Raw genomic sequence first — 57671 nt, 5'->3', positions numbered from 1 at the left:
ATATTGGTCGACGTGCGAAGGTTTCCGGCGTCCCGCCGACATCCTCACTTCAATCTCGGATCCCTGACAGAGGCTCTGGCATCCCGCGGTATCGCTTATCACCACCTTCCGGAACTTGGCGGATATCGCGAGCCGCCGACCGCGATATCGCCCAGCCCCAACGACGGCTGGCCGCCCGGATTTCTCCGGAACTACGCCGATTACGCGATGACCGAGCGCTTCCAAGCGGCGCTTCGCCGCCTCCGTCAACTCTCCGGACCGCGGCTAGCCGTGATGTGCGCGGAAAGGCAATGGACCGATTGCCACAGGCAGATCATCGCGGACTATCTCGTCGCCGGCGGACACCAGGTCATACATCTCATCGACGCAACGAACCGCGAAAGCGGGCAGCTGACGTCCCTCGCCAAACCCATGGAAGACGGAAGGATCTGCTATTCAGCTTCGCTCGGGCAGCTTCAATTCGATCTCTGACCGCGCTTCCATGCCGATTCAACGCCGCCTGAACGGTTGGCCTGGCCGCGCCCCGCTTAGCATGCGCTACGAGCTTGCCAGACGGCGAGACATCAGAGTCTGTGAATGCGCCCCGACTCCGGCGCAATCTCGGCGATCACGACACCTTCGCTGCGTCCCTTGTTGACTGAAGGGCGCAGGCCGCGGAGCGGGACGCCGATGCAGCCGAGCTCGACGCGCCCTCGCGCAATTGCGCACTGGACTGGGCCAGCGTTGACATGCTCGCCACAAGCTCCTCGCAATGACTGTGCATCCATTACTTTCGCGACATAGCGTCGCGAGACTCATTGCGGCGCAACAAGCAAAATGAGACTGCGCGTCAAACCACACGAGGGTTGCAACACCCGCGTCGCGCCCGGTATCGGCTAGCCTTCCGTGCAACAACCAGACGTTCGCGCTCGCTACATCAAACAATACGACGTCGGCAAAACACGAGGGAGGAGACCAATGCTGAGAAGTAGTGTGGGATTGATTGCGTTTAGCAGCCTTTTGCTCTCTGGCACGGCCTTCGCGCAGGAGAAGATCAAGGTCGGCGTCACCGCAACGCTCGAAGGCACTTACACCGTCCTCGGTGAGGACGGCATCCGCGGCTTCCAGACGGCGCTCAACGTGCTGGGCAAGAAGGTCGGCGATAAAGAGCTCGAATTTGTTATCGCATCGACTGACGCAACGCCGGACTCCGCCGTGCGCGCAGTGCGCAAGCTGATCGAGCAGGACAAGGTGCAGATCCTGCTGTCGCCGCTGTCCGGTGACGAAGGCATTGCAGTCAAGAACTTCGCAAAGACCCATCCGGAGTTGACCTTCATCAACGCCGCCTCCGGAGCCCAGGAAACGACCTATGTCGATCCGGCTCCGAACTTCTTCCGCTACAATATGGATGGTGCGCAATGGCAGGTGGGCCTCGGCAAGTATGCCTACGACGAGAAGAAGTATCGCAAGATCGCGACCGTTGGCGAGGACTATTCCTTCATCTATACGCAGGTGTTCGGCTTGGTACTCGAGTTCTGTGGCGCGGGCGGACAGGTCACCAACCGGCAATGGGTACCGCTCGGCACCAAGGACTTTGCCTCGGTCATCGCTGCGCTGCCAGATGACGTCGATGCGATCTATCTCGGCCTCGGCGGCGCCGACGCCGTCAACTTCCTCAACCAGTACCAGCAGGCCGGGGGCAAGGCACATCTGATGGGCGGCTCGATCATGATCGACCAGACCATCTTGTCGTCGAAGGGTAATGCCAAGAACGCGTTGGTCGGCACGCTGGCCGCGAGCGGTCAAGCCGACACCTGGGAAGATCCTGGCTGGCAGAAATTCGTGAAGGACTATCAGAATGCCTTCCCGCCCAACAAGCGCTTCCCCAGCCCGTCGCTGCTCGCCACCAACTATTACGGCTCGACCATGGCGCTGATCCTGGCGCTGCGTCAGGTCAATGGAGATCTCAGCGATAACCAGTCCAAATACAAGACCGCGCTGGCCAAGATCGAACTCGATGCGCCAAACGGCAAGATCAAGCTCGACGCCAACCGCCAGGCGATCGGTACCAACTTCGTCACCGAGGTCGTCGACGACGGCAAGGGCGCGCTGTTCAGCAAGGTCGTGAAGGTGATCCCGAACGTAAATCAGACGCTGGGCTATGACCCCGCGGTGTTCGCCAAGATCGGTTTGCCAAGTCGTACAGTACCAGAATGTAAGAAGTACTGACGTAGTCTCGTTCGCGAGCTAGGACTGACCGGGGAGAGATCTGCGAAGAGCGCGACACGTGCGCCCTTGCATTCTCTCCCCGGTTGTTGAACGCTACCGAAAAATGACAAAAGCTTCTGGGAGAGAAGGCATGAGCCGGGCGCTCGCCGTCTTCCACGGCCGCTTCGGCCGGGCGACGGTCTATCAGTTGAACCGCCCTTTCAACATCCACGCACATCGCGAAGGTCATTTGATCTTCCATGTCGGGGGGCGTCCCGCATGCATCGATGTCGGCGATGGACGTTACGAGCTCACCGAAGGCTCCGTCGTCGCGATCAATCCATGGGAGCCGCACAATTTCCTGCCCTCCGATCTCGACGGCGGCGCCGTTTTCTTCGTGTTGTATGTCGATGCGGAGTGGTTCGCGCCCGATGCGCCGGGCGCCGACCGCCTGCGCTTCGGCCGGACCCAGTTCTCGCGGTCGCTTGCGTTGGACAAGCAGATCAGGCACGCAGCCGCCCTCGTGTGCGGCGCACCGTCGCTCAACAGCCTCGATGCCGAGCTACGAAGGCTGATCGACGTCTGCTACGAAGAGAGCTGGCAGCAAGCCGCGACCGCGCGCGATCCGCGCGCGAACGGTTCCGTGACCGATTTTCGCGTGCGCAAATGCATCAAGATGATGTCGGAGAGTCCCGGCGCCGAGATCGAGCTCGACACCATCGCTCGTGAGTCCGGCCTGTCGCGGCCACATTTCTACCGACTGTTCCGCACCCAGACCGGCGTCACGCCACACCTCTATCTCAACACGCTGATGATGGAGCAGGCGCTGGAAGCACTGGTGGCGAGCGAGGCGCCGATCGCCGATATCGGCTTCGATCTCGGTTTCTCCTCGCAAAGCGGTTTTACCCGTTTCTTCGCCGCCAATGTCGGAATGGCTCCAACCGATTATCGCCGCGCCGCCAAGGTTTTGCGCGCCTGACCGGCGCGCGAAAAGATACTGTCGATCAAACGTCTCCCTTGCAACGGCATTAGGATGTACGGAACGCGGTCCCGAAAAGAGGATCGCGCGCGATTGGGAGCGGACGTTCATGGCAAGGCTTGCGGCCGGCGAAGGTCTGCGTGCGACCTTGCCTCGCAAGCGGGGCGAGGCGAAGCCATGACTCGCTTTGTCGAGCGTCATCCCGCCTGGGCGCTGATCGTCATCATCGCGATTGCCGTGGCGCTGTGGCTGATCTTCGCGGTTTGGCCAGCAGGGCTTGAAGATGCGATTGGCCGCAAGAGGGTCTTCCTCAATGCGCTCTTCAACGGCATCACGCTCGGTGGCCTCTATTTTCTCGTCGCCAGCGGCTTCACCCTGATCTTCGGCTTGATGCGCAACGTCAACCTCGCGCACGGCTCGCTGTATCTGTTCGGCGGCTATGTCGGCTACGCCATCAGCGCCTCGACCGGCTCCTGGATCCTCGCTTTCATCGTCGCCTTCATCCTGACGGCGCTGGTCGGCGTCCTGCTCCAGGTCCTGGTCTTTCGTCGCATGGAGGGCCAGGATCTGCGCCAGACCATGGTCACGATCGGGCTCTCGATCGTGTTCGCCGATCTTATGCTGTGGGCGTGCGGCGGCGACTTCTACCAGATCCAGACTCCGCACTGGTTGATCGGGCCGATCGAGCTGCCGCTGATCACCGCGGTGAAGTCCTCGGGCGAGCCGGTCTATTTGCGCTATCCGCTGGTGCGGCTCGTGATCTTCCTTGCCTCCGCGATCATCGGCATCGCGATGTGGCTGGCGCTCAACCGCACCCGAATCGGCATGATCATCCGCGCGGGTGTAGATGATCGCGACATGCTCGCCGCGACGGGTGTGCGCATCCAGGTCGTCTTCGTGCTCGTCTTTGCGCTCGGGGCCGGCTTGGCGGGCATCGCCGGCGTGGTCGGCGGCACCTTCCAGTCGCTGTCGCCCGGCGAGGACATCCGCTTCCTGCTCGCTTCGCTGGTCGTCGTGATCGTCGGCGGCATGGGCTCGATTCCCGGTGCCGCGCTCGGCGCGCTGGTCATCGGCCTCGCCGAACAGCTCGGTTCGGTCTACGTCCCGACCTATGCGATCGTGGTGACGTTCCTGATCATGGTGTTGGTGCTGGCGGTGCGGCCGCAAGGCCTGTTGGCGAGACGCTGACATGTCCGTCACCCACGATGCCCGCGTCCAGATTCACAAATCCGCCGCAACGGTTCAGCGGCCAGCTGTGCGCGGATGGCCCGACATCAACAATCCCGCGGCCTGGATCGTGGCGGTCATCCTCCTGATCATGCCGCTGATCGCCAACGGCTTCTTCCTGATCGAGATTTTCGCGACGACGCTGATCCTCGGCACCATCGCGCTCAGCCTGATGTTTCTGGCCGGCTATGGCGGCATGGTCAGCCTGATGCAACTCACCATCGCCGGCCTGTCCGCCTACATGGTCGCGGTATTCGGCGTCAGTGGCAATGCCAATATCAGCCTGGGCTGGCCGTGGTGGCTCGCGGTACCGATGGCGCTGACGCTCGCGACCGTCTTCGGCACGCTCAGCGGCACGCTCGCGGTGCGCACCGAGGGCATCTACACCATCATGATCACGCTCGCGATCGGCGCGGCTTTCTACTACTTCACCAACCAGAACTGGCCGATATTCAACGGCCACACCGGTATCAACAACGTCGCCACGCCGCATTTTTGGGGCGTCGACTGGCGCTGGGATGTCCCGTTCTACTATATCGTACTCGCGGTCGCGGCGCTCTGCTACTTCGCCGTCGACTACATCTCCCGGGCGCCGTTCGGCCTGGCGCTTCAGGGCGTACGCGACAACCCGCGCCGCATGGCCGCACTCGGCTTCAACGTCAATGCGCACCGCGTTGCGGCCTATGCGGTCGCCTCTTTCATCGCGGGCCTCGCCGGCGTGCTCCAGGTCTGGAATTACCGCCAGATTTCGCCGGGCACGGTCAGCGTGGGCGCCTGCATCGACGTCCTCATCATCGCCGTCGTCGGCGGCATCACCCGGCCGATCGGCCCCTATATCGGCGCGCTGGTCTTCGTTCTGCTTCGTACCTTCGCGCTCGACTTCCTGGTCAAGATCGGGCTCGACGGCAACCGCTTCCGCCTGCTGATCGGGCTCGGCTTTCTTGGCATCGTGTTCTGGTCGTCGGACGGCGTCATCGGCCTGTGGCAGCGCTGGCGCCAGAACCAGCGCCGCCGAGCGGATCGCTCGGCCGGAGGGCGCGGCCATGGATAGCGTCGCCCATCGCCTCTCCACCGTCGGCGCCGGCGCCGCGCTGGAGCTCCGCGGCGTAACGCGGCTGTTCGGCGCACTGGCGGCGCTGACCGACGTCACCATCACCGTGCGCCCCGGCGAACGCCGCGCCGTGCTCGGCTCCAACGGCGCCGGCAAGACCACGCTGTTCAACTGTATCAGCGGCGACTTCCCGCCCTCCTCGGGCACCATCCGCTTCTTCGGCGAGGACGTCACGCATTTCCCGCCCTATGAACGCATCCGCCGTGGTCTCAGGCGCACCTATCAGATCTCCGCGCTGTTTCCGGGCCTCACTGTACAGGACAACGTCTACCTCGCCTGTCGCGGCGTCTCGCGCGGGCGGTTCTCGTTCCTGCGTCCCGGGCAAAACGACGCGCTGATGCATGCGGCCGACAGCCTCGTTCAAGCCGTTCACCTCACCGCGGTGAAGGAACGGCGCGTCGCCGAGCTAGCGCACGGCCAGCAGCGCCAGCTCGAGATCGCGCTGGCGCTCGCCGGCGCGCCGCGCTTCGTCCTGTTCGATGAGCCAGCCGCCGGCCTTTCGCCGACCGAGCGGGCCGAGCTGGTCGAGATCCTGACCTCGCTGCCGGCGCATATCGGCTACATCATCATCGAGCACGACATGGATGTGGCGCTGCGTGTCGTCGAGAGCGTGACGATGATGCACAACGGCCGCATCTTCAAGGAAGGCCTTCCCGCGGAGATACAGTCCGATCCCGAGGTGCAGGAGCTTTATCTCGGAGGCGGCCATGAATGAGGTCCGCCGCAGCGCCGCCCCGCTCGAGGTCCGGGGCCTCGACGTCTATTACGGTCATTCCCATGCCCTCCAGGGCGTGGATCTCTCGCTCGACGCCGGCGTGTTCTCCGTGGTCGGCCGCAACGGCATGGGCAAGACCACGCTGTGCAAAGCGATTATGGGCCTTGTGCCGGTGAGTGGCGGGTCGATCCGCGTCCGCGGCGAGGATATCACGCGCCGGCCGCCCGCGACTATCGCGCGTCTCGGCGTCGGCTACGTACCGCAGGGTCGCCGTCTCTGGCGCTCGCTCAGTGTCGACGAACATCTGCGGCTGGCCGGCGGGATGCGGCCTGGCCCGTGGACCGTGGAACGCATCTACGACACCTTTCCGCGGCTCGCTGAGCGCAAGGACCATGGCGGCGGCCAGCTTTCCGGCGGCGAGCAGCAGATGCTCGCGATCTCGCGCGCGCTGCTGACCAACCCTCATCTTCTGATCATGGATGAGCCGACCGAGGGGCTCGCGCCCGTCATCGTCGCCCAGGTCGAGGAGATGCTGCTCCGGCTCGGAGAGGACGGCGACATGTCCGTCCTGGTGATCGAGCAGAACATCGGCGTCGCGACCGCAATCTCGCGCAGTGTCGCCATCATGGTCAACGGCCGCATCAACCGGATTATCGACTCGGCGCGGCTGGCCGCGGATCGCGACCTCCAGCAGCGCCTGCTCGGCGTCGGGCTTCATGCCGAGCTGACACCTGATATCGACGTGCCCGCGACCGGCACCGCCGTGAAGGCCACGCAGCAGCCGCCGCGTCCGAGCGGCCCGATCCGTATCTACATCTCAAACCCCACCCCGCCGACACGTTGGTCCCAACCGGCGCCGATCGCCCGGATCGAGGCGGCGGCACGCACGCTATCGACTCAGGTAGCCCGCCTCGACGACAACGCGAGGCGCACGCGCGAGCCGGTGACGTCCCAATCTACCGGGCCGCCGGTCGTGCTGGTCGTCGGCACACTCGACACCAAGGGCACCGAGCTGCGCTTCATCCGCGACATCATTGCGGAGAGCGGATTACGTACCCGGCTCGTCGACGTCTCCACAAGAGGCAAGCAGGCGACATGCGACGTCTCCGCGCAGGAGATCGCCCTGAACCATGGCCGCGGCGGCTCGGCCGTGTTCGGTCCGGATCGCGGTGTTGCTGTTACCGCGATGGCGGATGCGTTTGCCAATTGGATCAAGCGTCAGGGCAGTATCGCCGGTGTGATCTCGGCCGGCGGCTCCGGCGCCGCATCGCTGGTCGCACCCGGCATGCGCACCCTCCCCATCGGCGTACCGAAGTTGATCATCTCATCGGTCGCCTCGGGTGACGTCGGACCCTATGTCGGCCCCGCCGACATCACAATGATGTATTCGGTCACCGACGTGCAGGGCCTCAATTCGATCTCGCGCGCAGTGCTGTCGAATGGCGCCAATGCCATCGCCGGCATGGTCAAGGCGCGGCTCGACCAGGGCGCGACGAAGCAGCGCGCCGCGGGCACCGGGCTGCCGTCGATAGGCGTCACCATGTTCGGCGTCACCACGCCGGCGGTGCAGAAGATCGTGGCCGATCTGCACGAGGATTTCGAGTGCCTGGTCTTCCACGCCACCGGCGTCGGCGGACGATCGATGGAGAAGCTGGTCGATTCCGGCCAGCTTTCCGGCGTGATCGATCTCACTACCACCGAGATCTGTGACCTGCTGATGGACGGCGTGTTTCCGGCGACGGAGGATCGCTTCGGCGCAGTTATCCGCACCCGCCTGCCCTATGTCGGTTCGGTCGGCGCGCTCGACATGGTGAACTTCGGCGCGCCCGACACCATCCCCGAGCGCTATCGCGACCGCAAATTCCACGTCCACAACCCTCAGGTGACGTTGATGCGGACGACGGCGGAAGAGAACGAGCGCATGGGCCGCTGGATAGGCGAGCGGCTCAACCAGATGGACGGGCCCGTGCGCTTCTTCCTCCCCGAGGGTGGCGTTTCCGCGCTCGATGCCCGTGGCCAGCCGTTCTGGGACGCGGAGGCGGACGCTGCACTATTCCGCGCGCTGGAGCGCACGGTGCGCGCGACCGGCAACAGGCAACTCATCCGTGTCAAGCAGAACATCAACGATCCCGAATTCGCCTCGACAATCGTGAGCGCGTTCCGAACACTGTTCGGACGCGGCGGGGCGCGCCGGAGAGTAGCGAGGTGACCGATGGCCCGGTTTGAACGCGCGGCACTCCTCAAGCGGTTTCGCGAGATGGCGAAGCGCGGCGAGCCAATCGTCGGCGGCGGCGCCGGAACCGGCCTGTCGGCCAAATGCGAGGAAGCCGGCGGTGTCGATCTCATCGTCATCTACAATTCCGGCCGCTACCGCATGGCCGGCCGCGGCTCGCTTGCGGGGCTGATGCCGTACGGCGACGCCAATGCCATCGTGGTTGAAATGGCGAGCGAGGTGCTGCCGGTCGTCAGCAAGACGCCGGTGCTAGCCGGCGTCAACGGCACCGACCCGTTCCGCGACATGGACGTGTTCCTTGACCAGCTCAAGGCTATCGGCTTTGCCGGCGTGCAGAACTTCCCGACCGTCGGCCTGATCGACGGCATCTTCCGCGCCAATCTCGAAGAAACCGGCATGTCCTACGCGCTTGAGATCGACATGATCGCGAAGGCACGCGAGAAGGATCTGCTGACGACGCCCTACGTCTTCAGCGAGAAGGAGGCGGCCGCGATGGCGATCGCCGGCGCTGACATCATCGTCTGCCATCTCGGGCTTACCACCGGCGGCACGATCGGCGCCCAGACCGCCCCCAGGCTGAAGGACTGCCCCGCGCGCATCGACACCTGGGCCTCGGCGGCACTCAGCGTCAATCCCGACATTCTGGTGCTCGCCCATGGCGGCCCGATCGCGGATCCCGCAGATGCCGATTTCATCATGAAGAACACCCGTTACTGCCACGGATTCTACGGCGCCTCCTCGATGGAACGGCTGCCGGTGGAACGGGCTTTGACGGAACAGGTCCGCAAATTCAAGGCGATCAGCGCGCGATAGCGTCTGCACGATTGAGGGAGGGAAACATGTCAGGGATCCTGGTCGGCGAGCTCATCCTCTGGCTGATCGTTGCTGTTATCGTGATCGTGGTTGGCGTCTATATCGTCAACTGGCTCTATCACCGTTCCTCCAAGGAGGTTTCCTTCGTCCGGACCGGCTTCCTCGGCGAACGCGTCGTAATCAACGGCGGCGCATTCGTGCTGCCCTTCATTCACGATTACACACCTGTCAATATGAACGTGCTGCCGATGGGCATCGTGCGTTCCCGGCAGGATGCGGTGATCACCCGCGACCGCATGCGCGTCGACATCGAGGCCGACTTCTATGTCCGCGTCCAGGCCACCCGCGAAGCGGTCTCGATCGCCGCCGCAACGCTCGGCCGCCGCACCATGGAGCCGGAACAGCTCCACGCGCTGCTAGCCGGTAAGTTCATCTCCGCGATCCGCTCGGTCGCATCGGAAATGACCCTCGAAGAGATGCACGAACGACGCGGCGACTATGTCACACGCGTCAAGACCAATGCGGCCGAAGCCCTCGCCCAGAACGGCCTCGAGCTCGAATCTGTCGCGATCACCGACCTCGACCAGACCGACCTCGAATTCTTCAATCCCTCGAACCGGTTCGACGCCGAGGGCTTGACCCGGCTGATGGAAGACATCGAAGCGCGGCGCAAGCTGCGCAACGACATCGAGCAGGACTCGCTGATCAAGATCCGCACCCGCAATCTGGAGGCCGAGCGTCAGGCGCTCGAGATCGAGCGCGAGAGTGAGACGGCGCGGCTGGAGCAGGAGCGCGACATCGAGATGCGCCGCGCGCTCCAGCGCACCGAGGTCGCCCGCGAACGCGCGCTGCGGGAGACCGAGGCTGAACAGGCCCAGATTTCGGCGCGCGAGGCGATCGAACGCTCCCGCATCGCCAATGAGCAGGCGATTGCCGAGGCCCGCATCGCTGCCGAGCGCGAGACCCGGCAGAAGGAGATCGAGCGTACCCGCACCATTGAAGAGAAGGAGCTGCTGGCGCGCGAGGAGATCGAGAAGGCCCGGATCGCCAACCAGCGCTCGATCGACACAACCCGCATCGCATCGGAGCGCGAGATCCGCCAGCTTGAGATCGAGCGGATACGGACCGTCGAGGAAGCCGAGATCACCGCCCGCGAGGCGGTCGAGAAAGCCCGGATCCAACAAGATCGCGTCGTCACCGACGCCCGCATCGCCAATGAAGAGGAAACGCGCCGCCGCGAGATCGAGCGCACCCGTGCCGTCGATCAGGCGGAGATCGCCGCCCGCGAGGCGACCGAGAAGGCCCGCATCGCCCAGACCTTGATCGTCAATGTCGAACGCATCTCCTCCGATGAGCGCACCCGCGCGCTGGAGATTCAGCAGATTCGCAACATCCAGGAGGCCGAAATCGAGGCGCAGCGCGCCGTCGAGGCCGCTCGCATCGCCCGCGAGCGGACGCTCGCCGCCGAGCGCATCGCCGCCGAGCAGAACACGCGGCAGCTCGAGATCGAGCGCAACCAGACCCTCGAAGTCGCCGGCATCGCCGCGCGAGAGACCACCGAAGCCTCGCGCATCACCCAGGAAGAGCGCGTCCGCTCGCTCGAGATCGCTCGCAACCGCGCGGTCGAGGAAGCCGACATCGCCTCCCGCGAGGCGATCGAGGCGGCCCGCATTGCCCAGGAGAAGGCGGTCGCGGCCGAGCGCATCCAGGCGGAGCGAGACACGCGTTCGCTCGAAATCGAGCGGTCCGGCATTCTGGAGGCAGCCGAGCTGAAGCGGCGCGATACCATCGAGCGCCAGCGCATCACCGTCGATCTCGCACTGGAAGCCGAACGGATCAACTCGTCCAAGAAGCGCGAGGTCCTCAACATCGAGCAGAAAAAAGCAATCGATATCGCCGACGAGGACCGCGTCATCGCCCTCTCCGCAAAGAAGTCCGAGCGGATCGATGCCGACCGGCAGGTGAGGCAGGCTGAGATCGTCGCCCGCAAGGAGGTCGAGACCACGGACGTCTCGCGCGAGCAGGCGCTGGAAGCCGCCCGCCTGGAACGCCGGCGTGCGATCGAGCAGCTCGAGGTCGCCCGCGTCCAGTCCCTCCAGGAGGCCGAGATCGCTTCGCGAGAGGAAGTGGAGCGCGCGCGCATCGCCTCCGACCGCGGCCTCGACGAGGCCCGGATCGGCCGTGAGCGTGAGCTGCGCAAGCTCGAAGTTAACCGCGAGAAGGAGGTCGAGACCGTCCTGATGGAGAAGGCGATCGCGATCCATCAGAAGTCGCTAGAGGAATCAGCGGCCAAGGCGATGGCGGAGGAAGCGCGGATGCGTGCTACCGAAGCCACCGAACGCGTCATCACCGCGCGCGAAAGCGAGATTGCCAAACGCCGCAGGACGGTCGAAGTCATGATCGCCGAAAAGCAGGCCGAGGAGACCCGGATCGCTGCAGAAGCCGAGCGTGTGCGCGCGGCCGTCGAGGCGGAAGCGCAGCGGATGCTCAACGAAGCCGAGAACGTGCTGACCGACCAGGCGCGCTATTCGCTGTTCCGCCGCAAATTGCTCGACCGCATCGAGGGCATCGTGCGCGAGAGCGTCAAGCCGATGGAGAAGATCGAGGGAATCCGCATCCTCCAGGTCGACGGCCTCAACGGCAACGGCCATGGCGGGAATGGAGGCCGCAGTGCCACCGACGAGGTGATCGACTCTGCGCTGCGCTATCGCGTGCAGGCGCCGTTGATCGATTCACTCCTGGCCGACATCGGCGTCGAGGGCGGCAGCCTCGCCAGGATGCCGGGCCTGATCCGCGAAGCCCGCGACATGCAGGGCATCAAGGAGTCCGCCCGCAAGGGCGGTGGTGGTGGCGACAAGCCAGCCGCCTCCCCGCCTACGGCTGAGGGCGGCGGCGACCCGCCGGCCGACCGCAGTTCGCGGAAGAAGAGCTGAGGTCCGACCCATGCCCCGCGTCTACGTCTCCACCGTCGTCAATGCCCGCAACGATCGCGTCTGGGCGCGCGTGCGCGACTTCAACGGCCTGCCGAACTGGCATCCCGCGATCGCCGAAAGCCGCATCGAGGGCGGCGAGCCTTCGGACAAGATCGGATGTGTGCGCGACTTTCGCCTGCGCAACGGCGATCGCATCCGCGAGAAGCTTTTGGGCCTCTCCGATTACGACATGTTTTGCACCTATTCGATCCTGGAATCCCCGATGGGCGTCGAGAACTACGTCGCAACACTGCGGCTGACGCCCGTCACCGATGGCGACCAGACCTTTGTGGAATGGACCGCCGAGTTCGATTGCGCGCGAGAGCGGGAGACCGAGCTCGTCGGCAACATCGGCGGCGGGGTGTTCCAGGGCGGCTTCGATGCCCTCAAGCGCGTGTTCGGAGGCTGAGACCCGTGCCGCACATTGTCAAAAGCACGATCCTGGACGCGCCGACCGACGCGGCGTGGGCGATGCTGCGCGATTTCAACGGGCATGATCGCTGGCACCCGGCGGTTGCGACCTCCTCGATCGAGCGCGCGCATTCTTCGGACAAGATCGGCTGCATCAGGCGATTCAAGCTGACGGACGGCGCCGAGCTGCGCGAGCAATTGGTGGCGCTGTCGGACCTCGAGCAAAGCTTCAGCTACTGCCTGCTCGATACACCGATCCCGATGTTCAACTACGTCGCCCATGTCCGCCTGCTGCCGGTCACCGACGGCGACCGGACGTTCTGGCATTGGGAGTCGCGCTTCACGACCAGGCCGGAAGATCGCGACCGCATAACGCACATGGTCGCGGAGGACATCTATCAGGCCGGGTTTGACGCAATCCGTCGGCATCTGAAGGAGGCCGCCTAGATGGCCGTAACCGTGAAGACTTTTTCGAGCGCCAGCGAGGCGGCCGGGGCGCTGTCCTCCGACCGCACCGCGCGCTATCTTGGCGGCGGCACGCTGGTGATGCGGGCGCTGAATGAGGGCGACGTGTCGATCTCGACCGTCGTTCGCGCCCAGGACCAGGCGCTGACCCGGATCGATGCATCCGGCCCGCGTATTACGCTCGGCGCCGGCGTCACCTTCGCGCGCGTTCTTGCCGAACGCGACCTCGGCTTCCTCCACGCCCCTGCTCGTTCGATCGGCGGGCCCGCCGTACGCAACATGGGAACGGTGGGCGGCAACCTCTTCGCTCCGAACCCCTATGGCGATTTCACCGTCGCGCTGCTCGCGCTCGATGCCACCGTCGCCGTCCAGGGCGGCTTCGGCTCACGTGACGTCGGAATCGAGGAGTTTCTGCAGGCGCGCGACCGGCAGGCCGGAACCCTGGTGCTGTCGATCTCGTGCACCCGCCCGGCAAGCACCGGGACGTTCCGTTATCGCAAGATCGCGCGCATCAAGCCGAAGGGCGGCTCGGTCATCACGCTCGCCGCGCATCTGCCGATCAGCGCCGGCCGGATCGCCGGCGCCCGGATCGCGCTGGGATCGATGGCACCGACGCAGATCCGTGCACGCGCAGCGGAACGTGCTCTGGAGGGGCACCCGCTGGATGCGGCGGCCATCGCAGCCGCTGCGTCCGCCGCGACTGAGGGAACATCGCCATCCGACAACGCGCTCGGCAGCGCCTGGTATCGCCGCGAAATCGTTGGGGTGTATCTGCGCCGCTTGCTGTCCGGTCAGGAATAGACTGTCATGTCCAAGATACCCCTGCAATTTCGTCACAACGGCCGCGACGTCGCGATCTTCGTCGATGGCGGCACCAATCTCCTGGTCGCGCTGCGCGAGCTGATCGGCGACATGACGCCGAAATTCGGCTGCGGCCAGGGGGCTGCGGCACCTGCAGCGTACTTGTCGACGGCGAACTCCACCTCTCCTGCCTGACACTGGCGGAAACTGTGGCTGGTCGTTCCATCGAGACGCTCGACGGCATGAAGCTGGGTCCGACTCTGCATCCGCTGCAGCGCGCCTTCGCCGACAATTTTGCCGCGCAGTGCGGCTACTGCACGCCGGGAATGCTGATGGCCGCAAAAGCCCTGCTTGACCGCAACCCCTCGCCGAGCCGTGACGAAGTCATTGAAGCCATTTCCGGCAACATCTGCCGCTGCACCGGCTACGAGCCGATCATCAATGCCATCCTCGCCGCCGCCGGCGGCCGAGTCAGCGCCTAGGAAAAGCGACCATGCTGGAATTGCGCAAGGACATTTTTGCCGACGAGCGCGACGACAACTTAAAGGAAATCGGCAAGGGCACCCAGCGCCAGGACATGCTCGGGCATGTCACGGGCACGTCGAGCTATTTCAACGACCACAAGCTGCAGGGCATGCTGCACCTGAAGGTCGTGCGCTCGACGCAGGCGCATGCCAGGATTCGCGGCATCGACACCACGGATGCGGAGCGATCGGCAGGCGTACGCCGGATCATCCGCGGCGCGGACGTGCCTGTGAATCTCAACACGCTGCTCAGCCTGATCAATTTCGGCAAGGACGACGAACCGTCGTTGGCGGTCGACAAAGTCCGCTACAAGGGCGAGCCGATCGTCGCCATCGTCGCCGACAGCGAGCGCGAGGCCTTTGAGGCGATCGCGAAGGTCAGGGTCGATTATGAACCGCTGCCAGCCGTGTTCGATGTCGAGGATGCGCTCAAGCCGGGCGCGTCCGTGGTCAACGAAACGTATCCCAAAAACACGTTCACCTATCACGAGACCTACGACCATCAGAGGCTTCGCTTCGGCGATGCCGACGCGGCGCTCGCGACTGCCGACCATGTGCTCGAACAGCGCTACCAGATGTCCCCGATCGAACATGCGCCGACCGAAACCAACGGCGCGATCGCAGCCCCTGACACCAATGGCCGCTATGTGGTCTATACCTCGACGCAGGCGCTGTTCTTCTCGGTCGACACCTGCGCCAAGATTCTGGACGTGCCGTCCAACACCTTCCACTTCATCGGCGGTACCGTCGGGGGTGGCTTTGGCGGCAAGGTCGATACGCTGACCGAGCCTCTCGCGATCCTCGGCGCGATGCTGACCGGGCGGCCCGTGCGCTACGTGTTCGGCCGCGAGGAGGAGATGCAGTATGGACCGCCGCGCGGCGCCGAGCGCATCTACATCAAGGACGGCGTGATGCGCGACGGCCGCGTCGTCGCGCGGAAGATCCGCTGCTATTTCGACAGCGGCGCGTATACGCGGCTGTCCAGCTATGCTGCCGTGAAATGCGCCGCGCATCTGCCGGGCCCCTACACCATCCCCAACGTCTATGGCGACGTCTATTGCGTCTTCACCAACCGCACTCCGGCCACCGCCATGCGCGGTTTTGGCGTCACCGCGATGGATTTTGCGATCGAGTGCCAGATGGACAAGCTGGCGCATCTCGTGGGCATGGATCCAATGGAGTTCCGGATCCTCAACGCCTATCGCGATGGCGACATGAAGGCGCATCGACGCGAGGCCAAGAACACGGCGCTGATCGAGTGCGTTCAGGTGGCCGCAGAGAAGGCAAAGTGGCCACTCCGCGAGGAGTTCAAACGCGCCTCTTCGCGCAAGGACGGTGGCGGCAGCCGGGCGGTGATCCCGCCGACTCCGACGGATTCGTCGGGCGCGAGGTCCCCCGCTCCGGCGCAGCAGCGTACCAGCTACGATCGGCTTCCGCCCGCCGTCACCCGCGAACCGCCGCGCGAGCCGCCACCACCGACTCCGCCGCCCTCGCCGCGGCCACCAGCGCCATCCCATGGCGCGACACGTTTCTCCTCCGTCTTCGGCACCAGGAGGCGCTAGATGGCCCGGCATCGCGGACGTGGCATCGCGTCGATCAACTATCCCATCGGCATGAATCTCGGCGGTGACCCCAGCCAGGCGCTGGTGCATTCCAATCCGAGCGGCAAGTTCACGGTGGCGCTGTCGTCGATCGATCTCGGGCAGGGCATGAAGTCGGTCACGCGGCAGATCTGCGCGGAGACGCTGGGCGTGCCGGTCGAGGACGTCTATGTCGACACGGCGGATTCCGACACCGGTCCGCACTGCATGGGTTCTTTCGCCTCTCGTGGCACGCATCGCGTCGGCAACGCCGTGATGGCAGCCGCCCATGAGGCGCGCGGCGTCATGATGGAGGCGGCCGCCGAGGAGCTGGAGGTCAACGCCGCCGACCTCGATACCGACGGGCGCGGCAACATCCACGTCAAGGGCTCGCCGCATCGCTCGATCTCGACCAAGGACGTCGCGATTGCCGCCCAGTTCAAGCAGGGCAAGACCATCTCCGGCCGCGGCATCTTCCTGGTTCCGCTCTCCGAGGTGAATCCGGAGACCGGCGAGATGTCGCCGGCCACTTGCTATGCCCATGCCTGTCTCGTCGCCGAGGTCGATGTTGACGACGAGACCGGCGAGGTTGCGATGGTGCGGATGGACTCGGCCTACGAGCTCGGCCGCGCGCTCAACCCGCGTCTGGTCGAGCAGCAGCTTGTCGGTGGCGCCTGGATGGGCGTCAGCCACGCGCTCTATGAGACGCCGGAGCCGTATTATCCCGAGCCCGTACATGGTCCGCGTGACTTCGTCGAGTATCTGATGCCCGGGCCGGGCGACATCTGCCCGCACGATATCGCCGTGCTGGAGCGCCCGGCCCCCGACGGCCCGTTCGGCGCCAAGGGCCCGGGCGAGATGTGCGCCAATCCGGTGCTGCCTGCCGTGGCCAATGCGATCTTCAACGCCGTCGGGGTGCGCATCGACGATCTGCCGATCACCCCGGAAAAGGTACTACGCGCGATCAAGGCCCAGGGCGGCGCGCGACCGCAGCCGCGGCGCTAGAGGCTTTGGTTCATGGCGGTCCGCAGCAACATCGTCGGCATCGACAGCCCGGAGGCGCTGGAGAAGGCGCTGCGCGCGGCCTATTACCTCGCCGACGAGGGCCTCGCGACAGCCGCCTATCTCGGGCTTGCGCTGGGCAAGCCGTTGTTGCTGGAGGGCGCGCCGGGTGTTGGCAAGACCGAAGCGGCAAAGGCCATCGCCGCGGTACTCGGCCGTCGGTTGATCCGCTTGCAATGTTATGAGGGGATCGACGCCTCCGCGGCGCTCTACGAGTGGAACTATCCGCGCCAGATGCTCGCGATCCGCCAGGCCGTCGACGAGAGTATCGACATCTATGGCGAGACGTTCCTGATCGAGCGTCCCATGCTGGCCGTGCTGCGCGCGCCTGATTCCACCGTGCTCCTGATCGACGAAATCGACCGCGCCGACCAGGAGTTCGAGGCGTTCCTGCTCGAATTTCTGTCCGACTTCCAGATCTCGATCCCGGAGCGTGGCACGGTACGCGCTACCGAGCACCCCGTCGTCTTGTTAACCTCGAACCGAACGCGCGACCTGCACGAGGCCCTGCGCCGCCGCTGCGTCTATCACTGGATCGACTATCCCACCGAAGAGCGCGAGGCACGGATCGTGATGCTGCGCGCCTCCAGCGTCGCAGAAGCCACCGCGCGCGCCGTCGTCGCTGCCGTCGGCAGGCTCCGGCGCGAGCCTCTCAGCAAGGCGCCTGGAATCGCGGAGGCTGTCGACTGGGCCGAAGCCGCGACGCTTCTCAACAAGGGCGGCGCGCGATGGCCTGATGCCTTCAGGCGCTCGATCGGCGTGGCGCTGAAGGATGAGGAAGACCTGCACTTCATCGCGCCTCGGCTCGATGCGATGCTGGCGGAGGTGACCGCATGAGCACTGAGCCGCAGCCGCAGCTCCCGCGCGCCGCCCGATTCTTCGTCTCCTTCGTCGCGCTGCTGCGCGCCAACAGCTTTGCTGTCGCCCCTGAGCAGACCGTCGCATTGCTCACCGCGATCGAGCTGCTCGGCCCACGCGACCTCACGGATATCAGGCAAGCGGCACTCGCCACCCTGGCCCCGCCGCCCGAACGCCGCGTGACCTTTGACCGCCTGTTCGATCTCCACTTCGGCGGCAGCGAGGCGCTCGAGCACGCCGACGACGGAGAAGATGACGAGACCGTCCGGCTTCAGGAAGAAGGTCGTGGCGACGAAGAGCCGCTGCTCTCCGACGAGGCCAATGAATCTGGCCTGACCGCGACCCGCACCGAGGCGCTGGTCGAGCGTCGGTTCGCCCAGCTCTCCACGACAGATGCGCTGCGCCGCCTATCGCGCGAGGCTCCCCGGCGCCTGCCGCGACGGCGAGGCCACCGACGGATGCGCGCCCGCCGCGGACCATTTGCAGACCTGCGCCGGATGTTACGCGACTCCGTCCGCAGCGACGGCGAAATCCTTCGGCTCGGCCACATGAAGCGACGCCAGCGCCCGCGAAAGTTCCTGCTGCTGATCGATGTCTCCGGATCGATGAAGAGCCGCACCGAGGAGAACATGAAGCTGGCGCACGCGCTGGTGCAGGCCGCGCCCAATGTCGAGGTCTTCACCTTCGGCACCCGACTGACTCGTGTCACCCGAGCCCTGCGGCTGAAGCGTCGCGAGCAGGCGCTGAGCGCGGCCGCGCATCTCGTCAGCGACTGGGATGGCGGCACACGCATCGGCGATGCGTTGCAGGCCTTCCTCGCGGTGCCGCGATTTGGTGGCTACGCTCGCGGGGCAGCCGTTGTCGTCGTCTCGGACGGACTTGAGCGCGGCGAGCCCGACGCGCTGCGCGACGCGGTGGCGAAGCTGTCGCGGCGGGCCTGGCGCGTGAGCTGGCTCACGCCGCTTGCGTCCGGCCCTGGCTTCCGTCCACAGACGGAAGCGCTGGTTGCCATCGAGCGCTTCGTCGACGATCTCGTCGATGGCGGATCAAGCGCGTCGATCGTCGCGCATGTGCTGGCACTGGGACGAAGGAGAGTTGCGTGACCGAGATTATCGACGGCCATCATCACATCTGGCGGCAGGCCGACCTGCCCTGGCTGGTCGGACCGATGCAGCCGCGCATCTTCGGACCCTACGAGGCTATCAGGCGCGATTATCCGATCGAGGAATATCTTGACGACGTCAAAAATAGCGGCGTCACCCGCTCGGTCTACGTCCAGACTAACTGGGCCAACGACCGTTTCGAGGACGAAGCGGCTTGGGTGCAGCAGACCGCTGATGAACACGGATGGCCGCATGCCATCGTCGCCTATGCCAATTTTGCGGTGGACGACGTCCGCCCGCAGCTCGACCGCCTAAAGCGCTATCCGCTGGTCCGGGGTGTGCGGATGCAGCTGCACTGGCACGAGAACCCGCTCTATCGCTTCGCAGCCAAGCCGGATCTGTGTGTCGATTCCATGGTCCGACGCAACGTTGCGCGTCTCGCCGACTACGGGTGGAGCTTTGATCTCCAGCTCTTCACGCCGCAGATGCCAGATGGAGCGCTGCTCGCCGAATCCTGCCCGAAGGTGACCTTCATCCTTCAGCATGCCGGCATGCTCGAAGACCTTTCACCGGCGGGCCGCGCCGCCTGGCGCGCGGGCATGGCCCGGCTAGCGACCTGCCCGAACGTGGTCTCAAAGCTCTCAGGGCTCGGCACCTTCATTCACCGGAACGACCCCGCGCATATCGCCGGGGTAGTCACCGACACCGTCGCGATCTTCGGCGCCGAGCGGTGCCTGTTCGGCTCCAATTTCCCGATCGAGAAATTGTGGACCAGCTATCGCGAGCTGGTCGCTGCGTTTCGTGCGGCGGCCGCGCCGCTGAACGCCGAGCAACAGGACGCAATCTTCCGGGCCACGGCAACGCGTGTTTATCGGCTTTGACAAACAAAAAGAGAATGGAGGGAAACGAATGGCGCTGGAGATCAAGATCCTGGACTACGGCGATATCGAGCTGGAATCGAGCTTCCTGGTGCTCGGCCGCGACTGCGGCCGCACCCGCCGCGTCCTCACGCTGGGCTTTTTGATTCTCGGCGGCAGATATCCCGTCGTGGTCGACACCGGCTATCGCTCCAACCAGATCATGGAAACGCTGGGCATGCGCGGCTTGCAGTACCATGAACACATGATCGAGAACCAACTCGCTCGCCATGGGGTGCGCATGGGCGACGTCCGTTTCGTCTGCCACACCCATCTGCACATCGACCATGCCGGCAAGGACGACCTGTTCCCGATGAACACGACTGTCGTGCTCAACCGCAAGGAGCTGGAATATTCGGTCTCCGGCCTGATGCATCCGCAATATCCGGCGCCCGACATCAAACATTTGATCGACCGCCTGCACACCAAGAGTGCGCTGCGATTCCTCGATCTCGAAATCACTGGTCCGATCGAGCTGATGCCCGGCGTCTATTGCGATGCCGCCAATGCCCATACCGAAGGCTCGATGAACATCATCGTCGAGACCGCCGACGGCATCGCCACCATCTGCGGCGACGTGATCTACGATTTCAACGACCAGATCGTTACGCCCTTCCACGAGATCCACGATTGGGAGCCGCGTACGACAGGCAACCACGGCACCAGCAAGCGCGCCGAGAAGGCCGCGATCAAGAAGCTGCTCAGCAACTCGCGCTATCTGCTGCCAGTGCACGACCGTCCCGCCAAGATCGAGGGCGGCAATGTCGTGGGCCGGCTTCACGACCAGGTCCCTGGTCCCATCGTTCAGTCCTTGCCCGAACGCAAATGGTTCCCGGCCTGACACTCCCTTGGAGATAGATCGATGACGCACGTCACCTTGCGCTCCGAATTCGAGACCTTGATCGATCCCTACGCGCCGGTGGCACAGGTCGGCACGGGTTTTGACTTCACGGAAGGACCGATCTGGCATCCGATCGATCACTACCTGCTGTTCTCGGACATGCCGGCCGACGTGCGCCGACGCTGGGATGCGCGGCGCGGTGTCGTCGAGGTCAAACGACCCTCGAACAAGTGCAACGGCATGACTTATGACTCCGAGCTCAATCTGGTCGTCTGCGAGCACGCGACCTCGTCGCTGATCCGTGAGCGGCCGGACGGGCGGCGCGAGGTGCTGGCTTCGCACTTCCAGGGACAGGAGCTCAACAGCCCGAACGACGTCTGCGTGCACTCCTCGGGCGCGATCTATTTCTCGGATCCCTGGTATGGCCGCATGCCCGTCTATGGCGTCGAGCGGCCACGCCAGCTCGGCTTTCAGGGCGTCTACCGCGTGGTGCCCGGCAGCGAGCCGAAACTGATGGTCGACAGGACCTTGTTCGACCAGCCGAACGGGCTGTGTTTTTCGCCCGACGAGAAGCTGCTCTATGTCAACGACACCGTGCAGGCGCTGATCCGCGTGTTCGACGTTGCTGCCGACGGCACACTGTCTAACACACGCGTGTTCGCGAGCGGCATCCGCTCCGAGCTGGAGCCCGGCGTGCCCGACGGCATGAAGTGCGACCAGCACGGCAATCTCTGGGTCACCGCCCCTGGTGGAGTCTGGGTCTATTCGCCGCGCGGCGAGCTGCTCGGAAGGGTTCGCGTGCCCGAACTTGTGGCCAACCTCGCTTGGGGTGGACCGGATTTCCGCACGCTCTATCTGACCGCAACGCATTCGGTCTACGCCATCCCGACCAAGACCGGACCGCGCCACGAGCCCTATATGAGCGGCAGGCGCAGCAGCGGCCCAGGCGCAAGCACCGACCCTGCGGCCGCAGCACCGATTCTCGCCGACGGCGAGATCCGACTCGATCCGCACCGCTGCGCCATGATCATTCAGGATCTTCAGAACGACGTCATCATGGACGGCGGCGCGTTCGCTGATTCCGGTGCGCCGGGGCATGCGAAGCAACAGGATGTGGTCGAGAACGTCCGGCGCCTCGCCGAGGCCGCGCGGGCCCGCGGCGTCACCATCATCCATGTCTGGTTCGTGGTCGAGTCCGGCGCCCCCGGAGTGACGCTTAACGCGCCGCTGTTCGAAGGTCTCGTCGACAGCAAGGCAATGGTGCGCGGCAGCTGGGGAGCGGCGCCGGTCTCGGGCCTTGAGCCGCGGCCCGGCGATTTCGTCGTCGAGAAGATGCGGATGAGCGCCTGGGAAGGCACTCGGCTCGAGACGATCCTCAAAGCCACCGGGCGTAACATGATCATCAACACCGGCGCCTGGACCAACATGTCGGTCGAGCACACCGCGCGGACCGGAGCCGACAAAGGCTATTTCATGATCGTGCCGGAGGACTGCTGCTCGACCATGAACGCCGACTGGCACTCCGCCTCGATCAATTTTGCGATGCAGAACGTCGCCGTGGTCACGCGGTCAGATACCGTCATCAAAGCGTTGGGATGAGCAGTGGCGAAGCTCCTGCATCTGTCTTGCTCGCCCCGCCCCGACTCCGAGTCAAGCGCCGGCGCGCGCGTCTTCCTTGACGGCTTTCATCAAGCACGACCGGATTGGAACATCGACATTGTCGATCTCTGGCGTGAGCGCATGCCGGATTTTGCAGGTCCAATCGTCGAGGCCAAATATGCGCGGATGAATGCGCAGGGTTTCAACAACGCGCAGCGCGACAGCTTCGCCGAGGCAGAACGGATGGCGTTGCGGTTCTCGCTGGCCGAGCGCGTGCTGATCTCGACGCCGATGTGGAATTTCGGCATCCCCTACAAGCTCAAGCAGTGGTTCGACATCGTCATCCAGCCCGGGTTGACGTTCCGCTTCGATCCGGTGCAGGGATATCTTCCGCTGCTGAAGGACCGCCCCACCATCGTGATCCTCGCCTCCGGCAGCGATTTCGCAACCGGCATGAATCGTGGCCGCATCGACATGGCCACGCCCTATTTACGCGAGGCGCTCCGCTTCATCGGCGTCAGCGACGTGCGCTTCGTGCCGATCGGGCCAACCACCGGCCCGGCGGACTCGATCCTTAGTGCACGCGAGACAGCGTATCGACGACTAAGGCAGATCGCTACTCGGTTCTAATTGATTGAACCCGCGCCTTGGCCGACACGCCCGCACGCCGGACCGCTCCGTACTGCCGTCGAACGCCAAGGCCGGAACGTAGAAATGGAGCGAATGTCGTCCGAATCCACGCACATGCAATCGCCTGAGCCGGCCTAATCGAGGACCCGTCAGCGCCATAGTTTCTCATCCCCCACGAATTCGCTTCCGGGCAACGGTCCAGGGCGCAGGAACGCGGTCAATACGTTCTTCATGAAACGACTGACGTTGTTGTCGCCATTCTTGTACGGCAGCGCCTGGCTCCACGCGATCGATCCGATTGACAGACAGGCTCCGTCCTTGGCAGTTGTGAAAAACGTCATATCGGCGCGAACCTGCGGATCTTGCGTTCCGCCCCGCCCCGGAAATGCGTAGGTGACCTCTTCCGACACCAGCGGATAGTTGTCGGAATGACCGTGCGAGGACGCCAGCAACAAGGCGTGCGGCGGCGTCCCCAAGGCCAGATCATAACGGTCGATTTCAATACCCGCGGCGCCGCCGAGGCCCAATCCGAAATCGCCGATCTTCTCCTGGTCGCCGATGCCCGCGAACATCCAAGCGACGCGGCGATGGAACGAATCCGGCATTCTTTCGAACGGCTGGCTCTCGTCCATCCCTTCCGAGGTGAAGCCGACGCCGACAATCTTCTGCGGCGGCCGTCCGCGCGACCGCCACAAACCGGAGCGTTCGCCGGTCGACGCGAGATAGCCTTCGCCCGGTTCGGCCTGCCAGGCGCGAGAACCCGTATCGAGCTTGCGCACCTCCATGCAATGCGAGTCGCCCTCGCGCAAGCCGCAGACCCAGTAATAGCCGTTGCCACCGGCATAGATCAGACGTCCGCCGTCACACAGATAGTCTTCGACCCCATCCAGCATGGCTTCCGAATAATATTCGGGATGGGTGCAGTTGATCACGGTGGCGTAGGGCCTGAGCGCCGTGACGCCTTCGGCATGAAGATCGTGATCGGTGAGGATCTCGTAGTCGAGCCCGAAGGATTCCAGCCACCAGATCAGCGACAGATCCGCCGGCAACGCCCACGGCATTCCCATCGAGCTCAACCGATGCTTCGGCCGGATATTCAAGATCGGCCGGCGCCACGACGAGTAACAACAGCCGGCGCCATCGGAATGGTGATCGTAGGTCGACAGGCCGAACTCCTGAAGCTTGGTGAATTCGATATCAGCTTCAGTTAAAATCGGCGTATGCGCCGTGATCGCCTGCGCGGTCATTGCGTCGTAAGCGAGATGCTCGTTGGCATAAGCCAGGTAGGTGAAGGTGGACATCAGCACCGCAAGCTTTGCCTTTGGTGTCGAAGCGCGCACGAAGAAAGGGATATGTTCCTCCGTCTCGCCGGCGCGCAGCCTCAAGGCATAGACACCGCTTTTCAACGTGGCGGGAAGCGTGACGGTTACATCGGGTTGCCACTTGCAATCAGTCAGCGCGTCGTCGTGGAAAGCGACCCCACCATATTGCGATGGATCGAGGCGAAAACTGTCGGACCGACCCTTCCAGTTCCAGCCGGTCATGCCGCGGACCGGTCGGTTGATGCCCCCGGCGTGCAGGCCGTGCGGTCCGGTATCGACGATGGTATCGCCGATACCGGTGTCGGTGTAACCGGCAGTCGTATCCCAATGTGCGATAACCGCACCTGACGGCGCCGAGCCGCTGGCGGCGAGCGCCTCGATGCCGTCGGACGAAAGCACCTCGCCGACCACACCGGCCCGATCGATCTTGCCGCAATAAAGCATGCCGATGAAGCGGCCTCGGCGATCATTTTCCTCACTGGCGCCGGCCCATAGGAAAGGTGTCGCCGAACCCGGATCTGCCGGCGCGATACGCAAGGTCTCCGCGACGTTAGAGCGATAGTCGGCCGGCACGACGGGGCCCGTCAGCGAGTTGTAGCGGTTGACGGCGCCGATCTGATACAGGCGCGCCTCGCGCGTCGTAGCGTCGAAGCTCGCAGCAACGAAATACCAGGCTTTGGTTACGAGCGGAATTTCAGCTTTGACCTGATCGATCGCCGTACCGTCGCCGACCCAGAATTCCAGCCGCCCCTCTGAATTGATGCCAAGCGCGTAGCCCGTGCCGGACATGATGTCCCATTTCGACAAGACCGCCTGCCGGGCCCGGCCCGGCCCGGTTGGATAAATGAAAGCATAGATCGTGAAGCTGCCCGGCGTAGCCAACCTTTGATCGGGATCGCTGACCAGCGCATAGGATCCCACTTGCGTGAACTGCCGTCGTACTGCGAGCTGGCCCGGGATCGGGCTCGCGACCTCTTCCTCAACAAAACCGGGACCGTCGGGATTCTCGTCCCCATGAATCAAGCGGACGAGCTGGGCGTCGACGGAATCCACGCCCTCCCCCGACACCATGAACGACACTGCCCCGCCGGCCTTGACCGACCAGGGATCCGCATATCCATTTATCCGTGTCGTGGTCATGAGCGGTCCCTGACTTCAGCTAGCGAGGAGGTCGTTGACACGCAGCAGGAATACGGCGTGGTAGGCCTCGTCTGCGGTGGCATAGAGCTTGTCGTCCACGACGCGGGGCGGCTGGCCTGTACGACCGGAGAACGCCAAAACCTTGTAGCTGCACGCCGTGAGCGGCCCGACGCGCAGGATCGCGTATTTGTCCGGCATCTCGCCACGCCGAAAGTAATTGAGGACCCGGTCCAGCGCGTCCGAATGCTGTCCGAGCGGCTTGGCCTTGTGCTCGGCAATCAGCGCAGGCGTGATCGTGGTCTTCAGCTGATCGCGGATACGCTTGTCGAACAGCCGGTAATAGACCAACTGCTTGTCGGCTATCTCGGTGGCTTCCTCGGGCATCACCTCACCCCTTTTTCGGTTCGAGCGGCGCGGCTCTCGCTCTTCTTGCGATTCCGGAAATTACGGAATTGCCCCCTCACTCCCGTGAGTCCCTGATGGGCGGTCAACGCGACCACGATCATCACCGCCGTCACGAGGATGATGCGCAGCGGACCGAGACCGATCAGGCCCTTGTCGATCAGAATGACGATCGCCGTGCCCAGTACCGCGCCTTCCGATCGACCAAGCCCACCGATCACAATCATCGCGAACAACAGCAGCAGCTGGTCCAACGAGAACACCGCAAGCGAGATCGACCGATAGAACATCGCGTAGAAAGCGCCAATCGCGCCCAGCGCCGCCGACGACAGAATGAAGACCCACAGTCGCGCGCGCCGATAGTCGATGCCGACGGCCTCCGAGAATGCCTCGTCCTCACGGGCCGACTGCAACAGAAGACCAAGCCGTTCACTGTTGATCAACCGGAACATCAAGAGCGAAGCGAGCAACAGGGCGAAAGCCGCGTAGAAGCCGAGAAGGAGCCCCGGTCGTTGCAGCAGCCAATCCGCCGGGATGAAGGAGCCGACCTGATTGATACTGCCGTTCAAGGGAGCTAGCGCCTTGATCTGCGACACGAAGACACGGCAGATTTCCGCAACTCCCAATGTCAAAAGTGCGTAGTAAAGCCCGTCCAGCCGGGTCGATGGCGCCGCCAGAAAGCCACCGAGGATGAAGCCGACGAGGGCGCCAACCGGCATCATCAGCGGCCAGGGCATGCCGAGATAGACGTTAGCAGCAGCAGCCGCATAGCCGGACAATCCAACCACGGCCATGGTTGCCAGCGAGAAGATGCCGGCGGTGCCGATCGTCAGCGTCCAGACGACGTTGATCGCAGCGAAGATACAGAAGATGGCGGCGATGTTGATCGCCTGATCGGACAAGAACGGTGTCACAACCAGCAGCGCGCCCAGGCAGATGGTCCACCACAGCGGCCGTTTGTCGAGCAGCTTGCGTTCCCGGCGCAGCGTTTTCGGATTGCTGACGCCACGCCAAGCCAGCCAGTGGCGCTTGGTGAACGGGACCCGGCCACGCCGCCACTGCCGGCCACCATCCGGCTTCAACGTCACCTCGTGCGGCCGGCGACCGACATTGAAGAAGCGTTTCGTTGGCCGCGGTTGCAGAGCCATGACCTACTCCCGCGTCTCGTCGAGCAGGCCGCCGAGACCGCGCGGGCGGATCAGCAACACGGCGACGATGACGGTGAACTGAACGAACAGCACGTAACGCTGACCAAGAAACGGGATCGCGCCAGTTGCGGCCTCGACAAAGCCGATCAGCACGGCGCCGGCCACCGCGCCGAGGACGGAACCAAGTCCGCCTAGCAATGCGATCGTCAGGCCCTTGACCAGCGGGATCGCCCCGGCAGTCGGGCTGACGAACACGTTCTGCGACAGCAGCACTGCGGCGAGCCCGGCAAGCGCGCCGGTCAGCATCATGATCGGCAGCGCGGTCTTGCGCGTGGAGATTCCGACCAGCGCTGCACCTTCGGCATTCTGCATGACCGCCTGAATTTCGAGACCTTTGCGGCTGTTGCGAAGCCATATTAGCACGGCGCCGAGCAGCACAATCGTAGCGAGGATAGTGACGATCTGATCGACGCGAATGGACATGCCGAAATAGCTGAGCCGCCCGACGCCGAACACACGCGGCAGACTTTTCTGTTGCGGCCCGAAGGCCCAAAGCAGGGTTTGAACACTGGCGAGGTTGAGCGCGAGCGTCACGATCAGGCTACGCACGGAGAAGTTCGGCTTGTCATGAATTGGCAGGAACGCGACCAGATAGATGACGACGCCGAACACCGCGCCGGCGCACAGTCCGACCAGACCGATGAAAACCGCGAGCACGGGCATCACGAAGTCCGATCCGCCGAGCCATGTCTTGATCAGCGGACCGGCCCACATGGCGGCGAAATAAGCCACATAGCCGGATATTGCGAACGTCGCGCCATGCGCCATGTTGACCATGCCGACGCTCGACCACAGCAACGAGATGCCGATCGCCATCAGCCCGTAAATGGCGGCGAGGTAGAGCGCATAGACGACGAGGCCCGCATCCATCAGCGCAAATCCACGTGGCCGACTTCGCCGCGCAAATGTCCGGCGTGCATGCCGATCATGCGATCGACCTTGCCCGAGAGCAGCGCCACGTTCTGCTCGGCGATGATCATCGCCTTGCCGTCGAGGCCGATATCGACCAGCGCATCGACGACACGTTGCGATATCTTCGGCGCCAGGCCGAGGGATGGCTCATCGATCAGATAAAGCCGGGCGTCAGCCATCAGTGCCCGGCCGACCGATACCATGCGCCGCTCACCACCGGATAGCTTGCCGACTAGCGCCTGTTCGAGCGCCTCGAGCTGCGGGAAGATATGATAGATGTGGTCGCGCCGACGCGCGCGTTCGCGCCACGCCATTTTCGTGTATGCGCCACAATCGAGATGCTGGCGTACGGTCAAGCCGGGAAAGATCGCGTCACCCTGCGGTGTCATGGCGACGCCGAGCCGAACAATACCCGGCGTGCGGCGCCCTTCGCCGAGCGAACGCGTTCCGCCGATTTCCATTCCGTCGAAGACAACGGATCCGCGTTGCCAGCCGACAAGATGCATGATGGCGCGGAACAAGGTGGTCTTGCCGTGGCCATTGAGGCCGACGATCGCGAGCCGCTCGCCGGCGGCGACGGCGAAATCAATTTCGTGAAGCACCCGCAGAGGTCCATAGCCCGCGGACAAGCCCTGGATGCGCAGCAGATGATCCCTCACGCCGCACCTTCGAAGTAGGCGGCGCGGACCGCGGGATCGCCGAACACCGAGAGCGGATCACCTTCGGCGATCACCGCACCGAGGTCGAGCACGCAGACCCGGTCGGCGATCGAGTCGAGCAGTTCCAGCCGGTGCTCGATCAGGATGACGGCGATATGGTATTCGTCGACGAGCTTGCGCAGCAGCAGATCAAGCTCCGAGATTTCCGTGTTGATCAACCCAGACGCCGGCTCGTCCATCAGAAGGACGCGAGGCCTTCGCATCATCAGGCACGCCAGCAATAATTTGCGGCGATCGAAGGTGTCGAGCGATCCGGCGAGCCTCTCCCACGGTACCTGCAGATTGACCAGCCGCGCCGCCCATTCGGCGTCATGTGTCGACATATACGGCGGATAGGACTTGCGGGCGGCGCGGAACACCTCCCCGACAGTGAGTGCGTCGGGCACCACCGGGCTCTGAAAGGTCCTGGCCACGCCAAGTCGGGCACGACGGAAGATGTCGAGCCTGTCGAGCGAACGCTCGTCGAGGTACACGCGCCCTCGCTGCGAGTGATAGCGGCCGGACAGCACCTCGAACAGCGACGTCTTGCCGGCCCCGTTCGGCCCGATCAAGCCCAGGAGCTCGCCGCGCTGCACCGACAACGACACGTTCTTGAGGATCTGCCGGCCCCCCAGCGACAGGCAGATATCGTCGCAGCCGAAACATGGCTTCGGTCTCATCATTGCCGGCGATCCAGCTCGCGTTTCAGAACCAGGGCGCGGGCTTGATCTTGACCTCGGCCAGCACATCAGGCGCGATGATCCTGTGCTTGCCGTCCTGGACCTGCAGCAGCAGGTGACTGACGCCCGCCTTGACGTCCGGGGTTTGCCACGGATGCACCAGCGGCGCCTGCTCCGGCCGGTCGAAAGTATAGGTGCCGCAGGTCCCCTCGTAGCTGATCTTGCGGATCGCAGTGCCGACAGCGTCGAAGTCCTGGGGATCGACGCTCTGCCAGATCTTCGCGAGCATCTTTACGATGTCATAGCCACTTCCGGTGTAGACGATACCCATGTTGTCACCGAAGCGCTTCGTGTAGGTCTGCCGGAACGCGAGACCAGCGGGGTCGGCGTGGGTGCCGATCACGGTGCCCCAGATCATGCCCTCGGCGCTGCCCGCAGCAAGGCTCAGGAACTCAGGCTGGCTTGGTCCGTATTGCAGATAGACCAGCGATCCCTTGACCGGATCGGCTGCGAATTGCTGCGCGAATGCGGCGAGTTCGGCAGCGACCCAATGATCGATGAAGAGAACACCGGCATCGGTATCGTGCAGAGCACGTAGCACTGGCGACCAGTCCTGCACCGGAAACTGGATATCGGTGATCGCGCCGATCTCCCATTTGCCGTTGGATTCCTTGGCCGCCTGCTGCACCGATTTCGAAATCACCTGCGTGTAGGCAATCTGCTCCTGAACGACGTGGATCTTGTTGTTTTTCGGCTTCCAAGAGCCCGACGCGACGATGCTGTCGAGATAGCGGACGAAGCCATAGCCGTACCAGGTCTCCGCGCCGTCGATCTGAAAGATGTTCTTGTATTTGGCTGGATCTCGACACAACGAGATCGAGCGATGCCTTCGATGTATTGCCGTGCAGATAAGGCACCCGCACCGCGGCAGCGGCATCCATTGCCGGTTGCGGAATGAGAACGAAGGCGGAGATGATCGCGTTGACTTTTTTGCCCGTCAGCGACTGCATCGCGCCGACCGTGCCTTCCGGGGTCATGATGTCGATATCGACGACCTCGGCGCGCAGCTTCCGTCCTTTGACGCCACCGGCGGCGTTGATCTCGTCGATGGCGACGCTCGCGCCGTTCAGCCAGTCCTTCTGATCGCCGACGCCGACCGGCGATGATTGGGCGGTGGGAATGCCGATGACGATATCATCGGCGGCATTCGCAGGGAGCGAAGCTGCCGCCATCACCAAGGTGCCGGCGGCACCTGCCAGGAATTCTCGACGCTTCATGCCGGACATAGGCTCGCTCCCCCGCCATCTGAATGACCAATGGTAGGACAGCCCTTCGCCCAGCCGATATGATGCAGATGCATCCCGTCACGGCGACAAATCAATCGGCAACCAGTGAATCGCGGATCAGGACATCAATCTCGACAGCATCGCCTTGCTATGAATATTGAGCTTTCCCAGGATCGCCTGGGTATGGTTGCGAACGGTCGCCGGAGATAGCGCAAGCCGCCGGGCAATCTCCTTGTAGGTGAAGCCGCTGGCAATTTCATCGGCAATCTGACGCTCGCGTTGCGTCAGCCGGTCGGACGGATTGATGGGACGCAGCGTAATCCCGAACAACGATTGCCCGGACCGGTTCTCGAGCTCACGCCGGTCGATAACCACGCCAAGGTCAGCGAGACGGCGTCTCCCCGCCAGCGACGGAGCAGCATAGATGTCCGCCGGAAGGGCCTGACCGTCCCAGCCTGGCCAGCGGTCACGTACGAAACGCAGGGTATCCGGGGAAGCCGCGAGCATTCGGCCGCGGGCATTGGCCAAGATGCTCACCGTGCCGGAATTGCCTCCAAAAGCGCTGCGTTCCGCCAAGTACCGCACGTGATCGAGAGCGCCGTGAATGAAGTCGGTCTCGCTTTGATCCATCGCCCGGGTCTGCCGACCGCTACGATATGCCGACATAAATAGCGACACTGGATTATCCGGTTGGTCCGCGACGACCACGGCCATCTTTTCGATGTGATAGCGATCCGACAGGGCGGCCATACCCTCGGTCTGACGGGTGCCATACCGGTCGTAATGGGCCAACGTGGATTTGGTCGTCATGACCTCGTGGGCTAGCAGATCCTCGTGCTTGATGTCCGACCAGAAGCCCTCGAAATCCACGGGAAGATTATGGGAGAAGCTGGCGCAGAGATCGACTTCACCGCGCTGCAGATCAGCCCAGCCGGCCCAGCAGCAGTCAGCGCCGACAATATCCGCCAACGCCTCCACGCTCCATTGGAACAGCGAGATCGAGTTACAACTCAAGCTGCGCTCATGCAGCTCCATCGTGAAGGAACTAAACGTCCCAATATCAACCGGCGATCCCATTGTTGTCTCCCGAACGAGAGGCAGGTTTTTTCCAGACGGAGACGGCTCTGTCCCGAGGGAGACGGCTCCGTCCCGAGCGGCCTATCAGGCAGCGATCCTTTCGCGCCTGCGGAATTCACCCGGGGACTCACCCGTCTGGAGCTTGAATCCCCGGGAAAATGCGCTTGTCTCGCTGTAACCGAGGTGCAGCGCCACCGACGTTACCGGCAGGCTGCTCTCAGCCAGCATGCACCTGGCGATCTGCGAACGCACGCGATTGCGGATGTCCAGATAGTTGATACCGCAAGCGGCGAGCTTGCGCTGAAATGAGCGCTCGCTCATGCCAAAGTCGGCGGCCACGACCTCGATGTCCGTAACGTCAGATCGACACAGCGATGACGCGACCCAAGCCTCGATGCTTTCGATGAAATCGAGCTGCCTGGTTCGAAACGCCATCGTGTTCGCAAGATCGGCTTCGAGCCTCGCGTGCAGGTTTTCGTCGGCATCGCGCAGCGGCCGGGCCAATAGTCTCGCGGGAAAGATCAGCGCATTCTCGCGCTTTTCGAAACGCAACGGGCAATCGAACTGCTGCCTGTAGAATGGCAAGTCGTCGCCTGCGGCATGCTCGAATTCAACACAGCTTGGCTGCCAGTCTGATCCCAGGAAGCTCGCCAGCATGGAATATTCCAGGGCAAGCGTGAAACCGGCATCCTGGACCCGGAAGCGAACCGCATTGTCGGAGATCGCATAGGCTTGCCGCGCCTGGCCATTGCTCACCGAAAGGGTGCTCTGCGTGTCGGTCTGAATGCTGCCGAAATAGCGATTGAACTTTTCGAGTGCGTCGCCCGCGGTTCTCGCCGTCTGCATCAGACGGCTCACCGGGCCAATCGACGACAACCTGCATTCCTTGCCGAGCTCGAGGCCAAGCGTGCTGTTGCCGAATTCGCAAGCCGCTGCCTCCAGCATCGACGTGAATGCAACCAGCGGCAACATGCGCTGCGGATCCTGCAACACCGCGTGTGGAATGCCGACACGCGCATTCACGCCGCAAGCACCAGGCCGCCGCCTCGCCAGCACAACGAGGAGCTCCTGCGCGGCAGCCGCCGTAATGGTTCCTGATCCGGACATCTCCACCCTTGCTAAGATCAAGTGCATCGAGCTTCCCAGGATCGAAATCTAGCAAGAACTGCGCCAAGGACAACGGATTGACGTTGAGACCACTCACATTGGTGAGCTTCTCGCGGAGCGTTTGGCGCCTTCTGTCAATCACGACCGCTCCGGCTATGCATAATGTCGTCGCGACGGTCCTGGGCGTCGGCCGGGGGTCTGCGGACCTGCACCGGTTCCGGGTGGATCCGGGAAAGCCAGATGGGAGCAGACTTGACGACGAACCCGGCAGCAAACCTGGAGGCCCCAAACCAGTTGAAACGCAACGCTGTCGGCGTCGCACACATCGTGTTTTTCGTGGTCGCGGCGGCCGCTCCGCTGACAGCCGTGGTCGGCGTAACACCTGCAGCGTTCGCCTATGGCAACGGCCCCGGCGTTCCCGGCACGTTTCTGCTGGTTGGCATTCTTTATCTGCTATTCAGCGTCGGCTTTACCGCGATGAGCAAATTCATCAGCAGCGCAGGCGGGTTTTATCCATACATCACGGCCGGACTGGGCCGGCCAGCCGGCGTTGCCGGCGCGCTGATCGCCCTTGCGACATACAACGCGATCGATATCGCAGTTTATGGCCTGTTTGGGTTTTTTGCCAACGCTATCATCAAGTCGCAGGGTGGGCCCGATATCGCCTGGTGGATCTATGCTTTCTGCCTGGGCATTGCGGTTTATTTTTGCGGCACCCGCAATATCGCATTCAGCGGCAAAGTGCTCGGCTTCTGCATGATCGCGGAAATCGCAATCCTTTTGCTGCTCGCTTGGGCGATCCTTGCAAACGGCGGCGGCCCTGAATCGATCCACGCGGCCCCGTTCGGTCCGCATGCGATCTTTGCCCAGGGCTTCGGCGTCGCGCTGGTGTTCGTGGTGTCATCCTTCATCGGCATCGAAGCGACCGTGATCTTCGGTGAAGAGGCTCGCGACCCGCGCCGCACCATTCCGAAAGCGACGTACATTGCCGTGAGTCTGATTGCAGTGTTCTACGCGTTCTCCACCTGGGTGATCGCCCTTCACTACGGACCGTCAATGATCCAGGCTGAGGCTAATGCGCATACTGCGACGCTCTACATAAGTGCGATTCGCACGCTACTCGGGCCACCCCTCGCACTCGTCATGAATGCCCTGCTTCTGACCAGCATTTTCGCGTGTGCTCTGTCGTTCCACAACACCATCAATCGCTACTTCTTCGCTATTGGCCGCGAAGGGCTGCTGTGGAGCGGCCTCGCCCGTACCAACGGCGACCACGGAGCGCCGCACATCGCCGGCTCGGTTCAAACCGCGCTGGCGATGGGCGTCACCGCCGCTTTCGCCATCACCGGACAGGACCCTTACGCGGTCGTCGTGGCCTGGATGGGAACATTTTCGAGCCTCGGAATCCTGGTTATCCAGGTGTTCGTATCGATCGCGGCGATCGCTTTCTTCCGGAGGGACCGGCGCGGCCTTGGCATTTTTCACCGATTAATCGCGCCAGGGCTGAGCGCACTCGGCCTCGGCACCTGTCTCGTTATGATGGCGGTCAATCTTGCCGTTGTCAGCGGCTCGGACTCACTGATCGTCGACTGCTTTCCGGCGATGCTGGCCGCGATCGGCGCTGCGGGCTTCGGCTTCGCCGTGTGGACCAGATCGCATCGTCCCGCGGTCTATGCGAATCTCGGCCGCGCCTTTGAATGAATGATTGAGAACGTTCTGACGTGAAACGATGCGCCTGCCCCCTACGCGATGCATCAGACTATGGAGATACCATGAGCCTTACAGCTGAATCGGATCACTGCTGCGCTACGTCCTCGCCAGCGCCGGCCGAAGCTCTTGCCGTGAAGCATCCGCTGCAGGCCTTGACACCGGCGGAGATCATCCGCGTTGCGGCGATCGTCAACGGCGATCCGCCCTACGGAACCGATACGCGGTTCGAGACGATCGAACTGTACGAACCCGAAAAGTCTGCGGTGCGGGACTTCAAGCCGGGAATGCCGATCAGCCGGCGCGCGCGTGTCAACGTTTTCAGCACTGCGAAAATCGGCGTCACCAGATTGGTCGTTTCATTGGATACCAACGAGATTGTGTCGCGGCAGGAAGTGCCGACGGCGCGACCCATGATCCAGCTCGAGCAGTTCCTCGCCATCGAAGGTATCGTGCGACAGGATCCCGCGTTCATCGCCGGCTGCGCCAGGCGCGGCATCACCGACATGAACACCGTTTGTATCGATCCCTGGTCGGCTGGCAATTTCTCGATTCCTGGCGAAGAAGGCCGACATTTGTGCCATGTCTTTGCCTGGCTGCGTCTGCGCGAGAACGAGAATTTCTACGCCCACCCGATCGAAGGCCTCAACGCGGTGATCGACCTCAAGACCTGGGAAGTGATCCGGGTCGACGATCACGGCGTCATCCCGATTCCCATGAAGGAGGCCAATTACGAGCGGGACTTTGTCCAGACCACGCGCAAGCCGCTAAAGCCGATCGACGTGGTGCAGCCCCAGGGTGTCAATTTCAGGCTCGATGGCAATCAGCTGTCATGGGACAAATGGCGCTTCATCGTCGGCTTCAACGCGCGAGAATCGCTGACCTTGCACGACATCAGCTATAACGGGCGGCCGATCATGCATCGCGCCTCGCTTGTCGAGATGGTTGTACCCTATGGCAGCCCGAGCAACGGCCATTTTCGCAAGAATGTGTTCGACATCGGCGAATACGGTATCGGAAAGCTCGCGAACTCGCTGACGCTCGGTTGCGATTGCCTGGGCGCGATCGAGTATCTCGACGTTCATCTCAACACCATGAACGGCGATGTGCTGACGATCGAAAAGGCGATCTGCATCCATGAGGAGGATTCTGGCCTGCTGTGGAAGCATTGGGACTTCCGCACGGACCGCGCCGAAGTGCGACGTGCGCGAAAGCTCGTTGTTTCCTGCATCTGCACCGTCGGCAACTACGAATACGCCCTGTACTGGTATTTTCACATCGACGGCACGATCGAGTTCGAGATGAAGGCGACCGGCATCATCAATACCGCAGCTTGCATCCCGGGCCAGCCTGGCAAATACGCCTGCGAGGTCATGCCCGGCGTGGTCGGTCACATCCACCAGCACATTTTCTGCGCACGCCTCGATGTGGCAATCGATGGCGATCAGAACAGCTTCGTCGAGTGCAATACGATCGCTGAGCCGGAAGGTCCTGACAACCCGTACGGCAATGCGTTCTATGAAGAACAGACCTTGCTCACGACGGAGCGCGCTGCGGCACGCAAGGCCAACGCAGCCAGTCAGCGCTACTGGAAGGTCATCAACCCCAACAAGACCAACTATGCCGGCTCACCCACCGGCTACAAGCTGGACGCGATGAATTGCGTGACACCCTTCGTCAACGCCAATTCGCCCTCCGGGAAGCGTGCCAGCTTCGTCCAGAACCACGTCTGGGTCACGGCGTTTGACACCGAGCAGCGTTACCCCGCGGGCGAATATATGAACCACTCCGACGGCAGCGGCGGTCTGGCCGACTTCATCGCCAACGACCGTCCGATCGACAACACCGATATCGTGCTCTGGCACGTCTTCGGCCTGCACCATCCGGTACGGATCGAAGATTTCCCAGTGCAGCCTTGCGTCACAACGGGCTTCAAGCTGACGCCATCTGGTTTCTTCAATGGCAATCCCTGCATCGACTTGCCTCCGGAGGTCAACACGGCGAGCTGCTGCGCCATGCCGGAACGCACCTGATACTCATTGCACAAGGTGAATATAGCCGTGAAACTCAAGCTTCCCTCGTGGTGACCATCCGCCACAGGGTTTCGACCAGCACGGCATAGCCCTTGTCGAGCGCCTCTGACGCCGTGAATTCACGTGGATTGTGACTGAGCCCACCCCGGCTCGGGACAAATATCAGCGAAGCCGGAATGCGCTTCTGGATCGCTAATGCGTCATGCCCCGTGATGGTCTTCAGTGCCAGGGCCTTGCAGCCGAGATCGCCTGCAACAGCCAAGACCAACTCCACCCCAGCGGGATCGAGCAAGGGCGCCGATCGCCTCTCGTCGGCGGCGATCGAAATTTCGACTCCAATTTCGCGCGAATCGCGTTCGATCCGCTTCAGAAAACGGTCGCTGATGGCGAAGACCACAGCTTCGTCCTCATGCCGAATCTCGAACCAGACCCGAACGCGGCCTGCGACCACGTTCGGCGAATTCGGGTAAACGCTGATGCGCGCTGCCGAGGCATGTGCACCAGCATTTTCGCGCGCGACCTCGACGTAGAGGGCTTCGATCGCGCGGGCTGATGCACGCAAGGCATCGCGGCGCAGTGCCATCGGCATCGGGCCGGTATGAGAATAATCCCCCTCGAACACGACCGATATCTTGCGGGTCATCCAGGCGCCGGAAACCGCGGCAATGTCCCCCGCCGCTTGCTCCAGGCGATCGCCCTGCTCCACGTGAAGCTCCACATAGCGCACAGGGCGGTGCTCCAGCGGCGTGATGCCGCAATAGCCGATCCCGACCAGCGCATCGCCCAAAGTGACGCCGTCGCCATCGGCGCAGGCATGCGCATCCTGCAAGCTCAAGCCGCCGGCGAAAACCGAACTGCCGGTCAGGCTCGGCTGGAACCGGGCCCCCTCCTCATTGGTCCAGTTCGCGACAGCCAGGTTGCGCCGTGCGGCGCCAGGATTGGCTAGGCAGCGATCCCTGATCGCTTCAACCGCAAGAAGCCCCGCCAGCACGCCATAGGCACCATCGTATCGGCCACCTGTCGGCTGGGAATCGAGGTGGGAGCCTGTGATTACTATCTCGTCCGTCGCGGGTTCAAGAACCGCGACGCCGAACATGTTGCCGATCGCATCGATCCTCGGGACAAAGCCCCGATTGCCGATCTCTCGCAGGAATAGATCTCGCGCCTCCTTATCGAGGGCCGTCGCCGCAAGCCTGCAGACACCGCCATCCTCCGTCGCACCGATGGCCGCAAAACTTGCAATGAGATCGTGCAGCAGCGCGGTCATGTTCGCTCCAGATAGACCATCAAGTTCTTCAATCCCGTCTGGCGAAGTTGCCTTTATGCCGACCCTTTAAGCCAGAGGGATCGCGCCCAACTCCTCGTCGCAAGCGGCGATGAATATGTCGGCGTGGTCCTTGCCGAAACATAGCGGCGGGCGAATCTTGAGCGTGCTGCCTAAGGAGCCGGCGGCGCCAATCAGAATGCCGCGCCGGCGGAGGCGGTTGATCAGCTGGCTTGCGAGCTCCGGGGCCGGCTCCTTGGTTTCGCGATCGCGCACGAGCTCGAGCCCAATGAACAGTCCCGCGCCGCGTACATCGCCGATCTCGATGTGGCGATTGCCGATCTCACGCAGTCCATCCAGAAGATGGCGGCCGACCTCCCGCGCATTCTGCATCAGGCCCTCCTCCTCGATCACGTCGAGCACGGCAAGCCCTGCCGCAGCGGCCACCGGATTGCCGCCGAACGTGTTGAAGTACTTCACCTCTTCAGCGAAGCGATCGAGCAGCGGTGCCCTCATGGCGACGCCTCCCATCGGAAAACCATTGCCCATGGGCTTCCCCATCGTCACGATGTCGGGGTCGATGCCGTGTCGCATGAAGCCCCACATCGCCGCACCCGTGCGCCCGAATCCGGGCTGCACTTCGTCGGCGATGAACAACCCCTGGCGCTCGTGGACGAGCTTCACAGTCGGTGCCAGAAAACCAGCGGGGTCGGCATAGACGCCGTCGCTTGAAAAAATCGTGTCCACCAGCAGCCCGGCAAACCCGACACCCGCTTGCTCGAGGTCGTCGATTGCAGCTGCAACGCCGTCGGCGAAGCTCTTGCCGGGATCTCCGACGGGATTACGGAACGTCTCGGGCGCGGGCACGACCCGCACATGGGGCGGCAATGGCTGGCCGGGACGTGAGGACGGCGACACGTCAGTCACGGCCGTGGTGTTGCCATGATAGGCCGTCTCCGTGACGATGAAGCCAGCCCGGCCGGTTGCAACCTTCGCGATCCGCAGCGCGAGATCATTGGCTTCGCTGCCGGTGCACGTCAGCACCAAATGATCGATCTCAGGTGGAAACGTCGCCAGCAGACGTTCCGCATAGGCATCGACGACATTGTTGAGATAGCGCGTGTGGGTGTTAAGCGCGCCAACCTGACGGCGGATGGCCTCGACGACGCGCGGATGCGAATGCCCGACCGAGGGCACGTTGTTATAGAGATCGAGATAGCGGCGGCCCTCGACGTCGAACATGTAGACGCCTTCCGCGCGCTCCATCCGAATCGGCTCCTGGTAGAACAGGACCGAGGCTTTGCCGAAAGACCGCAGGCGTCGTTGCACCGCCTCCCCGAGCTCGGTGTCCATCGAGAACACACGGCTCTGGTCAAAGGCGTTCAACGCCAGAATCTCTCTTTCCTTCCGCATCGGCCACCTCGTCTGCCCCGCGCCTGCGCAAGCCAAAGCGGTCGCTGCAGCGATCATGCCGCAGCTATTCCACGACCAACGTGAAGAAATGTGCAAATTCCCACAACAGCAAAGCGGATCAGAGGCAAAAGACATCGGAATGTCAGACACACAGTCGCGGGCAAGCCTGGATGATCCATAAATTTCAACGATTTGCCTACAACGAAACGGCTGCTTGCAAAGATAGCGAGCAGTCGACTGCACAATATTTGAGGGACTTGCCACAAACTTGGTGTGGCCTCCCAACCTACGTTGAGAAAGGATCGCTGACGCCGACGATCGGATCCGTCCTGGGTCGGTGAGGACAGCTGAATGACGAGCGAGCGGTTACAATCCAGCGACGTCCCACAGGCCGACAAGCGGTCGCGAAAGGCCGATGGCGATCGCCTCACGAAGATCGCGCGGCACAAACACATCATCTCGCAACTCACCGCCGCGCCCACCCTGCGGGCCTCCGAGATTGCGGCCGTGCTTGGCGTCTCCGGCGAAACCATACGCCGCGACCTCGTGGAGCTTCAGGAGCAGAAGCTCATCAACCGCACCTATGGTGGTGCTTCCCGCCCCTTTGCGCTCGAACCCGCCCTCACCGATCGCAAGGCGCTCATGATCGCCGAACGCGAAGCGATAGCCGCCGTAATCGCCGACCTGGTTCTGCCGAACGAAGTCCTGATGCTCGCTGCCGGCGCCACGACGTTCCATATCGCCAGACGTTTGGCTACGCGGGCCCGCGACATCACGGTCATCACGCACGACTATGCTATTGCGGGCGCGCTCGCGGTGAATTCATCCATCCGGGTGCTCTGCTGCCCCGGCCGCTATCACCCGACCGAGGGCTACGTATTCGGCACCCAGACCATCGCCAACATCAACAGCTACGAAGCCAACCGCGCCATCGTGAGCGCGACCGGCATCAGCGCCCGGGGCGCCAACGATGCAGACGATGAGGCCGGCGCCATCTATGGCGCGATGTTGAAGCGCGCCGCGGAAGCGATCCTCGTCGCCGATCACAGCAAGTTCGACCAGCGCGCCCTGACCGTGTTTGCGCATTGGACCGAGATCGACCGTCTGGTTACCGATCGGCAACCGGAAGGATCTCTGGCAACTGCACTCCGTGAGGCTGGAACGGAGTTGATCGTTGCCCAACCCTGAGAAAGACCGAACCATGGCACGCCTCACATCTCTTGCTGTCCGCGAGGAGCATACCGGCCTCGATGGTGATGGGGAGAAGGCTCTCGCGTCGCATCAGCGAACCAGCATCGGACGCCTGAATCTCGAACTCATTGCGCCGGACCAGGCTTTCGCCCGCAATTGGGAGCGCACTGCCAACGTCCACGATGCATCCTACGTGCTCGTGTTGCCCTTGGCGGGATGTGTGGCATTCAGCCAGGACGGCCGTGTTGGCATTGGCCGACCTGGCGAATACGTCCTGCTCAGCGAACTCGCCTCCTACGAATTGTCGTCGGACAAGACCGCACGCTTTCTGGTGCTGAGGATCCCGGCTGCGGAGTTGCGCGGGCGTCTGGTCTCGATCGAGGATCACATCAGCCGGCGCTTTAAGCCAAACGAACAGATGACCCGCCTTCTGGCCGGAATGATCGGAGGCGTGGCCGAGTTATTCATCGAGTCTCCTCCGCCCAATCCACAGGCCCTTGCAACTGAAATCGTGGGCTTCGTGGCGCTGACGATCGGATCGGAAGACCGGGGTGCCGCAACCGACGTTCGCAACGCACGCTATCATCTGCGTCGCCGGATCGTCGACTTCATCGAAAGCCATCTCAGCGACCCGTCGCTGTCGCCGAAGAAAATTGCTGCCAGTAGCCGCATCTCGCTGAGCTATCTCTACAGTCTGTTCAACGACAACGAGACGACAGTCAGCCAGTTCGTCCAGACCAAGCGGCTGCAGCGGGCCTACGAAATCCTGGTCGCCGATCCGAAAGGACACCGGACCGTGTCCGAGGTCGCCTACGAAGTCGGCTTCAAGAACGTATCGCACTTCTCGCGCTGTTTCAGCCGTCATTTCAAGGTCGCACCGCGTGACGCTCGCCAGCCACCGGCGGCCGCGCAGCAGGCGGGCACAAGCATGCGCCCTGCGCAGACGAAAGGTTTCCCATCTCCTCGGATGGCCTCTTCACGCAAAGCCTTTGACTCCCCGTATTGGGATGTCCGCAAGCAACAGCTTCACGAGACGGTTTAGAGCCCGTCTTCCCGAGGCCAGGCGCTGCGCTCCCGATGCGCGACGTGCTTTCTGCTGGAGCAAGGCAGTGGACGACATTCAAGACAGAATATCCGGGAGCGAACTCGCTTCGTTCTTCCATGAACTTGCCAATGCGGCTGGCCGGATCGCGTTGACACACTTCCGTTCCAGCGTCGATTTCGTACGCAAGCAGGATCTGACGCCGGTGACGATCGCCGATCGCGCGATCGAAGTGGAGTTGCGGCGCTCGATCGGCTCGCGTTTCCCGGATCACGGCATCGTCGGCGAAGAAATGGGCTCAATCTTGGGCGATCGCTACACCTGGTATATCGATCCTATCGACGGAACAAAGAGCTTCATCTCGGGAATGCCGCTGTTCGGCACACTTGTCGCGCTCGCCGACGAGCGCGAGGGCTCGGTTGTCGCCGGCATGATCGACATGCCCGCACTCGCCGAACGGTGGTACGGCACGCCACGCGGCGCCACTTTCAACGGCCAGCCGGCCAAGGTCAGCCGTACGGCGAGGCTGGAAGACGCACAGATCTACACATCGTCGCCGGACTTCTTTACGCCAGAGGATTGGGCCCGCTACGATGTCCTGAGCAAGAAAGCCATGTTCCGCCGATTTGGCGGTGACTGCTACCAGTATGGTCTGTTGGCATCCGGCCACTGCGATCTCGTCGTCGAGACGTCGCTCAAATCATTCGACTTCATGGCATTGATCCCCGTGATCGAGGGCGCCGGCGGAATCATCCGCGATTGGGATGGGCGACCGCTCACACCCGATTCCGACGGCCGCGTGATCGCTGCGGCGAACGAGAGCCTTCTGAAACAGGCCTTAGCCGTCTTGAAGCAATAGCGAAAAGCCTGCCGTGCCGATCGGCGCGGCTCACACGAGCCGCAACCAGCTGTCCCAGCGCGGGTCATACATCACGTCGTGGGCGCGCATGTATTTCCAGACACCGTACTTCTGGTAGTCGAAATCCCAGCTATTGAGCTTGCGGTTGACGACCGCCCACGAGGCCCACTTCATGTCCGCGAGCGCGCGGTTGAGAATAACGCGCGCGATCATCTGCGGACGAACCTCGCCCAGATATTGCTCGATGAGACCTTCCGTCAGCTTCTCGTCAAAGAACATTTCGGCAAACAGCACGCCGAGCTCATAGCTGCGCTCGTTGTTGGAGGCAAATTCGTAGTCGATCAGCTTCATTGGCCTCGGCGCGCCGGCCTCCGACGAAATGAGGAAATTCCCCGGCATCGGGTCGTTGAAGCACGGCACGAGGTCGAGCCCGGACGCCAGGAAGGCCGACTTGGCCTGATTGTAGCGGTGCATCAGCCAAGGCATGTCCTGCGGGAAATGCGCCCCCAGTTCCCTGCCCTGCTCGATGTGTTCCTCGATCATGTCGAAGATCGTCTTGGTCTGGCCGAGCTTGGGGCCGCCATGCAGACGGCGATAGAGATCGAGAACGTCCGACTGGATGGCGGCATCGCCGAAATCCGCATTGGTACAGGCGCGATAACCCTCCAGAAATTCGCTGATCTCCAGCCCGTCCGCCGCGTCAAAGAAGATGACCTCCGGCCCGACACCCATGGCATGGGCATTGCGCGCGGCCTCGTTGGCGGTGACGCGATCGATGAACGTGTCCGAGCCCTCGCCCGGCACCTTGACGAAATAGCGGCGCGCGTCGCCGGAGATCTCGACAAGCCAGTTCTGGTTCGACAAGCCGCCGACCAGCGGCGCATAGGCGCCCTGCTTGCCGCGCCATTGCGGGACGCGGGCGATTGCGGCTTCGACGTTGCGTTCGTGAACCGTGGTCGCCTCGCCAACTTGTCTGCGAACAGTCATGCGATCCTCCGAAGCATCTCGCCAAAGCGGGGCTCCCGAACCACCATGCGGCAACGCACGAAGCGCCAACTGGCAAATTTGTAGAACTCGAGTGTATTGCGTGCGGACTTGGCAGCGAGCAGCGCGCCGATCAGTCCCCAGCGCAGATCATCCGCCACGCCATAGATGCGCGCCCGGTTGAATGGACCTTCTTCGAACGCGCCAGTGTTTCGAATGAAGGCGTCGCGCGCCTCGGGCTCCTGCGCGAAGGCCTCGACCAGGAAGCTGCCGAAGTCCTCCAGCGGATCGGCCGTCGTCGCGCGATCCCAGTCGATCAGGCGGACCTCGCCGGCATCGCTGATCAGGATATTCGAGACGTTGCCGTCACCATGGATCGGTACCGGAGTGATATCAAGCTTCCCGAAGGCATCCGCCGCAAAGCGCAGCTCCTTGACCATCCATTCGGCATCCGAAGGCAATTGGGCGTTTGCGTCTGTCGCGGCGGCATAGAATTGCTCGATTTCGTCGAAGACGCTTTTGCGGCGCGACAGCGCTTGTCCAGTCTGGAACAGACGCCGGGCCGCAATGACGGCGTCGACAATTTTCGGCTCCAGCATCCGCTCGAGGGTTCCGACCCGCCAGCCCTGGTTGAGATCCTCCATCACCAGCAGGCCCGCATCCGAATCGGCCATGAGCACCTTTGGGCCGATGCCGAGATCGGATGCACGCTGCGCCGCCTCGAAGGCGCACGCCACGTCGATATAGAGCTCCGCATCGCGATCCATGGCCTTGATAAAGATGCTTTCACCACCGCCCTTCCGGGTGGCGCGCCAGGGAAAGCCGTCGACACCGCGCCAGCTCGGCGAAGCCAGGATCGGGATCGCGGGTTCGATCACGATGTCTCCGGCCCCCCATCCAGGGAGCCCGGCAATGAAATTCCGGATGGTGGCCAGTTCCGTTCCAGATTGACTCATGGCGACTTCTGATCTCTTGCGCTTGCCGTTCGGCCGACCTTCATGTCCGCCAAATTTGATCAAGCCAGATTTTGATCAGGCAGATTTTGATCAAGACAGATGCAAAAGGGATGCCTCGCGCTCCACCAAATCATGCCGTTAGAGCGGCGGCCCTACCCCAACGCAGGCTATGTTCGCTATCCGGGACACTGATCCGGGACGCTACACATTGAGGCCACTATGTCTGCTGCAGAACCGATCGGGATGAGCCTTGCCGAATTGACCGATGCTTATGCCTCGCGCGCGCTATCGCCGGTGGAGGTGCTGCGGGCCACAATCAGCCATTCCGAGAACGTCAATGGCGCGATCAACGCCCTGTTCAGCTTTCGTCCTGAGCAGGCCATGGCCAGCGCCCGGCAATCGGAGGCGCGATGGAAGGCGGGAGCTGCGCTGGGTCCGCTCGATGGCGTTCCGATGACCGTCAAGGACAGCGTCGCCATGGCCGGCTGGCCCTATTTTCACGGTATCGGCGCCAACCGCGCCTTGCCGCCCTCGAACTACGATTCACCCCCGGCGATCGCATTGCGCGAGGCCGGCGCGGTGGTCTTTGCGAAAACCACGATGCCGGATTGCGGCCTGATGGCATCCGGCATCAGTTCGCTGCACGGCATCACCCGCAACCCCTGGGGACTTGCCTGGAACACCGGCGGATCGTCGGCCGGCGCCGGCGCGTCGGTCGCGGCCGGCGCCGGATATGTCTCCGTCGGCACGGATATCGCGGGCTCCGTCCGCCTACCGGCCGCTCCATTGCGGCCTCGCCGGACTCAAGCCTACCCACGGACGTGTGCCGCATCTGCCGGCCGATACCATGCGCATGGCCGGCCCGATGGGCCGCAGCGTCGACGATATCGCCCGCCTGCTGACCGTGCTGACGCGGCAGGACGAGCGCGACACCTGGAGCCTTCCGGCCGACGGCGTGCGCTATCACGAGCGCCTCGATCGCGACGTGAAGGGATTGAAGGTCGGCGTCCTCACCGACATGGGCTTTGGCATGAAGCCCGAGGCGGTCGTGCGCGAGACCGTCGAGGCGGCCGGACAGCTGCTGGCCGGCGCTGGCGCCAGCGTCGAGCCGTTCATCTCGCCGCTCGATCATGACGCCTACGAGGCCATCGACCTGTTTCTGCAGGTCCGCGGCTATCTCGAATACATTTCCCTGCCCCCACACGGCGACACGCCAGACGATATCAACCCCTACGTTCGCGCGTGGTCGCTGGGCGGAGCGAAGCACTCAGGCCCCGACCTCTACCGCGCCTTGGGCCGGATCGCCAAGATGAAGGCTGCGCTGCTGGGGGCCTTCGAAGGCTGGGACTATGTCATCTCACCGGTCATGCCTGTCGTGAACTTTCCGGCGGAGGAGCCGGGCGTCTCCCGCGAGATGCCGCTCGAGCACACGCTGTTCACGGCCATGTTCAACCAGACCTGCCAGCCCGCCTCCACGGTCAATATGGCGTTCGATTCCCGGCATCTGCCGATCGGCGTGCAGGTCATCGGTCATCGCTTCGATGATCTTGGCGTGCTCCAGGTCACCAAGGCGCTGGAGGATATGCGTCCCGTCAAGATGGACTGGCCGTTCAAACCGCGGCCCTGAGGCTGGTCCGATCTGAGTTTCCATGGCCGGCAACAAAAACATCGAAAACAACCCCATGCACAGTAGAAATGTCAACGCATCCTACGGATTTTACGAAATGGATTTGACGCGTCGGGCAAAACACTGGTAGAGTGCCATCATCACGCTTTGCGAATACGGTTGGCCGAAAGTTCACCCCTGCCCTTGCGGCGAGCAAGTGGTGCGATGACCATAGGCTGCTGGGAGGTCACACGATGGCGCGACGAACGGAGCATCCAAAAGATGCCATTCGGCACGCAGCGGTCATTTACCGCCGACGCCACGCGGCCTGTTCGGCAGCATCGGCCGTATGGCGGTCCATTCATGATCGACGAGTTCGTGGCGTATATCCGAGGTGACTGTTTCAGGGCTTGAATCGCGACGCCTGCATCGCCTTCAACTCGTAATGGTGCGCGGCGGAGTCTCTAGTGCTCTGAGTTTATAACCGCTTTCCGTGCGATAACGGACATGGCGAGACTTGCTTCCGGTTCGCTTCGGTCGCGAATGACCCAATGCAGAAGTGCGGGACCCCTCTGTTGGCGCTTTCGCTCTTCCGTGGAATCCATCTAATCTTCCGAAAAGCTTGGGCGGGGGCATTCATGGGCGGAATTGCGGCACCTCAATTTATCGTTTTTGCTTGTGACGAGTCTGGTGCGAAGGGCTACGCTGACCGCGATGAACAGTCGCCCGGTGAAGTCGGCGTATTCGCAGGCATTATGGTGCCGGGCGAACTTTTGGCCGGCGCACAGTCTCAATTTGATGCCATCGCCAAGAAGTATGAAACGAGCGCTGGCAAGGTTCACATCACCGATCTTGCACCTGAGCAACAAGGACAGCTGCGTAAGGAATTTTTTGATTTGATCGAGCAGCTACGTCTGCCTTGCTTTTTCGAAGCGACGTACGTTGCCGGCTTCCATGCTTATTTTCTACGCGTGCAGGCTATGATCGAGGAGGCTAGGGCGCAGCGCCGCTCGTCTCTCAAATTGAGCGGAAACGCGCCGCAGCCTGAGAGCCTCCACGAGCAGCTATTTTTTGGTCTCTATTCCAAGCTACTTGCCTTCTGCATGGAACGGGGAAGGACGCTTCTACATATCGAAGTGCGCACCGATCAAGTTGACAAGTCTATCTTCAAGAACTTTCAAGAATTGGCAAAAAGTCTGTTGAACTACGGCGCGACGATCCAAACGGTGACCGGATTCGATCCAGTCAGCAAGAAGGTAATAAAGGGAACAGTCGCCACAGGGCAACATCGCCTACTCAACAGCTGCCGATTACAATTGCTCAGCTCGACTTGAAATCGATCACGTCGCTCGATGGTTTGGTACTCGCCGCCGACGTGCTAGCAAACAGCGTCGCATATCACTATCGAACGCGCAGGCGAACAGAGCGCTATCGACGCTTGAATAAGCCCGAAGCGCTCGAGGATCATCCTCTGTTTATGTCTCTCGATACATACCGGAATTGGGATCCCTTAGATGTTTCCGATACGCTGTACGCTCATCCCTGCAACCCAGACAGCATTCGGCTACTGTCACTCTGGCCAAAACTGTTGCAGCATGTCAGGTGTGCATATCGGGAGCTGCGGCTGGTTCTTTTCGGACGCCTTTAATGGGGTAAAACTCGTTAAGGTGAAGAAATTCGGAGTACCGGCTTCTGGCCCTTGGCATACCCTTGGCTCTTCGGGCGCACCACCGACGTTCTGGAGGCCACCTCTTTCATGGTTTGATCACCCGGACACAGAGGTCCGATGATGTGGGTATGGGTTACTGATAAGCTCCGGTGCGGCTGGCAATTCTTAGTGTCGCTATTTCGGAAAAAGTCGATGACGGAGTTGCAATTCGAGGACATTGAGACGACGCACCACCACGAGGAAAGGTTGCGCGAGGAGAGCATGGCATTGGTGCGCGCTGCCCCAGAAATGGCACGACGACTGGAAATGATACAAAAACTTATGTCGCTGATTTTTGTCTACACTATCGACTACAAATCTCAGTCCGAGGACGAGATTACAATGCAGATGCTGGGCGTGCGGCTGTTCAATGCGGCCTCATCCGGTATCAAGCTTGCCCTCTCCGGCTACTACCAGACGGCATTTCATCAAGCGCGCGACATCCTAGAGGTTGGCTATCTCATGGACTATTTCCGCACGTCACCGGCTGAGCGGGGCGTGTGGAAGAAAGCAGACAGAAAAGAGCGCAGGGACAAATTCGATCCCGTAAAGATCAGGATTGCGCTCGATGCGCGAGACGGCGACACGACGAAGAAGCGGGCGGAGGAATACAACAAGCTTTCCGAACTGGCGTCTCATGCAAATTACGGCGGCTTCCGCTTGACGAGCCGAGGCCAATTCGCAGAGTTGGGGCCGTTCATCGATAGAAAATTTCTGATCGCGTGGCTGGAGGAAATGGTCCTGCGGCTCGGTCCTACGGCCGTTATGTATGCCAACCAATTTCCCAATGCAGATCCGCAACTCATCCACTTCTTCCAGGAGGTCGGGACAGAGCTTGTGCAGGGTTATATGCGCAAACCTCATTCGGAGGGCGCCTAGAGGAGCCCAAATGCGACACTTAGAAGCTTGGCTTGGCGTTCTCGCAGGCGCTAGCTTCTGGTCCACTGCGTCGTTTCGCTGCTACGTAACAATAACTCAGCTATCGGGGCATAGCGGACACTGACAAGCTGTCCGTCCAGTCGGTTGGAATACACGCCCTGCCTCTAGGCCGCCGCCTGCGCCCGATCGCCATCGAGAAGATGGCAGGCGGCAAGGCGCCCGGGTGAATGCTCGACGAGCCTTGGCGTCTCCACCCGGCAACGGCCGAAGGCCTTCGGGCAGCGCGAGGCGAAGCTGCAGCCGGCCGGGATGTCGATCGGGCTGGGCGGCTCGCCCTCCAGCAGGAAGTCGGAGGGATCAAACGGCTTCTGCTCCAGCGTCGGGGCGGCCGACAACAACGCCTTTGTATAGGGATGCTGCGGATCGAAGAACAGATGGTGGTTGTCGGCAATCTCGACCATCTCGCCGAGATACATCACCGCGATCCGCGTGCACACCTTCCGCACCATGGCGAGATCGTGCGAGATGAAGACGTAGGTGAGGTCGTTCTTTTCCTGCAATTTCGAGAACAGCTCGATCAGCCTGCCCTGCTCGCGCTGGTCCAGCGCCGACAGGGTCTCGTCGAGGATCAGGAGCTTGGGATCGAGAATCAGGGCTCGTGCGATCGAAATGCGCTGGCGCTCGCCGGTCGAGAGCGCGTTCGGCAACTGATCGTACAGTTCGGCGGCAAGACCGACTTCGGCCATCGCCGCGATCACCCGCTTCCGCAAATCGGCGCGCGGGATCCGGCCCCGGATCAGGAGACTTTCCTCGATCATGCGGCCGACCGTGGTGCGCGGCGGCAAGGCATTGTAGGGATCCTGCAGGAGAAGCTGGAACTCGTTGCGCTTGCGGATCAGGTCGCGCGATGACAGCGCGCCGAGCGAAGTCCCGTTCAAGACGATGCTGCCGCTGTCGGGCGTCTCCAGCCAGGCCAGCAGGCGGGTCAGGGTCGACTTGCCGCAGCCGGACTCGCCGACGATGCCGAAATTCTCGCGCGGCATGATGTCGAGCGTCACGCCGCGCACGGCTTGCACGCTGCTGTAGGTGTTGAATGTGCCGCGCTTGCGGGCACGATAGGTGCGATGGACATTCTCCACCTTCATCAACGGGATCTCGCCTTGAGCCTGCCGGCGGGCCAGCGGTCCCTCCGCCGTCTCCCACATCCGCGGCACGCTCGCGATGGCCTTGCGCGTGTAGTCGGATTGCGGTGCAGCCAGCAGTTCGGCGAAGGCCTGTTGCTCGACGAATCGGCCCTGGTACAGCACGGCCGTCCGGTCGCCGAACTGACCGAGAGTCGGCAAGGAGGAGGACAGATAGATCGTCGCCATCTTGTGCCGCGTGCAGAGGTCGTGGAGCAAGGCCACGATCTGCGCGGCGATGGTGACGTCCAGCGGCTGGGTCACGTTGTCGGCGATGAGCACGGCGGGTTCGGCGCAAATGGCGTCGACGATCATCGCCCGCTGCATCATGCCGCCGGAGAATTTCGACGGGTAGTCCCAGTAGCGCTCCTTCGGCGAAGGAATTCGGACCTCGCCGAGAAGCTGCATGACCCGGTCCCGGCATTCCCGGCCATTCCATTCAGGCCTGACGCTGTGCAGCTTCTCCGCGATCTGGACGCCGACCGGCACGGTCGGATCGAGCGAGCTCTGCGGCTTGGAGCCGATATAGGCGATGTCACGCCCGATCCGGACCTCCCGCGCCCCGGCGCCGAGGATGTCATGACCGGCGAAGGCGACCCGACCGGCGCGATAGTCCAGGCTCTCCGGCAACCAGTTCGCCAGCGCGCGGCTGAGTACCGTTTTGCCCGCGCCGCTCTCGCCATAGATGCCGAAAATCTCCGACGTGCTGAGGCGGAAGCTGATGTGATCGAGGATCGGAGCCGCACCCGGTGTCGTGGCACCGACCGTGAGATCGTCTATCTGGAGAATGAGCGAGAGATCCATCTCAGAGACCTCCATAGATGCGATTGCGCGCCTTTTCCAGCGCCGAACCCATGAGGTTGATCGAGGTGAGCGCGACGGCGAGGAAGATGCCCGGGATCGTTCCGATCCACCAGGCATTGAGCAGATATTTACGGGAATCGGCGATGATGCTGCCAAAGCTCGGAGTCGGCGGCTGAATGCCGAGCCCGAGGAAGCCCAGGATCGCCTCGAAGATCATCATGCGGGCGACATCGAGCACCGCGACGAACGCGATCGGCGGCAGGATGTTGGGCGCCGCGAACAGCAGCAGGATACGCCAGTCCCCGGCCCCAAGCACGCGCAAGCCGCGGACATATTCCTTGCCGCGTTCGGCGACCGCGGCACTGCGGGCCACGCGCGCGTAGAGCGGCCAGCCGGACAGCGCCAGCACGATGATGATGGTCGGGACCGTCGGCCGCGACACGCCGAGAATGGTGATCGCCAGGATGATCATCGGAATCGAGAGCTGGGCGTCGGTGATCCGCATGATGACGGTGTCCCACCACTTGCCCTTGAAGCCCGCGAACAGGCCGAGGCCACAGCCGATGACGAAGATCAGGATCACGGTGACGACGCCAACCAGCAGCGAATAGCGCAAGCCTATCAGGCTACGCATCAGGATGTCGCGGCCGAGTTGATCGGTGCCGAGCACGTGATCCCAGGTCCATTTGTCACCGAGGTAGACCGGCGCCAGGAATTTGTCCTTCACCACCATTTTGGTGGCGCTGACCGAGGACACTTCGGGATAGATCGCGGACGCGAGCAGCAGCGCAAGGAAGACGAAGAAGCCAATCTTGAAGCTCGACATGCCCCATGCCGCAGCCAGGATCCGCCGGTTGACGGACCGGATGCGGGCCAGTCGGGGTTCCAGCTCCGCTGCAATGACCGTGGTGGCCGTCATGGTCAAATCTCCACGCGAGGATCGATCAGATAGGCGACCAGATCCACGATGATATTGATGAAGACGAACACCGCGCTGGTCGTGATGGCGATGCCCTGGATCACCGGGAAATCGCGCCCGACGACGGACACGACGGTCAGATTGCCGAGGCCCGGATAATCGAAGATGTATTCGATCACCAGCACTCCGCCGATCAGGCTCGAGAGCTGGATGCCGAGCAAATTGACCAGCGGCACCGCGGCATTACGCAGCGCATGGGAATAGACGATGCGGCGGCGCGACAGGCCGCGAACCCGGGCTTCGTCAATGAACGGTGCCTGCATCACCTCGCCGAGTGACGTCGTCAGCGTCCTGATGATGAAGGGAGCGATCTCCACCGCCAGCACCAGGGCCGGCAGAATGACATAGGAGAAGCCCTGGTAACCGAGCGCCGGAAGCAGCTTCAGCTTGATCGACAGAAACAGGATCAGAACGATCGCGAGCCAGAAATTCGGAATCGACACGAACAGCGACTGCATGCCGAACGCCAGTGCGTTCTGCCAGCCGTGCTGATGCAGGCCGCCGGCTATTCCGACCGGAAACGAGATCAGCAGCGCGAACAACAAGGCCATGCCGCCCAATTGCAGCGTGAACGGCAAGCGTTCGAGAATGAGGTCGGTCACCAGTGCCATGTCCGACTTGGTCGGATCGACATATTGCCCGCCTGCCGCAATCATGCCGCTACGCGGCCGAAGATAGGATTGCCCGAGGTCACCCCGGAGCAGGCCGCGCATATAGCGGCCGTATTGAACGATGATGGGATCGCGCAGCCCCATCTTGGTCGCCACCTGCTCGACCACATCGGGCGGCGCCATGCCGCCGACGATCAAACGGACGGGATCGCCTGGCACCACGCGCAGCAGCGTAAAGATGATCAACGAGGTGATGACGACGATCAGGAGGCCCTGCGCGATCCGCTTGACCAGGAATTCCAGGATCAACATCGGGAAGAGCTACCCTTGCATTCGTCGGAAATTCCGGCTGGCCGGGTCGTCCGACCTGCACCCGACCCGAGAAACCGATAGGTCGGACAGATCCGACCTACATCGGACCTAAGAAAGCCGGCAGGTCGGACAAGCCCGACCTGCCGGAGCAATCATCATGCCAGTGTGGCTTTGGTCATGTCCTGCATGCCATTCGGATAGATGTAGAGGCCGTCGAGCTTCTTGCTGTAGGCGTGGATGAAGACCGACGTGAACAGCGCGAGTGCCGGCGCCTTCCTGGCGATGGTCGGCAGCGTCTCGGTCTGGAGGATCTTCTTGCGTTCTTCGATGGAGGTCGCGTTCCGCTCCTTGTCGAGCACCGCGTCAATGTCCTTGTCGACGATTCCGGTGATACGCTTGGACGAGGAATGGAAGTGGGTGCGCAGCACCAGATCGGGCTCGGGCGAACCCGTGCACCAGCCGCAGTCGATCATGTTGCCTTCGCCGCCGCCGGGCTTGTCATAAAGCAGATTGCCCCAAGCCGCGACCTCAAGCGTCTGAAGATTGACCTTGAAGCCCTGTTCCTGAAGCATGCCGGTGATCAGCTCGGCATATTCCTTGGTCTTCGGATAGAACCCGACAGACGTGTAATAGGTGAGTTCGGGAAGGCCCTGGCCCTTCGGGAAGCCGGCTTCCGCCAACAGCTTCTGGGCCTTTGCCGGATCGAACTCCGGATATTCGGCAACCTCCGTATAGCCGAACTTCACTGGCGAGATGTGCGCCTTGGAATAGGTTCCGGAGACGCCGAGAATTTCAAGGATCTGCTTGCGGTCGATCGAATGGCACGCCGCGAGACGGACGCGGGGATCGTCGAACGGCTTCTTGGAGCAGCGGAAGAATAGATACTTGTTCTCGACCGACACCGCCTTGTGAATGTTGAAGCGCGCATCCTTGGAAATCGTCTCGACCTGCTCCTGCTCCAGCCGTTCGATGATATCCGCCGAGCCATTCAGCAACGATAGCGTCCGGGTCGTGGTGTCGCCGACGAAATGATATTCGACGCCGGGAATCTTCGGCGCGCCGAGGAAGAAGTCGGAGTTGGCGGCGAGAACGGTCGTGTCGCCCTTCTGCTCGACATATTTGTACGGCCCAGTGCCGTTCATGCGAGCCGACAGCTGCGCCTTGTTGGCAATGTCCTTGGCGGACATGATCGGCAAGAACGAGGAGAGATAATAGTAGAGCGCCGCCGGATAGCCGTGCGCCTTGGTGTTGATGCGGCAGGTGAAATCGTCGACGACGTCGACGGTGACGAGTCCCGGATACCATTGCGCCGGCCGGTCGGGCAGACAGCCATATTCATAAGTCGCCTTGACGTCGGCTGCCGTAAACGGCGTGCCGTCATGAAACTTGACGCCCTTCCGCAGCTTCACTTCCATCGTTGAGGCATCGATGGGCGTCATCGACTCAGCCAGCTCGAAGATCAACTCATCCGGCTTGTCCGGCTTCATCGGCGCCCGCGTCAAATAGCCGAACACGAACCCTTCGACGATGAGCTGACCAAGATTGGTGTGCGTGGTCGGATCCCAATTGCCGCTCAACGCCTCCGCACCGAGAAATCGCAGCGCCTTGCCTTCGGCGGCAAAAGCCGAGTTCATCAGAAAATCGGGATTGACCCGTCCGAAGCCCAACGCTGCGGCACCGGCAAGCCCACCTAACATCACGTCTCTGCGGTTGATCATGTCCTATCCCTCGATGATTTTGGCAACGCTGAAACTGCTGCCGAGGGCGCGGGGCACTCAGCCGTTTCGATCGTCTCGCGCAACTTGCCGTAACTTGCAAAGCGTAGACCAAAGGCCGCGCTTGCCCGATTCCTGTTGCTCCACAATTCCGTTGCTGACACTCCCGGGGGCGAACATTGCGCACGGTGTCTCCCGATCACCTGGAGCCTACCGCCCAACTCCGAGGCAGAAGCGCCTTTCCACTGTGCAGGACAGCAATGATGGACGCTCGGAACAGCGGTTGGGAGACGGCAAACCTATAATTTCCGCGTTTGAAATGAGCGGAATCCAGGCCTTGAAAATACTAGCCTTGAAAACACAGGAGTTCCCGACCATTCGCGGCATCATCTCGGACCTCGACGGCGTCGCCTATCGAGGCGACACCGCGATCCCAAGTTCGGTAACAGCGTTTCGCACCTGGCATGAGCAGGGCATGCCGTATGCGTTCGTCACCAACAATTCGACGAAATCCGCCGCGCAGTTTGCAGCAAAGCTGGCAGGCATCGGCATTCCGGCAGAGCCGGAGCAGGTCTTCAACACCATCTCGGCGGCAACCGCCCTGCTCGCAAGGCGCTGGCCGCGAGGCACTTCGGTCTATGCGATCGGCGAACAGCCGTTGTTCGCGGCCATCGAGGCTGCCGGCTACGATCTGGCCGCCGCGGATCCGGAGGTCGTGGTGCTCGGCTTCGATTCGACGCTCGACTACGCCAAGCTGCGAACCGCGATCCGCGCCGCCCTGGCGGGAGCGACGATCATTGCGACCAATCCCGATGTCCTCACGCCCGTGCACGATGGATATGACCCTTGCGTCGGCGTGCTGACCGCAGCGGTGATCGCTGCCGTACCAAGCGTGACGCCAATCGTCGTCGGCAAGCCACATCCGTTCCTGATCGAGCAGGCGCTCGAATATCTCGGAACGGCAAAGCACGAAACGATCATGATCGGCGACCAGCTCGCCACAGACATCGCGGCCGGCAACGCTGCGGGCCTGCGCTCCATCCTGCTCGCCAGCGACGTGCCGTTCAATTCAGCGACAGATGTTATCCCCCATCGCGTCATATCGACTCTTCTCGATCTCTTCGACGCGACTCCCGGGTCGGCCGGCCCACTCTCGTGATGACACCCTCAGGTTCGGTTGCGTCGGGCCGGCACGTGCACGTCTCGAGTCGCGCGCGCAAGATATTCACATAAGGCCAGCTCTGTCCCTGCCCCACATTGCCGTGGCCTCGACAGACAATCTGCTACGTCTGCGCGGCGCCAGCGGGTCGATTTGAGCGACCAGAGGTGATGATGCCCGGACTCGTCACGAAGGAACGCGCTCCAGGCTCTAGGCCACCTCAATCAGGCCCGGCGCATTCACGCCCGCCGCGGCGATCCGCACCTGCACGTCCTTGGGTTTGGCCAGATATGGAGCCGACGTCACCAGGACATCGGCGCCGGCCCGCGCATAAGCTGCGGCATTGCCGGCGTTGACGCCGCCGGCGGCGGCGATGATGGGCCGGGTGCTTCGATAGGCCATCGCCGCGATCCGTTGCACCAGCGCCGCGATGTCGTCAGGCGTGAATTTCTCGGCCTGGATCACGTCGAAGCCGGCGACCGCCGCAGCCAACGCGCCTTCCTTCGTCGTCACCTCGACGACAATTCTCTTCTCCGGCGCCGAAACGCGCAAGCGCTCGACCACCTGGAACAGGGGCACGTCGCCGAGAAAGGCCCGATGCTCTGGAAACACCAGCACCGTTTCCGAGAGCCCAAGACGATGCATGACCGCGCCGCCCGCCTTCACCGCAGCCGCAGCGAAGCGCTTGGTGCCGGGGATGTTCTTGCGCGTGCAGGCGACCGCGATACGCGGCGAAACGGCGCGGGCCGCATCGACGATGGCGCGGCTCTCGGTCGCCACGCCCGACCATATCTCGATCAGGGTCTGCGCCACCTTCCAGCCTCGCAGCAACGCCGCGGCCGGACCGCGGGCTTCAAGGATCGGCGCGCCCTGCCCAAGCGCGGCGCCCGATGAGGCCAACAACTCCACGCTGCCGCCGGCGAGCTCGATGATGGCGGCCGCATCCTCGGCGAGCGCCAGCACCATGGGTGCGCGCGCCGAAAAGCGCATGACACCGGAGGCGGCGCCGATCCCCAACGCTTCGGTGGTGAGATCGCCATGAGGGACATCGTCCTCCAGTAAGCGTTCCAGCTCGGCGCGCGATGCAACGGTGACCATGTGACGCTCCAATCTCCGCAACCATGTCCACTTGCGGACGTGTTTTGTCGGGAAGCCGACAAGGCCTATCGGCCTCTGCGCCGCCGCCGGCGAAAAGCACCTGGCTTTTCGGTCGTTCTAGCAAGGCCCGCACCAGATTTGCGCGGGCACACCCGGCACGCCGATTGCTGAGATGATTCTTGCCGGCACGACCCCGGCAATTCGGCTGCGCTCGGAGCGTTCAACGGACAACGGAGTTTCTCGGTGAAGTTCATCCGCTCGCTCGGCATCGGCATCGGCCTGATCTTCATCGCCTCCGGTGCAGCATCTCGCTGGGCCGGGCATCCGATCGCGCGATCGGTAGTATAGCGCCGCCTGCACCAGAGCGGCCTAACCATTGCTCAACTCATGATACAGGCGTACCAAGCGAAGCAAGGACCACAGCCATGCCTATTGATTTCGCAGAGATCGACCCGAACCGCGTTGCGGCCATTCTCTACCGACCGCAAGACGACCTTGACGCTTTGCTCGCCGACTTCGCGCAAGACCTGGTGCGGACGGGTGAGCGCATCGGCGGTATCGTCCAGCGCAACATCAAGGACGGAGGCGGCTGCCAGGTCGGCATGCAGGCGATCGACCTCATGACCGGCCGCGAGATCTCGATCTGCCAGCCGCTCGGCAGCGGTGCCATGGCGTGCAAACTGGATGCCGCAGGTCTTGCCGACGCGTCCGTCGCGGTCGCAAGCGCGATCACGCAGGATGTCGACCTGATCGTGATCAACAAGTTCTCCAAGCAGGAAGCCGCCGGACAAGGGCTGCGCGACGAGCTCGCCGACGCCATCGCCGCCGGTATTCCCGTGCTGACCGCCGTGCCCGAAAAATGTCTGGAGGCCTGGATCAGCTTTACCGGCGGGATCGGCACGACGCTGCTCTGCGAGCGTCAGGTCATCGAAGCATGGTGGCAGGACCTTTCTTCGCGCATGAAGCGCATGCGCGAAGATGAGGCTGCGGACTCGCCCGCCGACCCGTCGACTATTTACCGATCATCACATCCGACGACTTGATCACGGCCGAAACAGTGTCGCCCACTTTCAGGGCGAGATCATCGACCGCTTCGTTGGTGATGGCCGAAAACACCACAAGACCCGGCGCGAGTTCGACCTTCACGTGCGCAGTCGTCGTGCCTTTGGTCACGGCGACGACGCGACCCGGCAAAATATTGCGTGCACTGAGCTTCATTTGCTATTCGTCTTCTTGCGACGGCGTCTGTCTCCGTCGTGCAATGTTTTGTATGCAAGATCGTGGCCTTCGCGAGTCGGCTTTCAATCGTC

General features: G+C 62.7%; 49 protein-coding genes and 4 pseudogenes (1 of these 53 only partly in view). 32 read left to right on the top strand and 21 right to left on the bottom strand.

What is annotated here, in order from left to right; all coding sequences use genetic code 11:
• The 21 genes and pseudogenes from ACQ86E_RS26685 to ACQ86E_RS26585 all read left to right on the top strand — a co-directional run.
• On the top strand, nucleotides 1–471 hold the 3' portion of the coding sequence (locus tag ACQ86E_RS26685) for a DUF488 family protein (protein ID WP_431202529.1). Its footprint begins 99 nt before the window's first position; 471 of the gene's 570 nt are visible here — the last part of the coding sequence; its start codon lies beyond the left edge, outside the window; its stop codon occupies nucleotides 469–471.
• Between the two features lie 486 nt (nucleotides 472–957).
• Nucleotides 958–2208 (top strand): ABC transporter substrate-binding protein, encoded by a 1251-nt coding sequence (locus ACQ86E_RS26680; RefSeq protein WP_431202528.1) that lies wholly within the window; start codon nucleotides 958–960, stop codon nucleotides 2206–2208.
• Nucleotides 2209–2338: 130 nt separating this feature from the next.
• Nucleotides 2339–3166, top strand: coding sequence for a helix-turn-helix domain-containing protein (locus tag ACQ86E_RS26675; RefSeq protein WP_431202527.1), 828 nt, complete (start codon nucleotides 2339–2341; stop codon nucleotides 3164–3166).
• Nucleotides 3167–3343: 177 nt separating this feature from the next.
• Nucleotides 3344–4354 (top strand): branched-chain amino acid ABC transporter permease, encoded by a 1011-nt coding sequence (locus ACQ86E_RS26670; RefSeq protein WP_431202526.1) that lies wholly within the window; start codon nucleotides 3344–3346, stop codon nucleotides 4352–4354.
• A 1-nt stretch (nucleotide 4355) separates the two neighbouring features.
• Nucleotides 4356–5444: a branched-chain amino acid ABC transporter permease gene (locus tag ACQ86E_RS26665; protein WP_431202525.1), complete on the top strand. Its 1089-nt coding sequence runs from the start codon at nucleotides 4356–4358 to the stop codon at nucleotides 5442–5444.
• Complete coding sequence (locus ACQ86E_RS26660; protein ID WP_431202524.1) at nucleotides 5437–6219, top strand: ABC transporter ATP-binding protein; 783 nt, start codon at nucleotides 5437–5439, stop codon at nucleotides 6217–6219. Before ACQ86E_RS26665 ends, ACQ86E_RS26660 begins: the two co-directional genes overlap by 8 nt.
• Entirely contained in the window at nucleotides 6212–8428 is a 2217-nt protein-coding gene (locus ACQ86E_RS26655; RefSeq protein WP_431202523.1) for an ABC transporter permease, read from the top strand. Before ACQ86E_RS26660 ends, ACQ86E_RS26655 begins: the two co-directional genes overlap by 8 nt.
• 3 nt (nucleotides 8429–8431) lie before the next feature.
• Complete coding sequence (locus tag ACQ86E_RS26650; RefSeq protein ID WP_431202522.1) at nucleotides 8432–9265, top strand: phosphoenolpyruvate hydrolase family protein; 834 nt, start codon at nucleotides 8432–8434, stop codon at nucleotides 9263–9265.
• A 26-nt stretch (nucleotides 9266–9291) separates the two neighbouring features.
• On the top strand, nucleotides 9292–12198 hold the full coding sequence (locus tag ACQ86E_RS26645) for a flotillin domain-containing protein (protein ID WP_431202521.1): 2907 nt from the start codon (nucleotides 9292–9294) through the stop codon (nucleotides 12196–12198).
• A 10-nt stretch (nucleotides 12199–12208) separates the two neighbouring features.
• On the top strand, nucleotides 12209–12646 hold the full coding sequence (locus tag ACQ86E_RS26640; RefSeq protein WP_431202520.1) for an SRPBCC family protein: 438 nt from the start codon (nucleotides 12209–12211) through the stop codon (nucleotides 12644–12646).
• A 5-nt stretch (nucleotides 12647–12651) separates the two neighbouring features.
• Nucleotides 12652–13095, top strand: a complete 444-nt coding sequence (locus tag ACQ86E_RS26635; protein WP_431202519.1) for an SRPBCC family protein — start codon at nucleotides 12652–12654, stop codon at nucleotides 13093–13095.
• On the top strand, nucleotides 13096–13914 hold the full coding sequence (locus ACQ86E_RS26630) for an FAD binding domain-containing protein (protein ID WP_431202518.1): 819 nt from the start codon (nucleotides 13096–13098) through the stop codon (nucleotides 13912–13914).
• A gap of 6 nt (nucleotides 13915–13920) precedes the next feature.
• Nucleotides 13921–14396, top strand: a pseudogene (locus ACQ86E_RS26625) ((2Fe-2S)-binding protein).
• 11 nt (nucleotides 14397–14407) lie between these two features.
• Nucleotides 14408–16000: a xanthine dehydrogenase family protein molybdopterin-binding subunit gene (locus ACQ86E_RS26620; protein WP_431202517.1), complete on the top strand. Its 1593-nt coding sequence runs from the start codon at nucleotides 14408–14410 to the stop codon at nucleotides 15998–16000.
• Nucleotides 16001–17023 carry a xanthine dehydrogenase family protein molybdopterin-binding subunit gene (locus ACQ86E_RS26615; protein ID WP_431202516.1) on the top strand — a complete coding sequence of 341 codons (1023 nt, stop codon included), beginning with the start codon at nucleotides 16001–16003 and terminating at the stop codon, nucleotides 17021–17023.
• 12 nt (nucleotides 17024–17035) lie between these two features.
• Nucleotides 17036–17917: an AAA family ATPase gene (locus tag ACQ86E_RS26610; protein WP_431202515.1), complete on the top strand. Its 882-nt coding sequence runs from the start codon at nucleotides 17036–17038 to the stop codon at nucleotides 17915–17917.
• Nucleotides 17914–19041, top strand: coding sequence for a vWA domain-containing protein (locus tag ACQ86E_RS26605; protein WP_431202514.1), 1128 nt, complete (start codon nucleotides 17914–17916; stop codon nucleotides 19039–19041). The genes ACQ86E_RS26610 and ACQ86E_RS26605 overlap by 4 nt, the downstream gene beginning before the upstream one ends.
• Complete coding sequence (locus ACQ86E_RS26600) at nucleotides 19038–19922, top strand: amidohydrolase family protein (RefSeq protein ID WP_431202513.1); 885 nt, start codon at nucleotides 19038–19040, stop codon at nucleotides 19920–19922. Before ACQ86E_RS26605 ends, ACQ86E_RS26600 begins: the two co-directional genes overlap by 4 nt.
• Before the next feature lie 28 nt (nucleotides 19923–19950).
• Nucleotides 19951–20799, top strand: a complete 849-nt coding sequence (locus tag ACQ86E_RS26595; RefSeq protein WP_431202512.1) for an MBL fold metallo-hydrolase — start codon at nucleotides 19951–19953, stop codon at nucleotides 20797–20799.
• A 21-nt stretch (nucleotides 20800–20820) separates the two neighbouring features.
• Nucleotides 20821–22398 carry an isochorismatase family protein gene (locus ACQ86E_RS26590; protein WP_431202511.1) on the top strand — a complete coding sequence of 526 codons (1578 nt, stop codon included), beginning with the start codon at nucleotides 20821–20823 and terminating at the stop codon, nucleotides 22396–22398.
• 3 nt (nucleotides 22399–22401) lie between these two features.
• Nucleotides 22402–23028 (top strand): FMN-dependent NADH-azoreductase, encoded by a 627-nt coding sequence (locus ACQ86E_RS26585; RefSeq protein ID WP_431202510.1) that lies wholly within the window; start codon nucleotides 22402–22404, stop codon nucleotides 23026–23028.
• Nucleotides 23029–23177: 149 nt separating this feature from the next.
• On the opposite strand, the gene ACQ86E_RS26580 is transcribed toward ACQ86E_RS26585, so the two are convergent.
• The 10 genes and pseudogenes from ACQ86E_RS26580 to ACQ86E_RS26535 all read right to left on the bottom strand — a co-directional run bounded on the left by ACQ86E_RS26580 (nucleotide 23178) and on the right by ACQ86E_RS26535 (nucleotide 32860).
• Nucleotides 23178–25490, bottom strand: coding sequence for a N,N-dimethylformamidase beta subunit family domain-containing protein (locus ACQ86E_RS26580; RefSeq protein ID WP_431202509.1), 2313 nt, complete (start codon nucleotides 25488–25490; stop codon nucleotides 23178–23180).
• A gap of 15 nt (nucleotides 25491–25505) precedes the next feature.
• The gene (locus tag ACQ86E_RS26575) at nucleotides 25506–25874 is read right to left on the bottom strand and encodes a hypothetical protein (protein ID WP_431202508.1); all 369 of its coding nucleotides are present in this window, start codon (nucleotides 25872–25874) and stop codon (nucleotides 25506–25508) included.
• Nucleotides 25874–27040, bottom strand: a complete 1167-nt coding sequence (locus ACQ86E_RS26570; RefSeq protein WP_431202507.1) for a branched-chain amino acid ABC transporter permease — start codon at nucleotides 27038–27040, stop codon at nucleotides 25874–25876. The genes ACQ86E_RS26575 and ACQ86E_RS26570 overlap by 1 nt, the downstream gene beginning before the upstream one ends.
• Before the next feature lie 3 nt (nucleotides 27041–27043).
• Nucleotides 27044–27970: a branched-chain amino acid ABC transporter permease gene (locus ACQ86E_RS26565; RefSeq protein ID WP_431202506.1), complete on the bottom strand. Its 927-nt coding sequence runs from the start codon at nucleotides 27968–27970 to the stop codon at nucleotides 27044–27046.
• Nucleotides 27970–28614 carry an ABC transporter ATP-binding protein gene (locus tag ACQ86E_RS26560; protein WP_431206569.1) on the bottom strand — a complete coding sequence of 215 codons (645 nt, stop codon included), beginning with the start codon at nucleotides 28612–28614 and terminating at the stop codon, nucleotides 27970–27972. Before ACQ86E_RS26560 ends, ACQ86E_RS26565 begins: the two co-directional genes overlap by 1 nt.
• Before the next feature lie 53 nt (nucleotides 28615–28667).
• Nucleotides 28668–29393 (bottom strand): ABC transporter ATP-binding protein, encoded by a 726-nt coding sequence (locus tag ACQ86E_RS26555; protein WP_431202505.1) that lies wholly within the window; start codon nucleotides 29391–29393, stop codon nucleotides 28668–28670.
• A gap of 22 nt (nucleotides 29394–29415) precedes the next feature.
• Complete coding sequence (locus ACQ86E_RS26550) at nucleotides 29416–30261, bottom strand: ABC transporter substrate-binding protein (RefSeq protein ID WP_431202504.1); 846 nt, start codon at nucleotides 30259–30261, stop codon at nucleotides 29416–29418.
• A gap of 91 nt (nucleotides 30262–30352) precedes the next feature.
• Nucleotides 30353–30622, bottom strand: a pseudogene (locus ACQ86E_RS26545) (ABC transporter substrate-binding protein); the annotation flags it as partial.
• Nucleotides 30623–30793: 171 nt separating this feature from the next.
• Nucleotides 30794–31753 (bottom strand): response regulator transcription factor, encoded by a 960-nt coding sequence (locus tag ACQ86E_RS26540; RefSeq protein WP_431202503.1) that lies wholly within the window; start codon nucleotides 31751–31753, stop codon nucleotides 30794–30796.
• A gap of 84 nt (nucleotides 31754–31837) precedes the next feature.
• Nucleotides 31838–32860: an AraC family transcriptional regulator gene (locus ACQ86E_RS26535; protein WP_431202502.1), complete on the bottom strand. Its 1023-nt coding sequence runs from the start codon at nucleotides 32858–32860 to the stop codon at nucleotides 31838–31840.
• A gap of 240 nt (nucleotides 32861–33100) precedes the next feature.
• Between ACQ86E_RS26535 and ACQ86E_RS26530 the strand changes: the two genes are divergently transcribed.
• A complete protein-coding gene (locus ACQ86E_RS26530) occupies nucleotides 33101–34561 on the top strand; it encodes an APC family permease (protein ID WP_431202501.1) in 1461 nt (486 codons plus the stop codon).
• 71 nt (nucleotides 34562–34632) lie between these two features.
• Entirely contained in the window at nucleotides 34633–36600 is a 1968-nt protein-coding gene (locus tag ACQ86E_RS26525; RefSeq protein ID WP_431202500.1) for a primary-amine oxidase, read from the top strand.
• 34 nt (nucleotides 36601–36634) lie between these two features.
• Here the strand turns inward: ACQ86E_RS26525 and ACQ86E_RS26520 are convergent, their stop codons facing one another.
• Together ACQ86E_RS26520 and ACQ86E_RS26515 are read right to left on the bottom strand one after the other, a co-directional pair.
• The gene (locus tag ACQ86E_RS26520) at nucleotides 36635–37867 is read right to left on the bottom strand and encodes a Zn-dependent hydrolase (RefSeq protein ID WP_431202499.1); all 1233 of its coding nucleotides are present in this window, start codon (nucleotides 37865–37867) and stop codon (nucleotides 36635–36637) included.
• A 66-nt stretch (nucleotides 37868–37933) separates the two neighbouring features.
• Complete coding sequence (locus ACQ86E_RS26515) at nucleotides 37934–39277, bottom strand: aspartate aminotransferase family protein (protein ID WP_431206568.1); 1344 nt, start codon at nucleotides 39275–39277, stop codon at nucleotides 37934–37936.
• Between the two features lie 351 nt (nucleotides 39278–39628).
• Between ACQ86E_RS26515 and ACQ86E_RS26510 the strand changes: the two genes are divergently transcribed.
• The 3 genes from ACQ86E_RS26510 to ACQ86E_RS26500 all read left to right on the top strand — a co-directional run bounded on the left by ACQ86E_RS26510 (nucleotide 39629) and on the right by ACQ86E_RS26500 (nucleotide 42369).
• On the top strand, nucleotides 39629–40465 hold the full coding sequence (locus ACQ86E_RS26510) for a DeoR/GlpR family DNA-binding transcription regulator (RefSeq protein ID WP_431202498.1): 837 nt from the start codon (nucleotides 39629–39631) through the stop codon (nucleotides 40463–40465).
• A 13-nt stretch (nucleotides 40466–40478) separates the two neighbouring features.
• The gene (locus tag ACQ86E_RS26505; RefSeq protein WP_431202497.1) at nucleotides 40479–41510 is read left to right on the top strand and encodes a helix-turn-helix domain-containing protein; all 1032 of its coding nucleotides are present in this window, start codon (nucleotides 40479–40481) and stop codon (nucleotides 41508–41510) included.
• A gap of 67 nt (nucleotides 41511–41577) precedes the next feature.
• Nucleotides 41578–42369, top strand: a complete 792-nt coding sequence (locus tag ACQ86E_RS26500; protein WP_431202496.1) for an inositol monophosphatase family protein — start codon at nucleotides 41578–41580, stop codon at nucleotides 42367–42369.
• 30 nt (nucleotides 42370–42399) lie between these two features.
• Here the strand turns inward: ACQ86E_RS26500 and ACQ86E_RS26495 are convergent, their stop codons facing one another.
• Together ACQ86E_RS26495 and ACQ86E_RS26490 are read right to left on the bottom strand one after the other, a co-directional pair.
• Nucleotides 42400–43356, bottom strand: a complete 957-nt coding sequence (locus tag ACQ86E_RS26495; RefSeq protein WP_431202495.1) for a phosphotransferase — start codon at nucleotides 43354–43356, stop codon at nucleotides 42400–42402.
• Nucleotides 43353–44231 (bottom strand): phosphotransferase, encoded by an 879-nt coding sequence (locus ACQ86E_RS26490; RefSeq protein ID WP_431202494.1) that lies wholly within the window; start codon nucleotides 44229–44231, stop codon nucleotides 43353–43355. Before ACQ86E_RS26490 ends, ACQ86E_RS26495 begins: the two co-directional genes overlap by 4 nt.
• 297 nt (nucleotides 44232–44528) lie before the next feature.
• Between ACQ86E_RS26490 and ACQ86E_RS26485 the strand changes: the two are divergent.
• Nucleotides 44529–45032, top strand: a pseudogene (locus tag ACQ86E_RS26485) (amidase family protein); the annotation flags it as partial.
• 10 nt (nucleotides 45033–45042) lie between these two features.
• A complete protein-coding gene (locus ACQ86E_RS26480) occupies nucleotides 45043–45936 on the top strand; it encodes an amidase family protein (protein ID WP_431202493.1) in 894 nt (297 codons plus the stop codon).
• Between the two features lie 192 nt (nucleotides 45937–46128).
• On the opposite strand, the pseudogene ACQ86E_RS26475 reads toward ACQ86E_RS26480, so the two are convergent.
• A pseudogene (locus ACQ86E_RS26475) lies at nucleotides 46129–46257 on the bottom strand (IS5/IS1182 family transposase); the annotation flags it as partial.
• A gap of 296 nt (nucleotides 46258–46553) precedes the next feature.
• Between ACQ86E_RS26475 and ACQ86E_RS26470 the strand changes: the two are divergent.
• Nucleotides 46554–47249, top strand: a complete 696-nt coding sequence (locus ACQ86E_RS26470; protein ID WP_431202492.1) for a hypothetical protein — start codon at nucleotides 46554–46556, stop codon at nucleotides 47247–47249.
• 527 nt (nucleotides 47250–47776) lie between these two features.
• Entirely contained in the window at nucleotides 47777–48502 is a 726-nt protein-coding gene (locus ACQ86E_RS26465) for a hypothetical protein (RefSeq protein ID WP_431202491.1), read from the top strand.
• 164 nt (nucleotides 48503–48666) lie between these two features.
• Here ACQ86E_RS26465 and ACQ86E_RS26460 read toward each other — a convergent pair whose 3' ends face one another.
• The 4 genes from ACQ86E_RS26460 to ACQ86E_RS26445 all read right to left on the bottom strand — a co-directional run bounded on the left by ACQ86E_RS26460 (nucleotide 48667) and on the right by ACQ86E_RS26445 (nucleotide 54107).
• A complete protein-coding gene (locus tag ACQ86E_RS26460) occupies nucleotides 48667–50487 on the bottom strand; it encodes an ABC transporter ATP-binding protein (protein WP_431202490.1) in 1821 nt (606 codons plus the stop codon).
• A gap of 1 nt (nucleotide 50488) precedes the next feature.
• Nucleotides 50489–51406: an ABC transporter permease gene (locus ACQ86E_RS26455; protein ID WP_431202489.1), complete on the bottom strand. Its 918-nt coding sequence runs from the start codon at nucleotides 51404–51406 to the stop codon at nucleotides 50489–50491.
• A gap of 2 nt (nucleotides 51407–51408) precedes the next feature.
• Nucleotides 51409–52389 (bottom strand): ABC transporter permease, encoded by a 981-nt coding sequence (locus tag ACQ86E_RS26450; protein WP_431202488.1) that lies wholly within the window; start codon nucleotides 52387–52389, stop codon nucleotides 51409–51411.
• A gap of 155 nt (nucleotides 52390–52544) precedes the next feature.
• Nucleotides 52545–54107: an ABC transporter substrate-binding protein gene (locus ACQ86E_RS26445; RefSeq protein WP_431202487.1), complete on the bottom strand. Its 1563-nt coding sequence runs from the start codon at nucleotides 54105–54107 to the stop codon at nucleotides 52545–52547.
• 151 nt (nucleotides 54108–54258) lie between these two features.
• Between ACQ86E_RS26445 and ACQ86E_RS26440 the strand changes: the two genes are divergently transcribed.
• Nucleotides 54259–55263 carry an HAD-IIA family hydrolase gene (locus ACQ86E_RS26440; protein ID WP_431202486.1) on the top strand — a complete coding sequence of 335 codons (1005 nt, stop codon included), beginning with the start codon at nucleotides 54259–54261 and terminating at the stop codon, nucleotides 55261–55263.
• A gap of 210 nt (nucleotides 55264–55473) precedes the next feature.
• On the opposite strand, the gene modD is transcribed toward ACQ86E_RS26440, so the two are convergent.
• Entirely contained in the window at nucleotides 55474–56361 is an 888-nt protein-coding gene (gene modD / locus ACQ86E_RS26435) for a ModD protein (protein ID WP_431202485.1), read from the bottom strand.
• 425 nt (nucleotides 56362–56786) lie between these two features.
• Here modD and ACQ86E_RS26430 point away from each other — a divergent pair, with 425 nt between their 5' ends.
• On the top strand, nucleotides 56787–57404 hold the full coding sequence (locus tag ACQ86E_RS26430; protein ID WP_431202484.1) for a DUF2478 domain-containing protein: 618 nt from the start codon (nucleotides 56787–56789) through the stop codon (nucleotides 57402–57404).
• Here the strand turns inward: ACQ86E_RS26430 and ACQ86E_RS26425 are convergent.
• Nucleotides 57373–57579, bottom strand: a complete 207-nt coding sequence (locus tag ACQ86E_RS26425) for a TOBE domain-containing protein (RefSeq protein ID WP_431202483.1) — start codon at nucleotides 57577–57579, stop codon at nucleotides 57373–57375. The two genes, ACQ86E_RS26430 and ACQ86E_RS26425, sit on opposite strands and share 32 nt — an antisense overlap.
• Nucleotides 57580–57671 lie beyond the last annotated feature (92 nt).

Origin of the sequence: Bradyrhizobium betae, assembly GCF_050632175.1 — a bacterium.
In the GTDB taxonomy this organism is placed as follows: Bacteria; Pseudomonadota; Alphaproteobacteria; order Rhizobiales; family Xanthobacteraceae; genus Bradyrhizobium; species Bradyrhizobium betae_B.
Note: the sequence above shows the minus strand (reverse complement) of the source record. Positions and strands in the feature narration are given on the sequence as shown.

Coding starts and splice junctions, on each gene's coding strand:
- ACQ86E_RS26670 (WP_431202526.1), top strand. CDS start 3,344: ATGACTCGCTTTGTCGAGCGTCATCCCGCCTGGGCGCTGATCGTCATC.
- modD (WP_431202485.1), bottom strand. CDS start 56,361: ATGGTCACCGTTGCATCGCGCGCCGAGCTGGAACGCTTACTGGAGGAC.
- ACQ86E_RS26590 (WP_431202511.1), top strand. CDS start 20,821: ATGACGCACGTCACCTTGCGCTCCGAATTCGAGACCTTGATCGATCCC.
- ACQ86E_RS26495 (WP_431202495.1), bottom strand. CDS start 43,356: ATGACTGTTCGCAGACAAGTTGGCGAGGCGACCACGGTTCACGAACGC.
- ACQ86E_RS26525 (WP_431202500.1), top strand. CDS start 34,633: ATGAGCCTTACAGCTGAATCGGATCACTGCTGCGCTACGTCCTCGCCA.
- ACQ86E_RS26505 (WP_431202497.1), top strand. CDS start 40,479: ATGGCACGCCTCACATCTCTTGCTGTCCGCGAGGAGCATACCGGCCTC.
- ACQ86E_RS26565 (WP_431202506.1), bottom strand. CDS start 27,970: ATGGATGCGGGCCTCGTCGTCTATGCGCTCTACCTCGCCGCCATTTAC.
- ACQ86E_RS26530 (WP_431202501.1), top strand. CDS start 33,101: ATGGGAGCAGACTTGACGACGAACCCGGCAGCAAACCTGGAGGCCCCA.
- ACQ86E_RS26455 (WP_431202489.1), bottom strand. CDS start 51,406: ATGACGGCCACCACGGTCATTGCAGCGGAGCTGGAACCCCGACTGGCC.
- ACQ86E_RS26595 (WP_431202512.1), top strand. CDS start 19,951: ATGGCGCTGGAGATCAAGATCCTGGACTACGGCGATATCGAGCTGGAA.
- ACQ86E_RS26520 (WP_431202499.1), bottom strand. CDS start 37,867: ATGACCGCGCTGCTGCACGATCTCATTGCAAGTTTTGCGGCCATCGGT.
- ACQ86E_RS26470 (WP_431202492.1), top strand. CDS start 46,554: ATGGGCGGAATTGCGGCACCTCAATTTATCGTTTTTGCTTGTGACGAG.
- ACQ86E_RS26540 (WP_431202503.1), bottom strand. CDS start 31,753: ATGGGATCGCCGGTTGATATTGGGACGTTTAGTTCCTTCACGATGGAG.
- ACQ86E_RS26425 (WP_431202483.1), bottom strand. CDS start 57,579: ATGAAGCTCAGTGCACGCAATATTTTGCCGGGTCGCGTCGTCGCCGTG.
- ACQ86E_RS26605 (WP_431202514.1), top strand. CDS start 17,914: ATGAGCACTGAGCCGCAGCCGCAGCTCCCGCGCGCCGCCCGATTCTTC.
- ACQ86E_RS26480 (WP_431202493.1), top strand. CDS start 45,043: ATGTCTCCGTCGGCACGGATATCGCGGGCTCCGTCCGCCTACCGGCCG.
- ACQ86E_RS26465 (WP_431202491.1), top strand. CDS start 47,777: ATGACGGAGTTGCAATTCGAGGACATTGAGACGACGCACCACCACGAG.
- ACQ86E_RS26570 (WP_431202507.1), bottom strand. CDS start 27,040: ATGGCTCTGCAACCGCGGCCAACGAAACGCTTCTTCAATGTCGGTCGC.
- ACQ86E_RS26430 (WP_431202484.1), top strand. CDS start 56,787: ATGCCTATTGATTTCGCAGAGATCGACCCGAACCGCGTTGCGGCCATT.
- ACQ86E_RS26460 (WP_431202490.1), bottom strand. CDS start 50,487: ATGGATCTCTCGCTCATTCTCCAGATAGACGATCTCACGGTCGGTGCC.
- ACQ86E_RS26630 (WP_431202518.1), top strand. CDS start 13,096: ATGGCCGTAACCGTGAAGACTTTTTCGAGCGCCAGCGAGGCGGCCGGG.
- ACQ86E_RS26535 (WP_431202502.1), bottom strand. CDS start 32,860: ATGTCCGGATCAGGAACCATTACGGCGGCTGCCGCGCAGGAGCTCCTC.
- ACQ86E_RS26665 (WP_431202525.1), top strand. CDS start 4,356: ATGTCCGTCACCCACGATGCCCGCGTCCAGATTCACAAATCCGCCGCA.
- ACQ86E_RS26615 (WP_431202516.1), top strand. CDS start 16,001: ATGGCCCGGCATCGCGGACGTGGCATCGCGTCGATCAACTATCCCATC.
- ACQ86E_RS26555 (WP_431202505.1), bottom strand. CDS start 29,393: ATGATGAGACCGAAGCCATGTTTCGGCTGCGACGATATCTGCCTGTCG.
- ACQ86E_RS26650 (WP_431202522.1), top strand. CDS start 8,432: ATGGCCCGGTTTGAACGCGCGGCACTCCTCAAGCGGTTTCGCGAGATG.
- ACQ86E_RS26675 (WP_431202527.1), top strand. CDS start 2,339: ATGAGCCGGGCGCTCGCCGTCTTCCACGGCCGCTTCGGCCGGGCGACG.
- ACQ86E_RS26515 (WP_431206568.1), bottom strand. CDS start 39,277: ATGCGGAAGGAAAGAGAGATTCTGGCGTTGAACGCCTTTGACCAGAGC.
- ACQ86E_RS26645 (WP_431202521.1), top strand. CDS start 9,292: ATGTCAGGGATCCTGGTCGGCGAGCTCATCCTCTGGCTGATCGTTGCT.
- ACQ86E_RS26580 (WP_431202509.1), bottom strand. CDS start 25,490: ATGACCACGACACGGATAAATGGATATGCGGATCCCTGGTCGGTCAAG.
- ACQ86E_RS26660 (WP_431202524.1), top strand. CDS start 5,437: ATGGATAGCGTCGCCCATCGCCTCTCCACCGTCGGCGCCGGCGCCGCG.
- ACQ86E_RS26450 (WP_431202488.1), bottom strand. CDS start 52,389: ATGTTGATCCTGGAATTCCTGGTCAAGCGGATCGCGCAGGGCCTCCTG.
- ACQ86E_RS26610 (WP_431202515.1), top strand. CDS start 17,036: ATGGCGGTCCGCAGCAACATCGTCGGCATCGACAGCCCGGAGGCGCTG.
- ACQ86E_RS26620 (WP_431202517.1), top strand. CDS start 14,408: ATGCTGGAATTGCGCAAGGACATTTTTGCCGACGAGCGCGACGACAAC.
- ACQ86E_RS26680 (WP_431202528.1), top strand. CDS start 958: ATGCTGAGAAGTAGTGTGGGATTGATTGCGTTTAGCAGCCTTTTGCTC.
- ACQ86E_RS26575 (WP_431202508.1), bottom strand. CDS start 25,874: ATGCCCGAGGAAGCCACCGAGATAGCCGACAAGCAGTTGGTCTATTAC.
- ACQ86E_RS26655 (WP_431202523.1), top strand. CDS start 6,212: ATGAATGAGGTCCGCCGCAGCGCCGCCCCGCTCGAGGTCCGGGGCCTC.
- ACQ86E_RS26445 (WP_431202487.1), bottom strand. CDS start 54,107: ATGATCAACCGCAGAGACGTGATGTTAGGTGGGCTTGCCGGTGCCGCA.
- ACQ86E_RS26640 (WP_431202520.1), top strand. CDS start 12,209: ATGCCCCGCGTCTACGTCTCCACCGTCGTCAATGCCCGCAACGATCGC.
- ACQ86E_RS26510 (WP_431202498.1), top strand. CDS start 39,629: ATGACGAGCGAGCGGTTACAATCCAGCGACGTCCCACAGGCCGACAAG.